At 28.8% G+C, this 57,671-nt stretch carries 52 protein-coding genes and 2 pseudogenes (2 of these 54 only partly in view); 48 read left to right on the forward strand and 6 right to left on the reverse strand.

What is annotated here, in order from left to right; translation table 11 throughout:
- The 19 genes from gatA to ACD570_RS04275 form a co-directional block, all read left to right on the forward strand.
- Positions 1-183, forward strand: the end of a protein-coding gene (gene gatA / locus ACD570_RS04185; RefSeq protein WP_337207332.1) for an Asp-tRNA(Asn)/Glu-tRNA(Gln) amidotransferase subunit GatA. The gene continues 1,185 nt to the left of window position 1, outside the view; only the last 183 of its 1,368 coding nucleotides appear in the window; its start codon lies beyond the left edge, outside the window; the stop codon is at positions 181-183.
- Entirely contained in the window at positions 183-1,637 is a 1,455-nt protein-coding gene (gene guaB / locus ACD570_RS04190) for an IMP dehydrogenase (RefSeq protein WP_337207330.1), read from the forward strand. The genes gatA and guaB overlap by 1 nt, the downstream gene beginning before the upstream one ends.
- A complete protein-coding gene (gene xseB, locus ACD570_RS04195; RefSeq protein WP_200280536.1) occupies positions 1,634-1,807 on the forward strand; it encodes an exodeoxyribonuclease VII small subunit in 174 nt (57 codons plus the stop codon). Before guaB ends, xseB begins: the two co-directional genes overlap by 4 nt.
- On the forward strand, positions 1,800-2,579 hold the full coding sequence (locus ACD570_RS04200; RefSeq protein WP_239819799.1) for a carbon-nitrogen hydrolase family protein: 780 nt from the start codon (positions 1,800-1,802) through the stop codon (positions 2,577-2,579). Before xseB ends, ACD570_RS04200 begins: the two co-directional genes overlap by 8 nt.
- A gap of 294 nt (positions 2,580-2,873) precedes the next feature.
- On the forward strand, positions 2,874-4,169 hold the full coding sequence (gene murC / locus ACD570_RS04205; RefSeq protein WP_337196331.1) for a UDP-N-acetylmuramate--L-alanine ligase: 1,296 nt from the start codon (positions 2,874-2,876) through the stop codon (positions 4,167-4,169).
- Positions 4,162-4,488, forward strand: a complete 327-nt coding sequence (locus ACD570_RS04210; protein ID WP_234284753.1) for a hypothetical protein — start codon at positions 4,162-4,164, stop codon at positions 4,486-4,488. Before murC ends, ACD570_RS04210 begins: the two co-directional genes overlap by 8 nt.
- A complete protein-coding gene (locus ACD570_RS04215; protein ID WP_337202259.1) occupies positions 4,489-6,684 on the forward strand; it encodes an endonuclease MutS2 in 2,196 nt (731 codons plus the stop codon).
- Positions 6,685-6,693: 9 nt separating this feature from the next.
- A complete protein-coding gene (locus ACD570_RS04220; RefSeq protein WP_417904149.1) occupies positions 6,694-10,548 on the forward strand; it encodes a restriction endonuclease subunit S in 3,855 nt (1,284 codons plus the stop codon).
- 40 nt (positions 10,549-10,588) lie between these two features.
- Positions 10,589-11,281, forward strand: coding sequence for an NAD-dependent deacetylase (locus ACD570_RS04225; protein WP_337208498.1), 693 nt, complete (start codon positions 10,589-10,591; stop codon positions 11,279-11,281).
- A complete protein-coding gene (locus ACD570_RS04230) occupies positions 11,281-11,880 on the forward strand; it encodes a LysE family transporter (RefSeq protein WP_417904150.1) in 600 nt (199 codons plus the stop codon). Before ACD570_RS04225 ends, ACD570_RS04230 begins: the two co-directional genes overlap by 1 nt.
- 3 nt (positions 11,881-11,883) lie before the next feature.
- On the forward strand, positions 11,884-12,981 hold the full coding sequence (dapE, locus tag ACD570_RS04235) for a succinyl-diaminopimelate desuccinylase (protein ID WP_239819793.1): 1,098 nt from the start codon (positions 11,884-11,886) through the stop codon (positions 12,979-12,981).
- Between the two features lie 9 nt (positions 12,982-12,990).
- Positions 12,991-13,182, forward strand: a complete 192-nt coding sequence (gene thiS / locus ACD570_RS04240) for a sulfur carrier protein ThiS (RefSeq protein ID WP_137623392.1) — start codon at positions 12,991-12,993, stop codon at positions 13,180-13,182.
- Positions 13,179-13,982 (forward strand): thiamine biosynthesis protein ThiF, encoded by an 804-nt coding sequence (thiF, locus tag ACD570_RS04245; protein WP_337207327.1) that lies wholly within the window; start codon positions 13,179-13,181, stop codon positions 13,980-13,982. The genes thiS and thiF overlap by 4 nt, the downstream gene beginning before the upstream one ends.
- A 3-nt stretch (positions 13,983-13,985) precedes the next feature.
- Positions 13,986-14,747 carry a thiazole synthase gene (locus ACD570_RS04250; protein WP_337207325.1) on the forward strand — a complete coding sequence of 254 codons (762 nt, stop codon included), beginning with the start codon at positions 13,986-13,988 and terminating at the stop codon, positions 14,745-14,747.
- Positions 14,748-14,749: 2 nt separating this feature from the next.
- The gene (thiH, locus tag ACD570_RS04255) at positions 14,750-15,895 is read left to right on the forward strand and encodes a 2-iminoacetate synthase ThiH (RefSeq protein ID WP_337198739.1); all 1,146 of its coding nucleotides are present in this window, start codon (positions 14,750-14,752) and stop codon (positions 15,893-15,895) included.
- Positions 15,885-16,490 carry a thiamine phosphate synthase gene (locus ACD570_RS04260; RefSeq protein WP_417904439.1) on the forward strand — a complete coding sequence of 202 codons (606 nt, stop codon included), beginning with the start codon at positions 15,885-15,887 and terminating at the stop codon, positions 16,488-16,490. Before thiH ends, ACD570_RS04260 begins: the two co-directional genes overlap by 11 nt.
- Positions 16,465-17,361, forward strand: coding sequence for an AraC family transcriptional regulator (locus tag ACD570_RS04265; protein ID WP_337198740.1), 897 nt, complete (start codon positions 16,465-16,467; stop codon positions 17,359-17,361). The genes ACD570_RS04260 and ACD570_RS04265 overlap by 26 nt, the downstream gene beginning before the upstream one ends.
- 70 nt (positions 17,362-17,431) lie before the next feature.
- On the forward strand, positions 17,432-18,280 hold the full coding sequence (locus ACD570_RS04270) for a YncE family protein (protein ID WP_417904151.1): 849 nt from the start codon (positions 17,432-17,434) through the stop codon (positions 18,278-18,280).
- An 8-nt stretch (positions 18,281-18,288) separates the two neighbouring features.
- Positions 18,289-19,452 carry an MFS transporter gene (locus ACD570_RS04275; protein ID WP_417904152.1) on the forward strand — a complete coding sequence of 388 codons (1,164 nt, stop codon included), beginning with the start codon at positions 18,289-18,291 and terminating at the stop codon, positions 19,450-19,452.
- Here the strand turns inward: ACD570_RS04275 and murG are convergent.
- Together murG and ftsW are read right to left on the reverse strand one after the other, a co-directional pair.
- A pseudogene (gene murG / locus ACD570_RS04280) lies at positions 19,423-20,458 on the reverse strand (undecaprenyldiphospho-muramoylpentapeptide beta-N-acetylglucosaminyltransferase). The gene ACD570_RS04275 and the pseudogene murG overlap by 30 nt on opposite strands.
- Positions 20,452-21,615, reverse strand: a complete 1,164-nt coding sequence (gene ftsW / locus ACD570_RS04285) for a putative lipid II flippase FtsW (RefSeq protein ID WP_239820736.1) — start codon at positions 21,613-21,615, stop codon at positions 20,452-20,454. Before ftsW ends, murG begins: the two are co-directional and overlap by 7 nt.
- Positions 21,616-21,752: 137 nt before the next feature.
- On the opposite strand from ftsW, the gene ACD570_RS04290 reads away from it, so the two are divergent.
- The 4 genes from ACD570_RS04290 to ACD570_RS04305 are packed head-to-tail and all read left to right on the forward strand — an operon-like array spanning position 21,753 to position 24,924.
- On the forward strand, positions 21,753-23,192 hold the full coding sequence (locus ACD570_RS04290; RefSeq protein WP_417904153.1) for an acetyl-CoA carboxylase subunit A: 1,440 nt from the start codon (positions 21,753-21,755) through the stop codon (positions 23,190-23,192).
- Positions 23,193-23,231: 39 nt separating this feature from the next.
- The gene (locus tag ACD570_RS04295) at positions 23,232-23,396 is read left to right on the forward strand and encodes a hypothetical protein (RefSeq protein WP_374260908.1); all 165 of its coding nucleotides are present in this window, start codon (positions 23,232-23,234) and stop codon (positions 23,394-23,396) included.
- Entirely contained in the window at positions 23,397-24,149 is a 753-nt protein-coding gene (locus ACD570_RS04300; protein ID WP_337196316.1) for an arginyltransferase, read from the forward strand.
- Positions 24,118-24,924: an adenylosuccinate lyase gene (locus ACD570_RS04305; protein ID WP_239820732.1), complete on the forward strand. Its 807-nt coding sequence runs from the start codon at positions 24,118-24,120 to the stop codon at positions 24,922-24,924. Before ACD570_RS04300 ends, ACD570_RS04305 begins: the two co-directional genes overlap by 32 nt.
- A gap of 18 nt (positions 24,925-24,942) precedes the next feature.
- Here the strand turns inward: ACD570_RS04305 and ACD570_RS04310 are convergent, their stop codons facing one another.
- Genes ACD570_RS04310 through ACD570_RS04325 form a run of 4 tightly spaced genes read right to left on the reverse strand, consistent with a single transcriptional unit; the run spans position 24,943 to position 32,051 of the window.
- Positions 24,943-27,960, reverse strand: a complete 3,018-nt coding sequence (locus ACD570_RS04310; RefSeq protein ID WP_337207312.1) for an efflux RND transporter permease subunit — start codon at positions 27,958-27,960, stop codon at positions 24,943-24,945.
- A gap of 3 nt (positions 27,961-27,963) precedes the next feature.
- Complete coding sequence (locus ACD570_RS04315) at positions 27,964-28,704, reverse strand: efflux RND transporter periplasmic adaptor subunit (protein ID WP_337196314.1); 741 nt, start codon at positions 28,702-28,704, stop codon at positions 27,964-27,966.
- A complete protein-coding gene (locus tag ACD570_RS04320; RefSeq protein WP_239820729.1) occupies positions 28,701-29,963 on the reverse strand; it encodes a TolC family protein in 1,263 nt (420 codons plus the stop codon). Before ACD570_RS04320 ends, ACD570_RS04315 begins: the two co-directional genes overlap by 4 nt.
- A gap of 45 nt (positions 29,964-30,008) precedes the next feature.
- The gene (locus tag ACD570_RS04325; RefSeq protein WP_337204760.1) at positions 30,009-32,051 is read right to left on the reverse strand and encodes a TonB-dependent siderophore receptor; all 2,043 of its coding nucleotides are present in this window, start codon (positions 32,049-32,051) and stop codon (positions 30,009-30,011) included.
- Between the two features lie 177 nt (positions 32,052-32,228).
- On the opposite strand from ACD570_RS04325, the gene ACD570_RS04330 reads away from it, so the two are divergent.
- The 25 genes and pseudogenes from ACD570_RS04330 to ccsA all read left to right on the forward strand — a co-directional run.
- Entirely contained in the window at positions 32,229-32,993 is a 765-nt protein-coding gene (locus ACD570_RS04330; RefSeq protein ID WP_200280590.1) for an ABC transporter ATP-binding protein, read from the forward strand.
- Positions 32,994-32,996: 3 nt separating this feature from the next.
- Complete coding sequence (locus ACD570_RS04335) at positions 32,997-33,821, forward strand: ABC transporter substrate-binding protein (RefSeq protein ID WP_337204759.1); 825 nt, start codon at positions 32,997-32,999, stop codon at positions 33,819-33,821.
- Complete coding sequence (locus tag ACD570_RS04340; protein WP_337204758.1) at positions 33,818-35,725, forward strand: iron ABC transporter permease; 1,908 nt, start codon at positions 33,818-33,820, stop codon at positions 35,723-35,725. The genes ACD570_RS04335 and ACD570_RS04340 overlap by 4 nt, the downstream gene beginning before the upstream one ends.
- A gap of 69 nt (positions 35,726-35,794) precedes the next feature.
- Complete coding sequence (locus ACD570_RS04345) at positions 35,795-37,303, forward strand: AMP-binding protein (RefSeq protein ID WP_417904154.1); 1,509 nt, start codon at positions 35,795-35,797, stop codon at positions 37,301-37,303.
- Positions 37,304-37,312: 9 nt separating this feature from the next.
- Positions 37,313-37,540 (forward strand): acyl carrier protein, encoded by a 228-nt coding sequence (locus tag ACD570_RS04350; protein ID WP_417904155.1) that lies wholly within the window; start codon positions 37,313-37,315, stop codon positions 37,538-37,540.
- 87 nt (positions 37,541-37,627) lie between these two features.
- Positions 37,628-38,758, forward strand: coding sequence for a hypothetical protein (locus tag ACD570_RS04355; RefSeq protein WP_417904156.1), 1,131 nt, complete (start codon positions 37,628-37,630; stop codon positions 38,756-38,758).
- A 364-nt stretch (positions 38,759-39,122) separates the two neighbouring features.
- Positions 39,123-39,472: pseudogene (locus tag ACD570_RS04360) on the forward strand (hypothetical protein); the annotation flags it as partial.
- A 75-nt stretch (positions 39,473-39,547) separates the two neighbouring features.
- Positions 39,548-41,338, forward strand: coding sequence for a translation elongation factor 4 (lepA, locus tag ACD570_RS04365; RefSeq protein WP_337197455.1), 1,791 nt, complete (start codon positions 39,548-39,550; stop codon positions 41,336-41,338).
- A 103-nt stretch (positions 41,339-41,441) separates the two neighbouring features.
- Positions 41,442-42,083 (forward strand): outer membrane lipoprotein MapA, encoded by a 642-nt coding sequence (mapA, locus tag ACD570_RS04370; RefSeq protein ID WP_417904157.1) that lies wholly within the window; start codon positions 41,442-41,444, stop codon positions 42,081-42,083.
- Positions 42,080-42,655, forward strand: coding sequence for a ComF family protein (locus tag ACD570_RS04375; protein ID WP_337197458.1), 576 nt, complete (start codon positions 42,080-42,082; stop codon positions 42,653-42,655). The genes mapA and ACD570_RS04375 overlap by 4 nt, the downstream gene beginning before the upstream one ends.
- 42 nt (positions 42,656-42,697) lie before the next feature.
- Positions 42,698-45,277 (forward strand): DNA gyrase subunit A, encoded by a 2,580-nt coding sequence (gene gyrA, locus ACD570_RS04380; protein WP_337197460.1) that lies wholly within the window; start codon positions 42,698-42,700, stop codon positions 45,275-45,277.
- 64 nt (positions 45,278-45,341) lie between these two features.
- Positions 45,342-45,863, forward strand: coding sequence for a flagellar assembly lipoprotein FlgP (flgP, locus tag ACD570_RS04385; RefSeq protein WP_337198877.1), 522 nt, complete (start codon positions 45,342-45,344; stop codon positions 45,861-45,863).
- Positions 45,839-46,288, forward strand: coding sequence for a hypothetical protein (locus tag ACD570_RS04390; protein ID WP_417904158.1), 450 nt, complete (start codon positions 45,839-45,841; stop codon positions 46,286-46,288). Before flgP ends, ACD570_RS04390 begins: the two co-directional genes overlap by 25 nt.
- A gap of 47 nt (positions 46,289-46,335) precedes the next feature.
- A complete protein-coding gene (locus tag ACD570_RS04395) occupies positions 46,336-47,631 on the forward strand; it encodes a sigma-54-dependent transcriptional regulator (protein ID WP_200283188.1) in 1,296 nt (431 codons plus the stop codon).
- Between the two features lies 1 nt (position 47,632).
- Positions 47,633-48,661 (forward strand): aspartate-semialdehyde dehydrogenase, encoded by a 1,029-nt coding sequence (locus ACD570_RS04400; protein WP_417904159.1) that lies wholly within the window; start codon positions 47,633-47,635, stop codon positions 48,659-48,661.
- Between the two features lie 11 nt (positions 48,662-48,672).
- The gene (locus tag ACD570_RS04405; RefSeq protein WP_200283208.1) at positions 48,673-49,179 is read left to right on the forward strand and encodes a YqhA family protein; all 507 of its coding nucleotides are present in this window, start codon (positions 48,673-48,675) and stop codon (positions 49,177-49,179) included.
- Positions 49,180-49,234: 55 nt separating this feature from the next.
- A complete protein-coding gene (locus tag ACD570_RS04410; protein WP_200283210.1) occupies positions 49,235-49,426 on the forward strand; it encodes a pyruvate ferredoxin oxidoreductase in 192 nt (63 codons plus the stop codon).
- 9 nt (positions 49,427-49,435) lie between these two features.
- Entirely contained in the window at positions 49,436-49,867 is a 432-nt protein-coding gene (locus ACD570_RS04415; protein ID WP_200283212.1) for a c-type cytochrome, read from the forward strand.
- 17 nt (positions 49,868-49,884) lie between these two features.
- Positions 49,885-51,003: an ABC transporter substrate-binding protein gene (locus ACD570_RS04420; RefSeq protein WP_200283214.1), complete on the forward strand. Its 1,119-nt coding sequence runs from the start codon at positions 49,885-49,887 to the stop codon at positions 51,001-51,003.
- 8 nt (positions 51,004-51,011) lie between these two features.
- Positions 51,012-52,121 carry an ABC transporter substrate-binding protein gene (locus ACD570_RS04425; RefSeq protein WP_200283216.1) on the forward strand — a complete coding sequence of 370 codons (1,110 nt, stop codon included), beginning with the start codon at positions 51,012-51,014 and terminating at the stop codon, positions 52,119-52,121.
- A 7-nt stretch (positions 52,122-52,128) separates the two neighbouring features.
- The gene (locus tag ACD570_RS04430) at positions 52,129-53,067 is read left to right on the forward strand and encodes a branched-chain amino acid ABC transporter permease (RefSeq protein WP_200283218.1); all 939 of its coding nucleotides are present in this window, start codon (positions 52,129-52,131) and stop codon (positions 53,065-53,067) included.
- Complete coding sequence (locus ACD570_RS04435; protein ID WP_200283220.1) at positions 53,068-54,111, forward strand: branched-chain amino acid ABC transporter permease; 1,044 nt, start codon at positions 53,068-53,070, stop codon at positions 54,109-54,111.
- The gene (locus ACD570_RS04440) at positions 54,108-54,878 is read left to right on the forward strand and encodes an ABC transporter ATP-binding protein (protein ID WP_337209740.1); all 771 of its coding nucleotides are present in this window, start codon (positions 54,108-54,110) and stop codon (positions 54,876-54,878) included. The genes ACD570_RS04435 and ACD570_RS04440 overlap by 4 nt, the downstream gene beginning before the upstream one ends.
- Positions 54,865-55,560: an ABC transporter ATP-binding protein gene (locus tag ACD570_RS04445; RefSeq protein ID WP_137623355.1), complete on the forward strand. Its 696-nt coding sequence runs from the start codon at positions 54,865-54,867 to the stop codon at positions 55,558-55,560. Before ACD570_RS04440 ends, ACD570_RS04445 begins: the two co-directional genes overlap by 14 nt.
- A gap of 16 nt (positions 55,561-55,576) precedes the next feature.
- Positions 55,577-57,671: the 5' portion of a cytochrome c biogenesis protein gene (gene ccsA / locus ACD570_RS04450; protein ID WP_200283239.1), read on the forward strand. The gene runs 1,145 nt beyond the window's last position; 2,095 of the gene's 3,240 nt are visible here — the first part of the coding sequence; it begins with the start codon at positions 55,577-55,579; its stop codon lies off the right edge, out of view.

Genomic DNA, 57,671 nt, shown 5'->3' on the forward strand with positions numbered 1-57,671 from the left:
TATTTAGAGGATGTTTATACTATTTCTTTAAATTTAGCTGGTCTTGGTGGAATTAGTGTGCCAGTAGGTAAAGATAAAGATGGGCTTAATATTTCAGCTCAATTTGTTTGTAAATCTTTTGAAGAGCAAACTTTACTCGATGGTGCTTTAAGTCTCGAAAATATTATAAAGGAAGGAAAATAATGAATATAGTCAAACGTGCTTTAACTTTTGAAGATGTGCTTTTACGCCCTTGTTATTCTGAGATATTACCAAAACAAGTTCAAATCCATACTCAGCTTACAAAAAATATTTCCTTAAATATGCCTTTAATTTCTGCTGCAATGGATACAGTAACTGAACATAGAGCTGCTATCATGATGGCAAGGCTTGGAGGACTTGGAGTTATTCATAAAAATATGGATATTGTTTCTCAAGCAAGAGAAGTTAAAAGAGTAAAAAAAAGCGAAAGTGGAGTGATTATAGATCCTATTTTTATTAGCCCAAAATCAAGTATAGCTCAGGCTTTAGAAATTATGGCAGAATATAGAATATCAGGTATTCCTGTGGTAGATGAGTCCAAAAAATTAATTGGAATTTTAACCAATCGTGATTTAAGATTTGAAAATGATTATTCTAATTTAGTTGAAAATGTAATGACAAAAGCTCCTTTAATTACTGCTCCAAAAGGATGTACTTTAGATGATGCTGAAAAAATTTTTAATAAAAATAAAGTAGAAAAATTACCTATTATAGATAGCGAAGATCGTTTAGTGGGATTAATTACAATCAAAGATCTTAAAAAACGTAAAGAATATCCAAATGCAAATAAAGATAATTTTGGAAGACTTCGAGTAGGTGCTGCTATAGGTGTAGGACAAATTGATCGAGTTGATGCTTTAGTGGAAGCTGGAGTTGATGTTGTAGTACTTGATTCTGCACATGGACACTCTAAAGGTATTATTGATACTATAAAAGCTATAAAACAAAAATATCCAAAGTTAGATTTGATTGCGGGTAATATTGCCACTGCAGCTGCTGCAAAAGCTCTTTGCGAAGCGGGCGCAGATGCTGTAAAAGTAGGAATAGGACCAGGAAGTATTTGTACCACTCGTATAGTTTCTGGTGTAGGCGTCCCTCAAATTTCAGCTATAGATGAGTGTGCTATAGAGGCTAAGAAATACGGAGTTCCAGTTATTGCTGATGGTGGAATTAAGTATTCAGGTGATATAGCTAAAGCTTTGGCAGCTGGTGCAAGTTCTGTTATGATAGGTTCTCTTTTAGCTGGAACAGATGAAAGTCCAGGAGAGCTTTTTACTTATCAAGGAAGACAATATAAATCATATCGCGGAATGGGTTCGCTTGGAGCAATGCAAAAAGGTAGCTCTGATCGTTATTTTCAAGAAGGAACAGCCCAAGACAAATTAGTTCCTGAAGGTATAGAAGGACGTGTGCCTTATGTGGGTAGTATTAAAAGTGTTGTGCATCAACTTCTAGGCGGACTTCGTTCTTCTATGGGTTATGTAGGTGCCAAAAATATACAAGATTTTCAAGATAGAGCTGAATTTGTAGAAATTACAAGTGCAGGTCTTAAAGAAAGTCATGTTCATGATGTAACTATAACTCATGAGGCGCCAAATTATAAGGTTAATCAATGAGTTTTGAAGAAAAGATAAAAAAAGCCAATGAAGCTTTAGATAAATTAAATAATGATGAATTAACTTTAAATGAAAGTGTGAAAATATATAAAATGGGCCTAGAAAGTATTAAAAAAGCTAGGGAGGAATTAGAAAAAGCAAAATTAGAAGTGGAGAATATCGATGAGTAAAATTTCAGCCTTGCAATTTCCTACTTTAGCTTTAAGTGAGTCAAGGTTGGATTATTATTTAAAAGCTTCAAAAGATAGCGGGGCAAATCTTGTTATTTTAGGAGAATATGTTATCAATAGTTTTTTTACTGAATTACTTTCTATGCCAAAATCTATGATAAAAGAGCAAAGTGAAGCTAAAAAAGAAAGCTTGATACGCCTTTCAAAAAAATATGAATTAGAAATCATAGCTCCTTTTGTCAATGTTGAGAGTAAAGGCTATAAAAAACTTTGTTTAAAAGTTTCTCCTAGTGGAGTAAAAAGCTATGAGCAACAAATTTTGATGCCTTATAATCATTGGAATGAGAAAAGTTTTTTTAATAATAAATGCGACAAATATAAACTTTTTACTTTTTCTTATGCTGGATTAAAATGTGCTTTACTTTTTGGATTTGAAGCTCATTTTGATGGTTTTTGGAAAATGATCATGCAAAAAAAGATTGATTTGGTTATTATTCCCACCGCTTCAACTTTTGAAAGCAAAAAAAGATGGGAAGAGCTTTTAAAAATGAGAGCTTTTTTAAATTCAACTAGCATTTTAAGAGTTAATCGTATAGGAAAACTTAAAGAAGAATGGAATTTTTACGGCGATACTATGTTTATCGATGCTTTTGGTGAAATTCAAGAAAGACTTGGCAATGAAGAGGAAATGTTGATTGTAGAGCCTACAAAATCAGATGAAGCGAGAAAACTTTGGTGTTTTGATAAGATGATAAAAGGTTTTGAAGGATAATAAATACATGATTCATAAAATATTGATTTTTATGTATTTGCGATCATTTTTGTTATTAATAAAGCAGAATGACTTTTGAAAAAATATTAAAATTATTCAAACATTTAGATATTGATAAAAATAAAATCTTTATCTAAGCTAGAAAATATCTCACAAGATTTGCTTAATCTGCTTCTTAAAAATTAAATTTTTATCAATTAATTTAACGTTTGAGTATAGCAAAATAGGGTTTTATATTTTCTTTTTAGTAAAAAAGTGTTAAAATTTAGGCTTTTTAAAATAAGGGCTTAAAATATGCAAAAAATTCATTTTATTGGTATAGGCGGTATAGGAATTTCTGCACTAGCGAGATTTTTAAAGGAAAAGGGTTGCGAGATTAGCGGGAGTGATCTTAAGGAAAGTAAGATTACTAAGAAGCTTGAAAAAGAGGGTGTTAAGATCTTTATTCCCCATCATCAAGATAATGTTTTAAATAAAGATTTAGTTATTTATTCAGCGGCTATAAAGGAAGAAAATCCTGAATTTAAATATGCTAAATCTTTAGGTATAAAATGTCTTTCAAGAAAAGAAGCTTTGCCGCTCATTTTGCAAGATAAGCGTGTTTTTGCGGTTGCTGGTGCGCACGGAAAGAGCACCACATCAAGTATTTTAGCTTCTTTATTTGACGATGCTTCAGTTATTATAGGTGCTATTTTAAAAGAATTTGGCTCTAATATGATTTATAAAGAAAGTGAAAATCTTATTTTTGAAGCAGATGAAAGTGACAGTTCTTTTTTAAATTCTAATCCTTATTTAGCTATTGTTACCAATGCTGAAGCGGAGCATTTGGATCATTATGAAAATAAAGTTTCAAAATTACATCAAGCTTATACACAATTTCTTGATATGGCAAAAATTCGTGTTATTAATGCAGAAGATGATTTTTTGAAAGATTTTAAAGCAGATGCTTTGCGTCTTTATCCTAGTAAAGATATTAAAAATTGCACCATGAAAATAGAAAATTTCAAACCTAAAATGAGTTTTGAGCTTAAAGATTTTGGAAGTTTTGATATTTTGGGTATGGGGTATCATTTAGCCATTGATGCTTCCTTGGCTATTTTAGCAGCTCTAAATTTTTTAGATATACAAACTATTAAAACTAGACTTAAAAATTATCAAGGTATTAAAAAAAGATTTGATATTTTATACGCAGATGAAAGTTTAGCTTTAATTGATGATTATGGTCATCATCCTACCGAGATCAAAGCGACTTTAAAAGCAGCCAAAGAGTATGCTAGGCTTAGTGGATATACTAAGATCACAGCTATTTTTGAGCCTCATCGTTATACGCGTTTGTTGGCAAATTTACAAGATTTTGTCTATGCTTTTGATGGGATTGATGAGCTTATCATTTTGCCAGTTTATGCCGCAGGAGAAGAAAAAATTGAAATTGATTTAAAAAAATACTTTCCAAATGCTTTATTTGTAGAAGATATAAAAAGAGAGGGTAAATTTTTGGTTAGCGATAAAGGAAGAGTTTTTGATAAAGGGCTTATTATAGGATTTGGAGCGGGGGATATCAGCAATAAATTAAGGCAAATGAATGATTAAATTTTTTTTATATTTTCTTATTTTTTTATTGTTTCTTTTTTTTATTTTTACTCTTAATAAAAAATCAAGCTTAAAGCTTAAATTGATTTATCTTTTTTTCTTTATATTTTTGATAGTTTTTGCAGTATGGTTTGAGCACAAAAATTTAAAACAAGATAGTAAAGTAGTATTTTTAATTGAAAAATTTAATCATGGTGAAAATATTGTTTGTAAAGAGGGAAATGTTTCGAATAAATTTTTTAATTACGAAAGTGGCACACAAAGTTTTGTTTCAAAAAAAGATAATTTAATTATTGATATAAGAAAATGTGAGTTATAAATGGAAGATATTGCTTTAAAGCTCGATTTAAAAGCTTATTTAGACGAATTTAGAGGTTTGTTTGCAAGAGAAAAAGATATATTTTTGCAAGGAGATTCTCATTTGCATTTTGAAAGAATTTGTGAACTTTCAAGGATGGAATTTAAACCTCCACTTTCTTTAAAAAAATTAGATTTTGCTTTAATGCATTTAAGCAAGCAAGGTGTTTTGCATTTATCAGAAATTTATGAATTTGTTAAGATTGTTCGTTATTTTGGATATTTAAAGAATTTAAAATTTGAAACACATTTAAAAACTTGGCTTGAAAAAATTGAATTTCCAAATGGCATTTTAGAACTTAGTGAAAAATTTGATGACAAGGGCGAATTAAAAGAAAATTTAGATGAAAGATTAATCAATTTAAATATAGCTTTTAAAATGAAAAATGAAGCCATACAAGCTGAATTTAAAAAATATTGCTATAGTAAATCCTTAACCCCTTATCTTATAGATACACAAATACATCTTGTAAATAATTTGGAATCTTTACTCGTAAGAGGTGGATTTAATCATGCCATAAAAGCAAAGATTGTAGGAAGAAGCACTGGAGGGGGATTTTATATCGTCCCTGAAAGTGTTGAAAAATTGCAAAATGATTTAGATAATTTGCAAAACCAAAAAGAAGAAATTTATTATGAATATGCTAAAAATTTTTCTATTTTTTTAACTAAAAATTTATTGTTTTTAAAATTTATTAATAATGCTTTTGATTTGTTTGATCATTATAGTGCTAGAGTTTTGATGGCCAAAAAGAAAGATTATGAATTTATCTTATGTGCAAATTCAGATGAAATTGTTTTAAAAGATTTTGCACATCCGGCTTTAAAAAATCCTAAAAGTGTTTCTCTTGAATTTAAAAAACAAGTTTTAATTATTACCGGAGTTAATGCCGGTGGAAAATCGATGCTTTTAAAAAGTATTTTAAGCGCTTGTTTTTTGGCTAAACATCTTTTACCAATGCATATAAAAGCTGATGAAAGTAAAATAGGGACTTTTAAAGAATTTGATGCTATTATCGAAGATCCGCAGAATGTAAAAAATGATATTTCTACTTTTGCTGGAAGAATGCTTCATTTTTCCAAGCTTTTTACAAAGAAAAATTTACTTTTAGGCATAGATGAAATAGAGCTTGGAACAGATTTTGAGGAAGCGGCTTGCTTGTATAGTACTTTGATCTCTCATTTGATCTCTAATAAACTAAAAATCATTATCACCACACACCATAAACGCCTTGCTATGCTTTTAGCTGAAAATGAACAAGTTGAATTAATAGCGGCTTTATATGATGAGGAATTTTCAAGACCAAAATACGAGTTTTTAAAAGGCACCATAGGAAAATCTTATGCTTTTGAAACAGCTTTGCGTTATCAAATTCCACCAAATTTAGTTAAAAAAGCTAAAGAGCTTTATGGAGAAGATAAGCAAAATTTAGAAGAAATGGTGAGTAAAAACATCAATCTTGAGCTTGATTTAAAGTTAAAATTAGATGAGGTAGATAAAAAAGAGCAAAAAATTGATGAAATTTTACTTTCTTTAAAAGATCAAAAAGAAAAAAATGAAAGTCAATTTCGTCAAAAATTAAGGGATTTAGAGCTTAAATTTTATCAAGCCATAGAAGAAGCTAAAAAAACTATACGTTTAAAAGACACCAAAGAAAAACAAAGAAGTTTAAATAAGGCTAATGAGCTTAAGAAAAATATCATTTTGCCAAGTATGGAGCAAAATGAAGAATTAAGAGTTGGAGATTTTGTAAAATATGAAAAAATAAAAGGTAAAATCGTAGGAATTTCTAAAAATGATGCTTTAGTGGAAAGCGAAGGGATAAAACTTCGTGTGCCTCTAAAACTTCTTAAAAAAAGTGGTTCCATCCCTAAACCTAGCCCAAAAACAAGTATAAATATCACAAAGCCTAGTAATTTGGGTGTGAGTTTGGATTTGCATGGGCTTAGAAGTGATGAAGCGATTTCAAGACTCGATAAATTCATTTCAGATGCTTTGATAGCGGGTTTTGATGAGGTGATTGTTTATCATGGTATAGGCACAGGAAAACTTGCTTTTGCTGTAAGAGAGTTTTTAAAAACTCACAAAAGCGTAAAAAGCTTTAGTGATGCACCGATTAATCAAGGTGGCTTTGGTGCTAAGGTTGTCAGATTATAAGGATGGGATGTGATTACGAAAGATAATTTAAAAAATGTTTTAGAAAGTTTAAATTTTACAAATCAAAAAGATGGAAAATATGAAAAAATAATTAGCAAATATAAACTTTCCATAGATCTTGCAAATAAAGAAATCATTTATCCTAAAGAAATTAAAATTCACGATAAAACAACTTCTAATTTTTCCCATCCTGAAAATTTTGTAGTGTTTGAGTGTGTGCACAGACTTTTAGAAAAAGGCTATAAAGCAGAACATTTAGAATTAGAGCCAAGATGGAATCTTGGGCGTGATGCAAAAGGTGGCAAAGCTGATATTTTGATAAAAGATAACGAAAACAATCCTTATTTAATTATTGAATGTAAAACTACTGATTTAAAAAATGGCGAATTTGCAAAAGAATGGGTTAGAATGCAAGAATACGGCGGACAACTTTTTTCTTATCTTCAGCAGGAAAAAGGTGTAAAATATCTTTGCCTTTACACAAGTGATTATGATAATGAGCTAATCTATAAAAACTATATCATACAAACTTTTGACAATGAAGAATACTTGCAAGAAAAAGAATTAGAAAAATCTTACAAAAACGCTAATAACAATATCGAGCTTTTTACAGTTTGGAAAGAAAGTTATGAGTTACAGTATTTTGAACAAGGTATTTTTGAGAGCAATATCAATGCTTATAAAATTTTAGAGACAATTCCAACTTTTGACAATCTCAAAGAGCTAAAAGAAGAAGGAAAATACCACGAATTTGCTAAAATTTTACGTAAGCATAATATTTCAGGAAAAGAAAATGCTTTTGATAAGCTTGTAAATATTTTTCTTTGCAAGATTTATGATGAAAGTTTTAATAAAGACAATCTTAAATTTGGCTATTTTGGAGTGATGGCTGATACTTATGCTAGCATGCAAGATAGATTAATGTGGCTTTATAAAGAAGCTATGAGAGAATTTTTAGGTGAAAAAATTACTTTTGTGTCTAATGAAGACATAGAAAAAGATTTTAAACGTTTAAAGATAAAATCTTTAAAAGAAGTAATGCAAAATTATATTAAAGAGTTGAAATTCTATTCTAATAATGATTTTGCATTTTTAGAGGTGCATAATAAAGAGTTGTTCTTAAAAAATGCGTTAGTATTAAAAGAAGTAGTCGAACTTTTTTCAAGCTATAAACTCACTCAAAATTCCACCAATCAATTTTTGGGAAATCTTTTTGAACTTTTCTTGCAAAAAGGGATGAAGCAAGATGAAGGGCAATTTTTTACACCTATTCAAATTTGCGAATTTATCGTGTATTCTTTGCCACTTGAAACCTTAGTTAAGCAAAATTCTAAGCCCTTAAAAGTGATCGATTATGCTTGTGGTGCGGGGCATTTTTTAAACACCTATGCCAACGAGCTTAAACGATATTTAAAAGAAGAGGAGCTTAAGGAGCATTATAAAAATATTTATGGTATTGAAAAAGAATATCGCTTGAGTAAAGTTTCAAAAGTTTCAAGTGCTATGTATGGACAAAATGAAATCAATATTTTATACGCTGACGCTCTTGCGTCTTTTGAATTAGCAAATACAAACAATCTCGAAGGAGAAAAAGCAAAGCCTCAAATAGAATCAAGTAGTTTTGATTTACTCATTGCCAATCCTCCTTATGCAGTAAAAGGCTTTTTAGAAACCTTGAGTAAAAAATCTAAAAAGAGCTATAAACTTTTTAATGATGATATAAACATAGAAACAAACAATGCTATTGAATGCTTTTTTATAGAAAGAGCAAATCAAATTTTAAAAGACAATGCAAAAGCTGCCATCATTTTGCCAAGTTCTATTTTAAATAAGGATTCTATTTATAAACATACAAGAGAAATTTTATTTCAAAATTTTAATTTTATTGCTATTGTGGAGCTTGGAAGTCAAACATTTGGAGCAACCGGAACCAATACAATCATTTTATTTTTAAGCAAAAAAGAAACTTTCAAACAAGAAAACGAATCAATTTCTCAAGATTATAGCTTAATCAAGGATCGCATAGAAGCTGAAAATTTAAAAGATAATGAAAATTTTGATCAAAATTATTTAAACGCGTATTGTGATTTTAGAAAATTTAACAAAGAACTTTACGAGAATTTTTTAAATGGCAAATTAGATTCTAATCTTGCAGAGTTAGAAAGCTTTAAAGATTATCACAATGCTTTTAAGCAAACAAGTGATTATAAAAAACTTAAAGAATCCAAAGCTTACAAAGAGAGTAAAAACAAACAAGATTTAGAGCATAAAGCCTTTTTAGCTTATGCTCAAAAAATAGAAAAAGATAAATTGCTTTATTTTGCTCTAAGCCTTAATCAAGAAGTTTTAATCATAAAAGCACCCAATGATATAAAAGAACAAAAGAAATTTTTAGGATATGAGTGGAGCAATCGCAAAGGAGATGAGGGATTAAAAGAGCTAAATCAACCTTATCTTAGCCCACTTTTTGAAAGAGCTAACCCACAAAATGAATCCAAACTCAATACTTTAATTTGCAAATCTTTTTTAAATACACTCGGCAACATCCCAGAAGAATTACAAGACTACGCTACCAAAGCAAGACTTGTCGATATGATAGACTTTGAAAAGGTGGAATTTAATAAGGCTATAAGTTTAAATGTAAAATCAAAAGATGAGTTAAATCCTTTTAAGAATTCTAAGTTTGAGTTGGTGAGATTAGGGGAAGTGTGTGAGATATCCAATGGTTATCCATTTAAAAGCAATGATTTTATTGAAAATGGAATTCCTATAATTAGAATTTCAGATATCAATAACAATGAAGTTACAATATTAAAATCGGTAAAAATTAAAGAAAATCAGGCATTTAAAAACTTGATTGTAAATAAAGGTGATTTTCTTATAGCAATGTCAGGCGCAACAACTGGCAAAACTGGCGTTTATATTAATGAAGAAGTTGCATACTTAAATCAAAGAGTTGGAAATATAAAAATCAAATCAACAAAAATTATCCCAAACTATAGAAATATAATTTTACAATCTTTAAAAGATTTAATTTTATATAAAGCTTATGGTTCAGCACAACCTAATATTTCCAAACCAATGTTAGAAGATTTAAAAATTCCGCTTCCGCCGCTTAAAATTCAAAAACAAATCGTAGAAGAGTGTGAAAAAATAGAAGAGCAATATAATAATATAAAAACAAGTATAAAAGAATATCAAAACTTAATTAAAGCTGTATTGCAAAAATGCGGTATTGTGAGCAAAAGTTATAAGGAGGATGAGTTAAATTCTATTTTAACTAAAATTAATAATTTATGTAAAATAAATTTAGACAATGAATTTTTAGCAGAATTTAATAAAACAATAAAAGAATATAATTTATCAAATTCAATTTTTAAATTAAGCATTGGAAAAAGAATTTTAAATAATGAATTGCTTGAGAATGGAGAAATTCCTGTTTATAGTGCAAATGTATTAGAAATTTTTGGATTTGTTAATAAAGAAATTTTAAAAGATTATGACAGCGATTCTGTTTTATGGGGTATAGATGGAGATTGGATGGTAAATTTTATGCCAAAAAACAAAAAATTCTATCCAACGGATCATTGCGGAGTATTAAGAGCTGATGATACAAAAATAAATACTAAATATATAAGCTATATTTTAGGCGAGGCTGGTAAAAAACAAGGGTTTTCAAGGAATCTTAGAGCTTCGATAGATAGGATAAAAGCATTAAGAATTGCCGTTCCTTCTTTGGAATTTCAAAACCAAATAGTGAGTATAATTGACAAGGTTGAGAAATTAATCAATAAAAACAAGATAAAACTTGATAAAATAGAAAAAGAAAAAGAAAAAATCTTGCAAAAATATTTATTTTCTTAAAGTATTTTGTGCTAGACTTTAAAAAATTCAAGGTTTAGCAATGAAAAACATTATGATATTAAGTGGAGCAGGGTTATCTGCTCCAAGCGGACTTAAAACCTTTAGAGACAATGACGGACTTTGGGAAGAATACGATGTGATGGAGGTTTGCTCTGCAACAGCTTTTAGGAAAAATCCTAAAAAAGTGCTTGATTTTTACGATGAAAGAAGAGAGCAGCTTAAAAATGTAGAGCCAAATCACGCCCATAAAAAAATAGCAGAACTTAAGCAAAAATGGGGTAAAAATCTTTTTGTGATCACGCAAAATGTCGATGATTTGCTTGAGCGTGCAGCGTGTAAAGATGTGATCCATTTGCATGGCTTTTTACCTGAACTTCGTTGCTTAAAATGTGGTGAAATTTTTAGCATCAGCTATGAAAAAATGACCGGTAAAATTTGCCCTAAATGCAAAAGTGAAAATTTAAGACACAATATAGTCATGTTTGAAGAAGCAGCGCCTATGTATGCCACTCTTTATTCTTTGCTTGAACAAACTTCGCTTTTTATCAGTATAGGCACAAGCGGAGCAGTTTTGCCAGTGGGGCAATACGCTAGCATGTGTGAAAAAAGTATTTTAAATATTTATGATAAAGATGATAATTTAGAAAAATATTTTGATAAAATTTATATTGAAGATGTTGTAGGTGCGATTGATAAAATTGCATTAGATATTGAAGAATTTATGGAGAGTTAATGTTTGATTCTTTGTTGAATGGATTGATTTTAGGATTTGGCGTTAGTGTTCCTTTTGGGCCAGTTAATATTTTGATCTTAACCTATGCTTTAAGATCTTTTAAAAATTCATTAGCGGTAGGCTTTGGGGCTTTTAGTGTCGATATGCTTTATCTTTTTTTATTGCAATTTGGGCTTTTGGGCTTTTTAAACAATGATATTTTTAAATATATCTTGGCTATTTTTGGCTTTTGTTTTTTAAGCTATATGGCTTTTTTGATGGTTAGAAAAAAAAGCGAAGCTTTAGATGTGCAAAATCAAGATTTTAAAGAAAGTCTTTTAAAAAGTTATATTAAAGGATGCTTTTTAAATGGAACCAATCCTTTTGTTATAGGATTTTGGTTAAGTACAGCTGGGGTGATCGTCGCAGATGGGCATCCTTATATTATGACTGTTGGGCTTGTTATTTCCATCATAGCTTGGGTCTTTGCCTTGTCTTTTTTTGTGGCTAGATATAAACATTTCTTTGGCGCAAAGGTTATTAAGATTGTAAATATAGTTTCAGCTTTGATTATAGAATATTTTGCTCTTAGTCTATTGTATAAAACTTTTATAGGATAAAAAATGAATGCTAAAGAACTTTTAATTGAGCTTTTAAAATTTAAATCCATCACGCCAAAAGATGATGGGATTTTAAATTTTATCGCCTTAGAACTTAGCGATTTTGAAGCTTTTTTTGTGGAAAAAGAGGGTGTAAAAAATTTATTATTGACAAAAAAATTTCAAGATGAAGGTGATCATTTAGCGTTTTGCGGTCATGTAGATGTTGTGCCTACGGGTGAGGGTTGGCAAAGTGATCCTTTTAAACCTGTAGAAAAAGAAGGGTTTATTTATGCAAGGGGTGCTCAAGATATGAAAAGCGGTGTGGCTGCTTTTATCCATGCGGCTAAAAATGCGAATTTTAAAGGTTCTAGACTTTCTTTAATGCTAACAAGTGATGAAGAAGGAGAAGCAAAATATGGCACTTTAGAGCTTCTTAAATTCATGCAAGAAGAAAATATCTTGCCTGATTTTGCTATAGTAGGTGAGCCAACTTGCGACAAACATTTAGGGGATAGTATTAAAATAGGACGTAGAGGTTCTATCAATGGAAAAATTCTCATACGTGGAAAACAAGGACATGTTGCGTATCCTGAAAAATGTATCAATCCCATTCATGATTTTTCTCATGCTTTGAAATTTTTAGCAGGTTTTGATCTTGATCCTGGTAGTGCGGATTTTACTCCTTCTAAGATAGTCATTACTGATATTAGGGGAGGACTTGAGGTGTGCAATGTGACCCCAAATGATCTAAAATTGATGTTTAATGTTAGAAATTCTCCAGATACGACTTTAGATGATGTGAAAAATTATATCGATAAAATTTGTCATGGTTTAAATTATGAATTAGAAATCAAACAAAGTTCAAAACCTTTCTTAACTCATCATGATAATAAAGTGGTACAAAAATTAAACGAAAGCATTCAAAAGATCACGCAACGCGTTCCGAGTTTCAATACCAAAGGCGGCACAAGTGATGCAAGATTTTTAGCAGAATTTGGTATAAGTGTATGCGAATTTGGAGTATGCAACGATAGAATTCATGCTATTGATGAAAGAGTAAGTGTAGAAGATTTTGAAAAACTTTGTGAAATTTATAAAGATTTTATAGAAAATTTTTAGAGGTTAGTAATGATTATCAATGGTGAAAAACTTGATTTAAAAGAATTAAGATTGATGGATTTTTTAAAAGAAAAGGGTTATAAAATCGAACTTATTGCCTTAGAATTAAATGGAGAAATTATCCCAAAGGATCGTTTTGAAAATTTGATTTTAAAAGAAAATGATAAGGCTGAAATTGTAAGTTTTGTAGGGGGTGGTTGATGAAAATAAAATTCAATGGTAAAGAGCTTGAAACTTCTTTTAAAAGCACTTTGGAATTTTTTAAAAGTGTGAGTGAAAATGAAAATGATGTTTGGATAGTCAATGGTTTTGCGACAAAAGAAGATCTAAATTTAAATGAAAATGATGAGCTTTTTTGCATACAAAAAAATACTTTGCCTCCAAAAGATGCGCTTGATGCGATGATGAGAGCAAGACATACTCCAAAACTTCATGATAAATTAAAAAATGCAAGCGTTGCGGTGTGTGGCTTAGGAGGTCTTGGCTCTCACATAGCTATCATGTTAGCAAGAAGTGGAATAGGGGCTTTAAAACTCATCGATTTTGATGTAGTAGAGCCTAGCAATCTTAACCGCCAAGCTTATCGCGTGTGTGATTTGGGTAAATTTAAAACCGAGGCTTTAAAAGAGCAAATCAAAGAAATCAATCCTTACACACAAATTGAAATCGAAACTTTAAAGATAGATGAGCAAAATTTAGCCCATTTATTTGAGGGTGTAAATATCGTTTGTGAAGCCTTTGATACGCCTTTGGCAAAAGCTATGATCGCGCAAAATTTTCATAAATTTTATCCTGATACAACTTTAATCTGTGCTTCAGGGCTGGCAGGTTATGGCGATAGCAATAGCATACAAACGAGAAAAATTGCAAAAAATTTTTATGTTTGTGGGGATTTGGTCAATGCAGCACAAGTTGGAAATGGACTGATGGCACCACGGGTTAATATTTGTGCAGGACATCAAGCTAATTTGGTTTTAGAACTTTTAGCTAGCAAGGAGTAAAAAATGGATGATAAATTAAAAATTGGAAAATATGAATTTAACTCACGTTTTATTTTAGGATCGGGTAAATTTTCACTTGAGTTGATCAAATCAGCCATCGAAGAAGCAGGGGCGCAGATCATCACTCTTGCTTTACGTCGTGCCTATACAGGAGAGGTTGAAAATATCTTAGATTATATTCCAAAAAATATCACTCTTTTGCCTAACACCTCAGGGGCAAGAAATGCTCAAGAAGCTTTACGTATAGCAAGGCTTTCAAGGGAGCTTGGGTGTGGAGAGCTTATAAAGATCGAGGTGATTAGTGATAGTAAATATTTATTGCCGGATAATTACGAAACAATCAAAGCTTGCGAGCTTTTAGCAAAAGATGGTTTTACGCCCCTGCCTTATATGTATGCTGATCTTTATGTAGCTAGAGCGATGAGAGATGCTGGAGCTGCGGCTATTATGCCTTTGGCTGCACCCATAGGAAGCAATAAAGGCTTGTGCGCTAAAGAATTTATACAAATTTTACTCAATGAAATTGATCTTCCTATTATCGTAGATGCAGGTATTGGTAGCCCATCTCAAGCTTGCGAGGCAATGCAAATGGGAGTGAGTGCTGTTATGGCAAATACAGCCATAGCTGAAGCAAAAAATATCGCTTTAATGGCTAAAGCTTTTTCTTTGGCGATAAAAGCGGGAAGAGAAGGTTATTTAGCTGGTTTAGCAAGTGTGAGCGATGCTAAGGCAAGTTCTCCTTTAACAGGATTTTTAAGGGATTGATCATGCAAGATTTTATGCAATATTTGCCTCACATGCAAGAAATAAAAAGTGATATTTTAGATAAAGTTTTGTTTGAAATTCAAGATTATGATGAGGCTAAATTTAGCTCTAAAGATGTTGAAAAAGCTTTAAATTCTACGCATTTAAGCATAGAAAATTTAAAAGCTTTGCTTTCAAGTGCGGCTGAAGAATTTATCGAAGAATTAGCTTTTAAGTCATCAAAAACAAAAATAAAATATTTTGGAAATTCTATATCGCTTTTTACTCCGCTTTATTTGTCAAATTATTGTAATTCTAAGTGTGTGTATTGTGGTTTTCAAAAGGGTAATAAAATCGCAAGAGCAAAGCTTAATGAAGATGAAATTCATCAAGAGATGAAAGCGATTGCAAAAACAGGTTTGCAAGAAATTTTGATGTTAACAGGCGAAGGAAGAGAATTTGCAAATGTAGAATACATTGCAAAAGCTTGTGCTATTGCAAAAGAGTATTTTAAAGTTATAGGGGTTGAAATTTATCCTATGAATGAGGATGAATATAAAATTTTGCATGAAAATGGTTGTGATTATGTGACAATTTTTCAAGAAACTTACAATCCTTTAAAATATTCTAAAATTCATCTTGGTGGTGAAAAGCGTATTTTCCCTTATCGTTTTAATGCTCAAGAAAGAGCTTTAAAGGCAGGTATGAGAGGAGTTGCTTTTGCTGCACTTTTGGGTATAGATGATTTTAGAAAAGATGCTTTAGCTACGGCTTTACACGCGTATTTTTTACAGCAAAAATATCCACATGCTGAGATTTCTCTTTCTGTGCCACGCTTAAGACCTATTATCAATAATGCCAAAATTCATCCTAAAGATGTGAGTGAAAAACGTCTTTTGCAAGTGCTTTGTGCATATAGACTTTTTTTACCTTTCGCAGGTATTACTATATCAAGCCGTGAAAGAATAGGTTTTAGGGACGAGGTGATTAAGCTTGGAGCAACTAAAATGAGTGCAGGAGTTAGCGTAGGAATTGGTGAGCATAGCGGTGAGAAAAAAGGCGATGATCAGTTTGAAATTTCGGATGAAAGGAGTGTTGAAGAAATTTTAACTATGCTTAAAAATGCAAATTTGCAAGCTGTAATGAGTGATAGTATCTATGTGGGATAAAAAGATAATTGCTATAAGTGATAGAAAAATCGTTGAGGGTGATTTTTTAAAGCAAGTTGAAAGAATTGCTAAATCAGGCATAGATGCTTTTGTGCTTAGGGAAAAGGATTTGAGTGAATTTGAGTATTATGATTTAGCTAAAGAGGTTTTGCAAATTTGTTCCAAACAAAAACTTACTTGTATTTTGCATTTTTTTGATAGACAATGTTTAAAATTAAATCATAAATATTTTCATGCTCCACTTGATTTATTAAGACAAGAACCTAGATTAGCTCGATATTTTCATTTATTTGGAACTTCTATTCACAGTAAAGAAGAACTTTTAGAGGCTATGAATTATAAGGTCAATTATGCTTTTGTTGGACATATTTTTGAAAGTTCTTGCAAGAAAGATTTAAAGCCCAAAGGAGTTGAATTTTTAAGTTCTTTGCTTGCTTTTAGCAAAATTCCACTTTATGCTATAGGCGGAATCAATTTGGAGAATATCGAAAAGCTTAAAAATTTAGATATAGCTGGAGTTTGCATGAGAGAAGCTTTAATGAATGGAAAAAAATTGAAAGTTTATTTAAATGAATGCAGACAAAAATGCGAGTAAACATATAATTTTACCTGAGGATCTTAGAAAATTAAAAAATATTGATTATAAGAATTTTCAGTTTTGTACTTTTGCAAGATATATTCAAAAAGATTCTTTTCATTCTAATTATATTAATTTGCAAAAACACCTCTTAACCTTTGTTAAAAAAGGCTATAAAATTTTACATACTTCTAAAAAAGATTATAGAATTAATTCTTATGAAGTTTTATTTTTAAAATCAGGAAATTATACTTTAAGTAATATAGGATTAAAAGATGGAATTTATGAAGCGTATTTATTTTTTTTTGATAATGCTTTTTTAATAGAGCTTATCTATAAATATAAGCATTTATTGAATTTTAATTATTCTTGCTCAGATAATGAAATTTTTTGGATTAGAAATGATAAAATTTTACAAGGAATTTTAGATAGTTTCAATCCATATTTTGAAGAAAATACACAAATTTTAGATCCTATTATTAATTTAAAATTTGAAGAGATTTTTTTGCATTTGCTTTTAAATAAAAATTCAAATTTTATTACTTTTTTAGCCGAAATTTTAAAAGAATTTCGTTTAGATTTATCTCAGCTTTTTGAATATTGTGAAAAAGAATTTTTAAATGTTCAAGAAATGGCAGATTTTGCTAAACTTGATTTAGCAAGTTTCTCTAGAGAATTTAAAAAATGTTTTAAAATCAGTCCAAAAAAATGGTTAGATGAAAAACGCTTACAAAAGGCTAAATTTTTACTTGAGTTTTCTAAAAAAAATATCAATGAAATAGCAATTGAATGTTCTTTTTCTTCTATATCTTGGTTTATAGAAAGATTTAAAAAAACTTACAAAATTACCCCTAAACAATATCAAAAATCAAAAAACTTATATTTTTAATCAAAAAACTTATACATTTTATTTTTTAAAAAATATATAATTTTATTAATTTTTTAAAAAGGAGATAAAAATGAAAAAATATATTTTAAGTCTAGCTTTATTAGCAACTTGTGCTTTAGCTGGTGAGTTAAAATATCAAGAAATCGATGGATTTTTAAGTCCTGAAAGTGTTTTTGTGGATAAAAACGCTATGTATGTTTCCAATGTCGGTAAAAAACTTGAGCCTTTAGCTAAAGATCATGATGGTTTTATTTCTAAACTTGATAAAAATGGAAAAATTTTAGAATATAAATTTTTAAATGACTTAGATGCTCCAAAAGGCATGATGGAAATTGGTAATATTCTTTATGTTGTAGATATTGATACTTTAAAAGGTTTTGATTTATCTAATAAAAAAGAAGTTTTTAATTTGCCTATAAAAGGAGCGATTTTTCTTAATGATATAGAAAAACTCAATGATAAAACGCTTTTAATCAGCGATACAGGAACAGGTATTGTCCATAAAGTTGATTTAAAAACAAAAAAATATGATGAATTGTTAAAATTAGATCTTAAAGAATATGGTGGGCCAAATGGTTTGTTTTTACACCAAAACCTTCTTTATATAGCCGGATACGATCCTAGTGGAGTTAGTGGAGGAGTGGTTTTAAGTTATGATCTTAAAAATAAGAAAATTCAAGTGATCAGAAGCGAAAAAGAACCTTATGATGGCATAGTTTTAAAAAATAATATTTTATATGTAAGTTCTTGGGGAAAAGATTTAAAAGGTGTGATTTATGCTTTAAATTTAAAAAATAAAAGTGTTAAAAAACTTGATCTTCCTTTTATGAAAGGACCAGCGGATATATTTTTAGATAAAAATAATTTATGGATTCCTAAGATGGCAGAGGGTAAAATACTTAAGGTTGAACTTAAGTAAAGGTAATTATGACTTCTTTTAAAAAAATTTTTTGGCTTAATATTTTTATTGTTATTATTATAGCTTTTAATCTTAGAGCCCCTATCACAACGATAGGGCCAATGGTTGATATTATAAAAAAAGAGTTTGATTTAAATTCTACTTTGATAGGAATTTTAACCAGTTTGCCTTTGATGGCTTTTGGAAGTATTTCTTTTATTGTGGGGTATTTTTCTGTTATCCGTGCAGTTATTGTAGGAATTTTTTTGATATTTATTGGCGAACTTTTGCGTTCTTATTTTGGAGTTTATGGTTTATTTATAGGGATGCTTGCTATAGGTTGTGGTATAGCAATTGCTAATGTAGTTTTGCCAAGTTTTATTAAGGAAAAATTTCCTAAACAAATGTCTAGCGTTATGGGTTTGTATAGTTTTATTTTAAGTGTTTCTTCTATAGTGGGCATAGCTTTAGCCACACCTTTACTTCATATATTCAATTTATCTTTAGCTATGGTATTTTGGGCTATTTTTGCTTTTATAGCCTTAGTGATTTATTTTCCTCAAGCCAAAAATGGAAGACTTTTTAGAGCTAAAAAACCTTCTTCTAAGCAAGTGAATATTTTTAAACATCCTACAACATGGAAAATTACTCTTTTTATGGGATTTCAAAGCTTTTTGGCGTATTCTTTATTTTTTTGGTATGTTCAAATAGTAACCGAAAAAGGTTTTAGCAAAGATTTTGCAACCAATACGCTTTTATTTGGACAATTGATCGCTATGCCAGTTTCACTTTTTGGCCCTTTGCTTTTGGGTAAAATTAAAAAAGAATATCATACAAGCTATATTGCGATTTTGTGCGCCATGTATGCTATATCTTTTGGGATTTTACTTATTTTTAATAATGAATTTATGATTATTTTAGGTGCTTTTATTATGGGCTTTCCTTGGGGCGGGGTTTTTGGTATAGTTTTACTTTTTATTGCCCAAAAAAGTCATAATGCACAAATAGCAGCAAGACTTTCAGCCTTTGCTCAAGGTTTTGGGTATTTAATTGCTGCACAAGGTCAGTGGATTATAGGACTTTTACATGATCAATTTGGAAATTTTTCAAGTGCTATTGTAATACTTTTTGCAATCGGAATTATAGTAAATATCGTTGGATATTTATCCTATAAAAGTCAAGTTATCAAATAAGTTTAAGTATTTTTTTAAGTAAAATATCTGATCCATTTTTTTGAATAATATCTTGCAAACCTTTGGAAATATTTTCTAAATTTATATTTAAAATAGTTTTAAAAATTTCATCTATATTGGCATTATCTTGTGTAAAAATTTTACATAAATTTTGATTTTGTAAAAATTTAGCGTTAAAGTATTGATGATTTTTGACTGCATAAGGATAAGGAATAAAAATAGCAGGTAAAGAATTAGCACAAAGTTCAAAAAGCGTACTTGCGCCAGCTCTTGATATAGCTAAATCTGCTTTATGCATCTTTTGTTCTAAATTCGGACTAAAGTCAAATATATCAGCTTTGATATTTAAAGTTTTATAAATTTGTTTGTACTTTTGTAAATCATTTTTTCCACATTGATGAATAATATGGATATTTTTTTCATTTAAATTAGGTGCTAATTGTATGGCTAATTCATTGATAAAACTAGCTCCTTGAGATCCTCCTAGAAAAATAATATTTTTTAATTCTTTACGAATTCTTGCATGATTAAAAAATTTATCTGCTACAGGATAAGGTGTAAAATCTTCCTCAAAAGCACTAAAAAATTTTTTAGAAAAAGGTTTTAAAAGTTTATTTAAGGAACCACTTTTTGAATTTTGTTCATGTATAAATAAAGGTATGCCAGAAAACAAAGCTCCAAAAGATGCAGGAGCTGCACTGTATCCTCCTACGCTAATGACAGCTTTTACTTTATAGGTTTTAAAAATTTTTTTACATTTTTTAGAAAGTTTTAGGATATGTAAAAAAGAATTGATTTTGTTAAATTTACTTTGATTGATAACTCCCTTAGAGCTTAGAAAGAATTTATTCTTAAAGCGCGTTTCTTTTTCAAACCACGTTTTATCTTGCCCATTTTCACTGCCTATATAAATACAAGCTATATTCTTTCGTTGTGCACTTTCTAATAAGCATCTTACTATGGCTAAATGTCCACCCGTGCCACCTCCAGTTAAAACAATCATAATTTAACCTTTTTAGAAATCATCAATACATATCCAATACCTATACAAATTGCCCACATGGAACTTCCACCATAGCTTAAAAGTGGAACTGCAACACCTTTAAGAGGAGTAAGAGAAATAATACCAAAAGCGTTCATAAAAAATGAAAAAAGTAAAAGTAAAGCGATACCAGAACAAAAAATAAAGTGTTCTTTTTTGTCACAACGTCCAGCTATTCTAAAAATTCTTAAAATCATCCAAAGATAAATAAAACAGATAATCCCAAGTCCAAAAAGTCCGATTTCTTCTGTGATACCAGAGAGAATAAAGTCGGTATGGACTTCGCTTAAAAAACCTAATTTAAAAGTTCCAAGCCCTAAACCCTCTCCAAATATTCCCCCATGAGCTATAGCATTTAAAGAGTGTGAGATTTGATAAGGTTCCGTATTGGTACTTACTCGTAAAGCATTTGCCATCCAATCAGGAAGCATTGGCAAAAACGCATCTTGTATATTTCCCCACCAAGATGCAATTCTTTGAATACGCCTTTGATTACTAAAAATAACCATTATTCCAACCATCATAATGATTAAAGTTCCAAAAGCAAAAAGTCTTTTGCTAGCTCCTGCAAAAAAGGCTAAAGCTAAAATCAAAAAGAAAGAAATAACACTCTGTCCTAAATCATTTTGTGTAATATAAATATATCCTATCACTATAGTTGCAACAATACAGTAAGGTAAAAGAATTAAAACTTCATGTTTAATTGCTTTTTTACTATCATCAATACGTCTTGTATAACTCCAAGCTAAAAAATAAATAAGACCTATTTTAAAAAATTCAACCGGAGATATAGAAAGTGGACCTAAGCGAATCCATCTTTTAGCACCTCCACTAGCTGTTGCCAAGGCCGAAGGTAAAAAAGGTAAGATTGTGATAAAAATAAAAGAAATAATAAGAATAGCAAGAATAATTCTTTCAGAATTTTTTTTATCTGGATCAAGTCTTGAGATAAAAAACATGATTAAAATTCCACTCACTCCAAAAAAAAGTTGGCGAGTAAAAAAATGAAATTCATTATAATTGAAAAAAAGTACAGTAAAAACTGTTAGTGAGTATGAAAAAACTATTCCTATAGTAATTAATATACAACTTAAATAAAATAATTTCTTATCAGCAACCATTTTGATTTTTACTTTTCTTCTTGGAAATAAAATTTATAAAGTTTTATTATAACTAAAATAATTAATTTTTTTGCTAAGTTTTTATAAGGATATTTTGATAGAATTGCTTTTAGTATTATTATTTTTAAAGGCAAACTATGGTGCAAATTCATAAAATTCTTATAGCAAATCGTGCTGAAATAGCCGTTAGAATTATTCGAGCTTGTAGGGATTTGCATATTAAAAGTGTTGCAATTTATACCGAGCCTGATTGTGAGTGTTTGCATGTAAAAATTGCTGATGAAGCTTATCAAATTGGTAAAGATGCTATAAGGGGTTATTTAGACATTGAAAGAATTATAGAGGTTGCTAAAGCTTGTGGTGCTGATGCTATTCATCCTGGCTATGGATTTTTAAGTGAAAATTACGAATTTGCTAGAGCTTGCGAAGAATCAAATATTATTTTTATAGGCCCAAAATCTGAAATAATCCATAAAATGGGTAATAAAAATATTGCGCGTAAATTGATGGCACAAAATGGAATTCCTATTGTCCCAGGTACTGAGAAATTAAATTCTTACAGTATAGATGAAATTAAAATTATTGCAGAAAAAATTGGCTACCCTGTAATTTTAAAAGCTTCAGGTGGCGGAGGAGGGCGAGGAATTCGCGTTGTTTATAAGCAAGAAGAGCTTGAAAATGCTTTTGATTCTTGTAAAAGGGAAGCATTAGCTTATTTTAAAAATGATGAAGTATTTATGGAAAAATTTGTTATAAATCCTCGTCATATAGAATTTCAAATTTTAGGTGATAATTATGGTAATATAATACATCTTTGTGAAAGAGATTGTTCTATACAAAGAAGACATCAAAAAATTATTGAAATTGCACCTTGTCCTAGTATTTCTGACAATCTTAGAAAAACTATGGGGGTAACTGCTATTGCAGCAGCTAAAGCAGTAGGCTATACCAATGCAGGGACGATAGAATTTTTACTTGATGATTATAACCGTTTTTATTTTATGGAAATGAATACAAGAATTCAAGTTGAGCATCCTGTTACAGAAGAAATTACAGGGGTTGATCTTATCGTACATCAAATTCGTATAGCTGCTGGAGAAATTTTAGATATAGAGCAAAGTGATATTAAACCTAGAGGATTTGCCATAGAGGCTAGAATTACGGCTGAAAATGTGTGGAAAAATTTTACTCCAAGCGTAGGTAAAATCAATGAATATTATCCAGCACTAGGTCCTTCTGTAAGAGTAGATAGCCATATTTATAAGGATTATACAATACCGCCTTATTATGATTCCATGCTTGCTAAATTGATTGTTAGGGCAACAAGCTATGATTTAGCAGTTAATAAACTTGAAAGAGCTTTGAAAGAATTTACTTTAGATATTAGGACAACAATACCATTTTTAATTGCGATTACTAAAATAAAAGAATTTAGAAGAGGTTATTTTGATACTTCTTTTATAGAAACTCATTTGCAAGAGTTATTAGAAAAAACACAAGATTATCATCATGAAAACAAAGAAGAGATAGTGGCTGTTATTGCAGCGACACTTGAAAAAATTAAAAGAGGAAAATAAATGGATTTTTTAGATAGTTTAAAAAATATAAAAAAAGAAATGCAAACTAATACTGTGAAAATAAAAAATATAAAAAAAGAAAAAAAACAAAACAAACAAGAAATGTTTTTAGATAAAGAAATGCAAGAAATTTTTCTAAAGGAAGAAAAATTGCAAGATGAATTTTCTGAATTTATCAAGAATTCAGATATTAAGAAAATTTAAATGTTTGAAATTGGATTTTGCACTCTTGAAGATAAATGTCCATACTTAGAAACAAAACGCTCAAGAATAGAATATAAATACATACAAAATTGTTCCAAAGAAATCAATACTAAACTAATCCAACGTGGTTGGAGACGCTTTGGAAGGTATTTTTCTCGTCCAATTTGTAGAGATTGTCAAGAATGTCTTAGTCTTAGAATTTTAGCTAATGAATATAAATTTTCTCGCAATGAAAGAAGAGTTTTTAAAAAAAATATCAATACTAAAATGATACTTAGAAGACCAGCTTTGAGTAATGAACATTTATTTTTATATGATAAATACCATCGTTTTATGGAAGATAAAAAGAAGTGGAAAAGATATGATTTAAATTTTAGACAATATTATAATCTTTATATAGATGGATTTATGGATTTTGGTTATGAGCTTGCTTTTTATGTTGATAATAAGCTTGTTTGTGTTGATCTTATTGATGAGGTTGAGGATGGAATTTCAAGTATTTATTGTTTTTACGATCCTGATTTTGCATATCTTTCCTTGGGTAAGTTTTCTCTTTTAAATGAGATCAAATTTGCTAAAAGTAAAAATTTAAAATATATTTATTTGGGATATTTTGTAAAAAAGTGTCAATCTTTATCGTATAAAGCCGATTATACACCTAATGAAATTTTAAAAGAGACAAGTTCTCTTTTTGAAAATGAGGTTTTATGGGAGAGAGAAGATGCAAATTGTGCAAACTTTAGAGACGATTAATGTTAATACTGATGATATTAGCGTTTTTCAGTATTTTAAAGACTTAATTACCAAAAATTTCACAAAAGTTATAGGGCGAAAAAATAAGATTTTTTCTTTTTTTGAGGAAAATGAAATTCCGCAACGTCGATATTTTTTAAAAGTCTTAGATCAAAAATATCGTAAGAGTTCTAATGAAAGCATAGAGAATTTAAAAGATGCTCATTTTAAAACTTTTAGACTTAATTTTGAGCAAAACAACATGCTAAAACCTATGCTTTTTATAAAAACAAGTTTTGCGGGAAATCAAATTCTAATGCAACTTAGTTCTAATGAAAAATTATTTATAGCCTATATGAAAAATTATTTTAAAGAGCATTATATAGAATATGATGAAGCAACAAGTATTTTAATGCTTAAATATAAAGATGAAAACACCTTGGAACTTTTTGAAGCTTTTGCTGATGAGAGTGAGCATTTAAGATATCGTGTTAATTTTGAAGTGGATCGTCAAGAATATAAAGATTTTCGCCAAGATATTTTTAAAAAAGAAAATGCAAAATGGAAATTTAATGCTTTAGCAAAGCTTTTTAATAATTATTTTACAACTTTAGAATGTACACCTCAAAATGATCTTAGTGAAATCAGACAAAAATATTTAATGATGGTAAAGCTTTATCATCCTGATTTTTATCAGGGTAAAAGTGCCGAAGAAAAAGCTTATACTAGAGAACAATTTGAAAAAATACAAATTGCTTACAATAATCTTAAAGCTCTATATAAAAACAATGCTTAAAAGACTTAAATAAGTCTTTTAATCTATTTTTTTTCTTTCATATATTTTTCTTAATTTACTATCAAGAGTATAGCAAAATTTAAAGAGTGCTGGTACAACTAATAAAGTTAAAAGAGTTGAGCTAATAAGACCAAAAATAATCGCTATGGCCATTGGGGAATTAGATTCGTATCCTGCTCCTCTTGAAATAGCAAGAGGAATCATAGCAAAAATCATCGCAAAAGTTGTCATTAAAATAGCTCTTAAGCGAGATTTTCCAGCGATCAATAAAGCTTTATCAGGTTCTATACCTTCATGACATTTTTTATTGGCTACATCTACAAGTAAAATCGCATTTTTCCCCACCATACCAAAAAGTAAGATGATGGCAATTAAAACAAAAAGTGAGAAATTATGTCCAGTAATGAAAAGTCCTATAGAAGCTCCACCAAAAGCCAAAGGCATAGTGATCATTATAATTAATGGTAAAATAAGACTTTCATAAAGTGCAGCTAAAACAAGATAAATTAAAACAAAAGCTAAAGTTATAGCCATCACAAAACCTTGAACGGTTTCACCTAAAAGATTTATAAAGCCTGAAAAAGCATAATTAAGATTTGAATTTTTACCTAAAATATAATCCATATTATTAAGTAAGAGTTTTTGAACCGCTCCTAGCGAAATATCATTAACTCCAGCTGTAACCTTAATAGATCGACTTTTGTTATAACGATTGATAGTTTTTAAATCCTTAGTATAAGAAAAATCAACAACACTTGAAAGATCTAAGTTAATACCTTGATTATTTCTTATATTAATCCGCTTAAGAGCTTCTATATTTTTTTTAAAATCAGGTGAAAAGCTTAAAATAAGATCGTCTTTTGAATTTCCTCTGTCCATACCCCCAACACTTAATTGAGAAAAAGAGTAACTTAATACTGCGGCAATATATTCTGGATTAACATCTAAAAGCTTTGCTTTTTCTTTATTAATATGAAGAGCAACAGCATCTTTTGTTGAATTAGCATTATCGCTTATATCAACAATATGAGAATTACTTCCTAAAATCTCTTTGGCACGATTAGCAGCTTGTTTTATAGAATCTAAATCATCGCCTAAAACTAAAAATTGAACTGGATCATCAATTCCAGCGCCTTCGATTTTTGGAAGCTCTAAAACTTTGATTTTGATGCCATCTTCTTGAAATTTTTGACGATATAAATTAACTATTGCACTTTGTCTTAATTTTCTCTCACCTAAATTTTTAAGCTTTATATAAATTTTAGCTTTTGTGGCATCTTTAGCATCATCATATCCTAAAATTAAAAAAGCGTATTTTACATTTTCATCTGTTTGAATTTTTTCTAAAAGATCAAGACTTTTTTTTCGCATAGCTTCAAAACTCAAATCTTGTTTACTCTCAAGCAAAACTTGAATTTCGCTGTCATCTTCCATAGGTAAAAAATCAAGTCCAATACGACTAGCTAAACCAAAGGATAAAATTACAAAAACAAGACTTGCTAAGATGAATTTAATTTTATTTTTTAAAATTTTATAAAGTATATTTTCATATTTTTCTTCTATTTTTTGAAAAAAAGCTTCACTTTTTTGATAAAATCGACTTTCTTTAGGATTTAAAAATCTAGCACTTAAACTTGGAATCAAAAATATAGAAACTAAAAAACTAATTACGATACCACTTGCAACGCTAATTCCTAAGGCGTTAAAAAAAAGCCCAGGTACAGATTTCATATAAGAAATAGGAATAAAAACGCAAAGTAAAACAACACTAATGCTTAATACGCTAAAACCTATTTCATTAACCCCTAAAAAAGCAGCTTGTAAGGGCGGATGTTCTTTTAATTTTTTAGCGATATTTTCAATCACTACAATAGCATCATCTATAAAAATTCCTATACTTAAAGTTAGGGCAATAAAGGTAAGACGATTTAGATCATAGCCTAAAATATCAATGATAAAAAAAGTTGAAATTATTGAAGTTGGTATTGCAATGCAAGCAATAAGGGTAGCACTTAAATTTCTTAAAAATAAAAATACAATAATTAGCGTTAAGAAAATACCTAAAACCATATCAAAAATAACTTGTGAAAGATGTTTATAGATATTTAAGCTTTTATCATAAACAATATTAAATTTTATATCGCTAGGAATTTGCTTTTCTAAAGTGCTTAGAGAATTTTTAACATTTTTTATCATTTGGAGTGTATTATAATTATTCACTTTGCCAAGCTCTAAGAGCACACCTTCTTTTTCTTGATAAATCGCACTTTGCTTTTCATCCTCATAAAGATTTTGTATATCAGCAATATCACTTAAAAATACACCAGTTTTAATACGTAATTTTTTTAATTCATTTAAATCATTAGCTTCGAAATAACCTTTAATAATATAATTATTTTTTTGATTATTTAATTCTCCTAAGGCTTGTTTAAAATTTTGACTTTTAATGATATTGGCTACATCATAGGCATTAAGATTATATTTTTGTAATTGCTCCGGTTTTAAATTGATGCGAATTTGAGGTTTTAAAAAACCTTTGGCATCAATTTTTCCTACACCATCGACCCTTTGTAAAAAAGGCTTGATTTTGTCATTGATATTTTGCATAAGAGAAAGTTTATTTGGCGAGTAAAGAAAAAGTGATATAGCTGAACCAGAATCAGAACTTATTTTCTCAACTTCAGGTTTAGTTGGAAGACTTAAGGTACCTATTTTATCTCTTACATCATTAGCAGCTACTTCGAGATTTTTGCCAAGTTTAAATTCGACTACAGAAATACTAAAATTATCATATGCAACCGAAGTTATAGTTTTAACCCCATCAATTTCACTTAGAGCATTTTCTATTTCCTTGGTAATTTTTGATTCTATAAAATTTAAATCTCCATTAGCCTTACTTGTAATTTTAATAAGAGGAATGGAAACATTTGGAAATAAATTAACACTCATATTAAATGCGGAAATAAATCCAAAGATAACGAGTGCTAAAAAAAACATTAATACGGTAATAGGTCTATTTATTGCTAATTTAAACATATTCTAATCTTTTGTAATTATCTTACCTTCTCCAAAAAGTCCCGGGGTTAATCCTGAAGCTTCAACTTCAGCATAAATTTTTCTTGTTTTTACCTCTATGCTTGGATAAATTAGGCTGATTTTTCCTTTAATTTGGTTATTGCTTTGATCTAATTTATAAATAAATTCATCTCCAATTTTTACTTTATCTTTATATTTTTCATCAAAACTTAAAATGAGTTTACTTTGAGGATAAGAAAAAATTTCTACTAAAGGTTGAGCTACTCCGCCAACTCCCTCTCCAATCTGTATAAATTTATTTGAAACAATTGCATCATAAGGCGCTCTTAATTCTTTTTTTTCAAGTATATTTTTATAATAATCCATATTGATTTTAGCTTTAGTTAAATTTAAGCTAGCTATATTAAATTGTGTTTTCATATCTTCATAACTTTGTTTATCAATAACATCTTGAACAGAATTAATTTTTTTCATTTTGCTTTTTGTATTTTCATATTGGGCTAGGGCTAAATTATATGAATTTTTGGCATTTTCAAGTGCTATTTTTTCACTGGTTTGATCAAGGGCAATTAAAAGGTCTCCCTTTTTAACCTTTTGTCCAATTGTGATTGGAATTTGTGATACTATCCCTATGCTTTCAATAGCTAATTTGCTTTGTCTTGATGCTTCTACATTAAAACTTGCATAAATTTCTTCTGCAAAAATTACATTAAAAGAAAATATTAAAATTAAAAATATTTTCATTGTTTTACCTTTGAAATGATTTGTACTCCAGCATTAAAATAATAATTTGCTTTTGTGATTTCAAATTCGTTTCTTGCTAATTCTAGATCACTTTGAGCTTTAAATTTAGCCTCTAAAGCTTGTAAATATTCTACATAAGAAACAAGTCCTGCGCTATATTTTTTATCTATACTTTCAAAGGCTATATTAGCAGCTTTGAGTGCTAATTTTAGGGCTATAATTTGCTCCTTTAAGACTTTTATATTTTTAAGCAAATACAACAATTCTTCTCGGTTTTTTCTTTCATTTAATCTTGCATTTGCATTTGCAATTTGAACATTTAAACGCTCTTTTTCAACCTTTTTGGCTCTAGAATTAAAATCAAAAATTTTCCATTCTATTCCTAAAATAATTTGATTATTTTGTGAATATTTTTCTAAGATTTCATTGGTTAGATTGATAAAAGGATAAGGAACTTTTGGGTTATAATTGTTTTTATAAAATCCGAAATTATCTTGAATAAAAAATTTAGGATAATACTGAGCTTTGGCTAAATTAACATTTTCTCTAGCTAAATTAACATTTTCTCTAGCAATAAGCACATCATAATTATTTAATACTTTATCATAAAAAGGTTTTTCCAATGTTGCTTGGCCTTCAGGAATGATATTTTCTCCGGTTAAAATTCTAATTTCTTTTTGGATATTTTCAAATTTTAATTCATTTTGATGCAAATCTAAAACACTTAAATGAAATTTTGCTTCTATACTTTCTAATTCATCTTTAGAACTTAATCCTGTAGCGTAAAATTTTTTTAATCTTTGTAAGGTTGATTTTAAAAACTCCACTTTCTGTTCATTTGTGGCAATGATTTTTCTAAGACTTAAAGAATTAAAATAAAGAGTAGTTGCATTTAAAGCTAAATAATTTCTAGTTTGTTCTTTGCTAAGTAAGCTAATTTTTTCTTGCTCTTTTAAGGCTTTTAAATTAGCTTCTCTAGCGCCACCATCAAAAAGTAGAAAATTCAGAGAAAATTTTGCAAATAAACTTTCTTGAGGATCAATAATAAAACGATCTTTATTGTTAGCCACATAGGCGGAATTTAAACTAAGACTTGGCAAATAATTTCTAAAAACTTCATTACTTGTAAGTTTAGCTTGTTCGCTTTGAATTTGCTTGATAAAATATTGCTCATTTTTTTGACTTAAATTTATAAGTTCTTTTAAGTTGGAACCAAACAATGCTAAAGGTAAAAATAAAATAATATTTAAAAATCTCATAAGCTAGAGTATAGCATACTTAAGCTTAAGAGAATTTAGTATTTATTAATATTTATAAGAAATGGATAAAATTCCTTTAATACCTTCACCATAATAGCAAGAATAATAACATCCGCTAACATATTTTTTATTAAAAATATTATCGATATTTAACTGAGCATTCCATTTATCATAATTATAGCTAAAGGCAAGATCATAAAGTGTATATGAAGGCACTTTGATATTAGGATTCCCAGCCTCGTCAGTGCTACTTCCTACGTAGCGTATTCCAAAACTACTTTTAAAATTTTGTTTATGATCGATTTTAAAAGTATGAGAAATTTTAGTGGCAAAAATGTCTTTTGGCATCATTGGCGTTCTTATAGTTTTTAGTGCGTCTAAAGAGGTGTGAGTTTGAAAATAATGTGCATAAGCTAAAGTATAATTTATGCTTTCACTCAAAGCTATATTTGAGCTTAGCTCTAAGCCTTTAGCATTTTGCTTTCCAGCTTGTATAGATACGGGTGTATGTGCACTTGGATCGGCATTAACTAGAGCATTTTTTTCTTGGATGTCAAAATAAGAAAGATTAAGTTCTCCATCGATAAAATAAGGAAGATATTTAAAACCAGCTTCATATTGTCTACTTTCATAAGGCTTATAACCCTTGCCTTCTCCGTCACTTCCTGCTATAGGTCTAAAGGCTCCTGAGTAACTGACAAAAGGCATTAGTCCTAAATCTTCAAATATATACATCAAGCCTGTTTGAAAAGTTGTATGATTGACATTATAATCGCTTTTATTTCCAAAGCTTTTTGCATTACTTTTAGCTTTATCAAAACGCATACCAAGATCTAAAATCCATTTATCATAAAGCTTAGCTCTATCTTGAACATATAGACCTAATTGTGATTGTTTGACTAGATATGTAGGCACTTTACTTTTAATTTGTGGGGTATGATCAGGATCAAAGATATTGACATTACTTGCGCTTCCATAACCATATTTTCCATTGACATAGATATATTGATAGTCTATTCCACTTGTAAGAGTGTTTTCAAGTTCTTTGTAATTATGCTTTAAAACCAGTCTATTGTCTAAAGTATGGCTTCTTGCTATACCATCTAAGATGATAGAGCTTCTTTTAGCTGTAGTGGAATTGCTAGAGTCTAAAGCTGAAAAGCTTACAGCAAATTGACTTTTATCCTCCATATTATAACGATAATTTTGCATAAAAGTTAATTCATCATTAAAATAATGTATAAATTCATATCCTAAAGAATATTGTTTTCTTTTTAAATAATCGCTCAAAGGTGATCCTAAATTTGTACTTGGCTTAATTGTTCCTTGTGGTGTATCAATGATGGTTCCATAAACAGGAAAAAATCCAGTTGTAGGCACTCCTTGATCGTACTGAAAACTACTAAGAAGCGTTAAAAATGTATCATCATCTATATTTATAGCTAAGCTTGGTGCAAAATAATAATGTTCTTGCCAAGTTCCATCAAGCTGTCCATTTTGCCTAAAATAGTTTCCTACGATTCTAAAATTACTATTTGTGTTAAAAGCTTTATCTCCAATATCGAAAAATAGGCCATTTTGGGATAAATTTCCTATTTTAGCTCCTATTTCTGCTATAGGGTTTTTTTGAGGTCTTTTGCTAACTAAATTGATCACGCCACCACTTTGAGAAGATCCATAACTTAAAGAATCAGCCCCTTTAATAACTTCTATTTTTTCTAAGCCATATAAATCTGGTGACCATCCAAAATATCCACCTTTATAAATAGCTGTTCCATCCAAAACTAAACTTGCATCAAATCCTCTTAATTTAAGCCAATCTGTTGTATCTAAATCCGCACCATAAATTTGAGAAACAAAACCACTTTCGTATCTAGCAATCTCATCAAGTTGCTGCGCACCTTCTTCTTGAATTTGCTTGGCGCTAATTACAGAAACACTTTTTGGGCTGAGATAATCTACACTTTGATTTCCTTTCTCGATAGATCCTACAACACTAACAGTACCTAGCTCATAAGAAGATTCTTTTGCTAAAGCTAAACTAGCACTTATTGAAATAAGTAAAAAAGAATTGAATACTTTATTCATAAAAATAGGTTCTCCTTTTTTTAAACGAAAAATTTTTAATTATAATAATGAAATTGACTTTCAAAATGCGAATTATATAATTTTAAAATTTAAAGAAAAATTATTTTTTATTTATTTTTTATTTTTCTTTATGCTATAATCCGAGCTTAAGTTTTTCAAAGAGGATATGATTGAGCAATGGCACTCATAAAAAGTTGCAATGTAAATTTTAAAAATCAAAATCAATATATTATTTATCCTACAAATTTATGTTTTGAAAATAACAAAATTTACGGCCTTATGGGGCATAATGGTTCAGGAAAATCAACTTTATTGAAAATTTTGGCTAGACAGTTAAAGCCAACTTCTGGAAAAATTTGTTTTAATGAACAAGATATAGCTAAATTTTCTTCCAAACAATTAGCTCAAAAAATAGCTTATTTACCGCAATATTTACCTAATTTAGGATATTTAAGCGTAAAAGAGCTTGTGAAAATGGGGCGCTATTCTTATGAAAAATTATTTTTTAAAAATCAAGATAAAGAATTAATCGAAGAAGTGATGAGATTAACGAATACTTTAAGTTTGTCAAATAGAGAAATTCATACTCTTTCTGGAGGAGAAAAAACAAGAGCTTTTTTGGCAATGCTTTTAGCACAAAAAAGTGAATTTTTATTTTTAGATGAACCTTTAGCTGCTTTAGATATTGTATATCAATTTGAATTAATGGAATTAATATTAAAATTAAATAAAGAATTTAAAGTGGGCATAGTATTAATTTTACATGATATTAATTTAGCGGCATTATATTGCGATGAAATTATTGCTTTAAAAGAAGGAAAGGTTGTTTTTAATGCAAGCAAGCAAGAATTTATGCAAGAAGAAAAACTAAAAGATATATTTAATATTGATGCTAGTATTATAGAGCATCCTAAAAGAAAATCTCCTATTGCACTTTTTTAAAATATGAAAAAAATTATTATTTCGCTTTTAATTTTATTAGAACTTATACAAGCTAAAGAATTGAAAATCATCGCTTTAGATTGGACTATGGCTGAAACAATGATGATGTTAAATTCCCAGCCTTTAGCAGTCGGAGATAAGAGAATATATAATACTTGGGTAAAAGAGCCCGTTTTACCCCAAAGTGTAAAAGATGTCGGTCTTAGAGTTCAACCTAATATAGAATATATTATCAATTTAAAGCCCGATTTAATCATCACTTCATCTTTATTTGTCATCGATAATCATATTTTAAAAAATAAAATAAAAATTATTGATTTTTATCAAAATAAAAAAGATGTATATACTAGTATCAATGAAGGCGTTTTGCAGATAGGAATAATTTTAAACAAAAAACAAGAAGCCTTAGAATTTATTAAAAATACAAAGCTTTTTTTTGAAAGTTCTAAAAAGAAATTACATTATACTAAGCCCATTGCTATAGTTCAATTTGTAGATAAAAAACATTTAAGAATTTATACAAAACACAGTCTTTTTGGTGCGGCATTAGAACAACTTGGTTTGAAAAATGCTTATGATAAAAATACAAACAACGCTTGGGGTGTTGATATTATAAGTTTTTTAGATCTTTTAAAATTTCCAAAAGAAACAAAATTTATAGTCATTAAGCCAACTCCTTTTAAGCTTGATGAAGAGTTAAAACAAAATCCTTTTTATCAAAAAATGAATATTTTTCAAGATTATAATGAATTAGAGCCTATTTGGAGTGCAGGATCATTGATGAGTATGAGACGCTTTGCTAAAGAACTTATAGAGGTAATTGAGTGAAAAAAATTATTTTTTCATGTGTGTTTATACTGATTGCTTTGTTTTGTGTTTTTCTTTTTTTGGAATTTGAATTTTTAAAAAAATATAATCATGAAAATTTATTTTCTTTTATTTTTTTAAATTATAATTTAAGCCGTTTTTTTATGTGTTTATTGTGCGGTTTTTTGCTTGCTTTTTCTTCTTTGATTTTGCGTATAGTAATGCAAAATCCCTTAGCCAGCGATACAACATTAGGTGTGGCTCCTAGTGCTAGTTTTGCTATATTAATCGCTACTTTATTTTTTCCTGATTTTTTAAATATTTCAAAAGTGTTAATGGGCTTTTTGGGAGCTTTTTTAATTTTGTTTTTAATTTTTATTTTTATGCTTAAAAAGCATTTAAATTCCACAAGTATAATCCTTTTAGGCCTTATAAGTGGGATGGTTTTTGGCGCTTTAAGTTCTTTACTGATCCTTTTTTATCCAGAAGAAAGTAAGTCTTTTTTACTTTTTAATAGTGGTTATTTTACTCAAAATGGTTTTAAAGATATTATAGAGCTTTTTTGTTATTCTAGTATAGCGTTGATTAGTTTGTATTTTTTTATCCCTTATTTAAAAATTTTAAATTTAGGAGATGAACTTGCAAGCAGTGTGGGACAAAATATCTTTTATGTTAAATTTTTTGCCTTATGCTTGAGTGCTTATTTTATCACTTTGGTGGTTTCTTTTGTAGGAGTAATTAGTTTTTTAGGTTTATTTGCAAGTATTTTTGTGAAATTTTTTAAAATAAAAAAATTAAGAAAAGAGTTTTTAATCTGCGGTTTTTTAGGCTTTTTTTTGTTATTTGGAGTAGATTTATTTTTACAAATTTTACAAATTACAAAAGGAATTGATTTGCCTACTGGAGGAGTTTTGGCATTAATCGGTTCTCCGTTGTTTATTTTTGGTGTTTTTAAAATGTTAAAAGAAAATTTTAGCGATGATGGTATTTATATATTTTCTTATTTTAAAGAAAGATATATTATTTTAGGTTTGATTTTACTTGTTTTGATGCTATTTTTTCTTAATTTGTATTTTGATTTTTCAACTTTGAGTTTTAAAAACATATTGGATGAAATTTTAGCATTAAGATTAAACAAGCTTGTTATTTTGCTTTTATGTGGTATTTTGTTAGCTTTGGTTGGATTTATCTTGCAAAGATTGAGTTTTAATCCTATGGCATCACCTGAGATGCTAGGGATTAATTCTGGAACAAGTTTGGGTGTATTATTTGCTTTATATTTTTCTTTAGAATATATTCAAATTTTTGCTATTATAGGTGCTCTATTGGTTTTATGTTTTTTATTTTTTTTAAGCACTAAATTAAATATAAATATACAAAAAATCATTCTTATAGGCATAGCTATAATGTTTTTTGTAGATGCTTTGGGTAAAATTTTCTTAGCTAGTGGAGACTTTAAAGCTTATACTTTTTTAGCTTATACTCAAGCTGGATTAATCAATATAGATAAAAATTTAAGCTTATTTTTATTAATTTATACAGGTATTTTTTTATCAACTTTATATATATTATATCCTAACCTAAAAATATTTTCTTTAGGGGAGAATTGTGCTTTAAGTGTTGGGCTTAATGTAGTAAAAGTTAAAATCGTTTTTCTTATCTTAAGCGCTTTTGCTTGCGCCTTAAGTGCTTTGTGTATAGGTCCTTTTAGTTTTGTGGGCTTGTTGGCTCCTCATATTATGAGATTGCTAGGAATTAAAAAATTTTACAATCAACTTTTTGTGGCAGCTTTACTTGGAATTTGTTTAATGTTTCTAGCTTATTTTATATCTAAAATTGTATCATTTCCTTATGAAATTCCTTTAGGGGTTATAGCGACTTTATTAGGAGGTATTTATCTACTTTTTATGATGAAAAGGTATTAATTTTTTAAGCCTATATTAACTGGGGGGGGGTATAATCATCTTTTGATTTTATTATAAAGGCTTTTTTGCATGCTCACCCACATCTACAACTTTCTAGAAAAAAGCGTTGAAAATTTTAGTGAAAAAATAGCCTTTGTTGAACCTTTTGCTAAAGAAAGAAAAGAAATCACTTATAAAGAATTTGATCTTTATTCTAGAAAAGTTGCCAGTGAAATTCTAAGAAAATTAAATAATGATACTTTACCTTTACAAAAAGCCATTCTTATTATCTTACCCAAAGGAATTGATTGTTTGATTTCTTTTTTTGGTGTAGCTTTAAGTGGAAACTTTTATACACTCTTAGATGAAAAAAGTCCTAAAGAAAGAATAGAAAAAGTTATAGAAGTTTTAAAACCAAAACTTCTAATCACTTCTAAAGATTTAAATTTAGATTTAAATTTACCTACTTTATATACACAAGATTTTAAAAGTTTTAATACAGATGAAAATTTAATCACTAAAGCCAAAGAAACACACATTGATACTAATTTACTTTATGTACTTTTTACAAGTGGGAGTACAGGAATTCCTAAAGGAGTAAGTATAGCTCATAAGAGTGTGATTGATTATACGTTTTGGGTGTGTGAAACTTTTGATTTTGATGAGAATGAAATTTTAGCCAATCAAGCTCCATTTTATTTTGATAATAGTGTTTTAGATATTTTTTCAAGTGTAAAAGTAGGTGCAACTTTACATATCATCCCTAATCATATTTTTGCTTTTCCTGCTAAAGTATTACAATGCTTAGAACAAGAAAAAGTAAGTACGATATTTTGGGTGCCTTCAGTATTGATTTATTTTGCAAATACAGAAGCTTTAGATAATTTTTCTTCTAAACATCTCAAAAAAATACTCTTTTGTGGTGAAATCATGCCCAATAAGCAACTTAATATCTGGAGAAAACATTTACCTCAAAGTTTATTTGCTAATCTTTATGGTCCTACTGAAATCACTGATGTTTGCACCTACTACATCATCAATCGCCCTTTTAAAGATGATGAACTCTTACCAATTGGTAAAGCTTGTAAAAATACAGAACTTCTAGTCTTTGATGAAAATATGAATTATATAAGTACTAAAGAAATAGGTAAAAAAGGAGAATTATATATAAGAGGAACTTCTTTATCCTTAGGATATTACAATGATAAAGAAAAAACAAATAAAGCTTTTATACAAAATCCTTTACATGATAATTATTTAGATTTACTCTATAAGACAGGAGATATTGTTGCTTATAATGAATTTGAAGAATTGTTATGCTATGGAAGAGCTGATAATCAGATTAAATACATGGGTCATAGAATTGAACTAGGAGAAATAGAAAATATTATTAATTCCCATGATAAAGTAAGAAACTCTACTTGTGTTTTTAAAGAAGAGATTATTTGTTTTTATGAGAGTAAAGAAGAAATTGATTTTAGAATGTTTTTAAAAGATAAATTACCTCTTTATATGATACCTAAACATTTTAAAAGAATAGATAGTTTTAAACTTAATCAAAATGGTAAGATTGATAGGGGTTATTATAAAGAACTTTAAGGAGAAAAAATGGAAGAAATTAAACAATTTTTTAAAGAAATTGGAAGAGAAGATATTGATGAAAATTCTAAAAGTTTAGTCACCAATGGTTTAATAGATAGTTTAGATATTATGAAATTAGTAACTCAAATAGAAGATTTTTATGAACAAGAATTAGACATGAATTTTATAATGCCTGAAAATTTTGAAGATTTTAAAACTATAGAAACAATGATAAAAAAGGCTTTTGATTTATGAAAATTGTTTTACTTGGCTCCTGTGAATCTACCTGGATGAATAGTTTTGCAGAATCCTTAAGAAATTTTAATACAAAAGTCTATACTTTTGGATTTCCATCAATTCATCCTTTGGGGCATATATATAGTTTATGCAGAAAAAAACAAACAGATCTTTGAAGAGGTAGATTTAATTATTTTTAATCCGACCACTCAAGCCTATCCTAAAGACAAAAAACGTAGTCAATTTATCTTGTCAATTTATAATTATATTTATAAAATTTTAGGTAAATTGCAAAAAAAAGTTTTAATTATTCAATGGCAACATTATGTTTTTTGTGGCGGAAAGTATACATCTTTTCATAAAATTCAAAGTGAAAGATACGGTTTTAATTTTATTGATGCTTATGAATTTTGCTTAAGAGAAAAATTATTAGATTTTTATACTCAGTTTAATTTATTTGAAGTAGAGCATCCTATGGATTTTGTTTATTCAAAAATGGCGCAAAATATTTGTGAAAATTTTATTTTTTTTAAGAAACCCAAAAAGAATATAAGTTTTAATATACCTGATTTTAAAGTTTTAGATTTAGATGAAATAATAGAAACTAAAAATGATAATTTTACTAATCAAAGAACTTATCTATATAAAGAAAATGTTTATAATTTAAAAAGTTCTAAGGAGTTAAAATTTAATTTTCCAAAAGAGTATTTTGGAATGAAGATTTTAGGAATGCATTATCACAACAAACAAAGAATATTTTCTTATTGTATATTTGAAAATCAAGATCAAAAAGTTTTACAAGGAATTTTTGAAACTCAAAGTTTTAATGCCTTAGAATATGATTTTATAATTAACTCTGAAATTAAAATTCATCAATTGCTGGATGAAAATGTTAAAAAACCATTATTTACTTGGTTTGATAAAATTTGGGAAAACAATAAAGAAGATATTGGAATTATAGGTTTTCTTCTTGCATCAAGAGAAATAAAAATAGAAGATTTAGAAATTCTAGAAGAAACGGAATTTGAAATTTCAAAAGAATATGATTTTACTCATCTTTGTGAATATTTAAAGGAATATAAAATTGCTATTGAACAATATAATCAAAGAAAAGATCCGATCAAGTTGGCATCTTTGCAAAATCAAATTAATACTTTGAATATCCAAATATCAGATTTAAGCAATAAAAAATTAATAAAATTTGAAAAAAAAATAAAGAAAATATTTGGATTATAGATTTTATTCTAATATAGAATGTATTTTAAAAGGTATAAAATTTGAAGTTCCATAAAATATAACCTTCATCACTTTATGCTTTATATAAACATAGTATGAAAAAGTTTCTTTGTAAAATCTAAAATTAACATTTTAAAAATTTAAACATCTAATTTAATTATAAGATAAAGTAAACATTATAAAATGATTTAAACCTATTTCTAATTTAAAAATAACATTTAGAATTAGCCAATTTAGACAAGATTTAATTGTTAAAGAATTTGGAAAGTAAAAAATAGTGAAAATCTTTTAAGGGGTAAAATGGGTATTATGAATTCTAAAGTAACTTTTATTTAAATTAATTTCAGCTAAAACAAGAATTTAAAACCAACTTTCTTGCAAACTAGGATAAACTTTGATTATAAAATCTAAAAGTGTATTAGCTTTTCTATACTTTACCTTATAATATCCAAGTATTGTTATTTCAGATAAACAAGAAAAAAAGGCTTATAAATTTAAATTAAAGAAAAATCTAAATTTAGCCTTACTTACTTAGAATCTTATCCTGATTATAATGAGGCTTTAAAATTTAAAGAACATTTATCTTATAAATTAGGAGAAGCTTTAATAAAAGCTAACAATAATTGGTATGGGGGGGGGTATATCAAATTGTGGTTTGAGATAAGAAGGATAAAAAAAGAATTTAAAATAAAAATATATAATTTCTTATATTAAAGATCTAATATTTAATTATTTCTGAAAAATATTTTTGCTAGAATTTTTAAAAGTATATTTTTATCTAGGAAAACAATGGAAAATATTAGAAATTTTTCAATCATAGCGCATATTGATCATGGAAAAAGTACTCTAGCAGATAGAATTATTTCAGAATGTGGAGCGATTAGCGATAGACAAATGAGTGCTCAAGTTATGGATACTATGGATATAGAAAAAGAACGTGGGATTACAATAAAAGCCCAATCTGTTCGTTTAGAATATGCATTTAATAATCAAAAATATATTTTAAATTTGATTGATACTCCAGGTCATGTTGACTTTTCATACGAGGTAAGTAGATCTTTAGCTAGTTGTGAAGGAGCCTTACTTGTAGTCGATGCTTCTCAAGGTGTTGAAGCGCAAACTATAGCTAATGTTTATATTGCACTTGAAAATAATCTTGAAATCATTCCAGTTATTAATAAAATCGATCTTCCAAATGCAGATGTAGAAAAAGTTAAGCATGAAATTGAACATATTATCGGTATAGATTGCAAAGATGCAATTTGCGTGAGTGCAAAAACAGGAGTGGGTATAAAAGAGCTTATAGAAACAATTATTACTAAAATTCCAGCACCAAAAATAGATAATGAAGCTGCTACTAAGGCTTTAATTTATGATTCTTGGTTTGATAACTATTTAGGCGCTTTGGCTTTAGTTAGAATTTATGAAGGACAAATTTCTAAAAATGATGAAGTATTGGTGATGAGTACTGGTAAAAAACATATTGTTCAAGATCTTTTTTACCCACACCCTTTAAATCCAATTAAAACACAAAGTTTGAAATCAGGAGAGGTTGGAGTTGTTGTTTTAGGGCTTAAAACAGTGGGCGATGTTCAAGTTGGAGATACTATTACTTTAATTAAAAATAAAGCTAAAGAAGCTATAGGAGGTTTTGAAAAAGCAAAAGCCTTTGTTTTTGCGGGACTTTATCCTATAGAAACAGATAAATTTGAGGATTTAAGAGATGCTTTAGATAAATTAAAGCTTAATGATAGTTCTATTACTTATGAACCAGAAACTTCTTTGGCCTTAGGTTTTGGTTTTAGGGTTGGTTTTTTGGGTCTTTTGCATATGGAAGTTATTAAGGAAAGATTGGAAAGAGAATTTAATCTTGATCTTATTGCTACAGCTCCAACGGTAACATATGAAATTTATCAGACCAATGGGGAACTTTTGAAAATTCAAAATCCTAGCGAACTCCCACCTGTTAATAAAATCGATCATATTAAAGAACCTTATGTTAAAGCTACGATTATCACTCCAAGTGAATTTCTAGGAAATTTAATCACTCTTTTAAATCGTAAAAGAGGGATGCAAGTGAAAATGGATTATATTACGCCTGAGCGTGTTTTATTGGAATATGATATACCTTTAAATGAAATTGTTATGGACTTTTATGATAAATTAAAATCTTTAACTAAAGGATATGCGAGTTTTGATTACGAACCGATTGAATTTCGTGTTGGAGATTTGGTTAAGCTTGATATTAAAGTAGCGGGAGAAAATGTCGATGCTTTAAGCATTATCGTGCCAAATGAAAAAGCGCTTAGTAAAGGAAGAGAGCTTGTGAGTGCAATGAAAGAAATTGTTCCTAGGCAGCTTTTTGAAGTTGCTATTCAAGCAAGTATTGGAAATAAAATCATTGCAAGAGAAACAGTTAAATCTATGGGAAAAAACGTAACTGCAAAATGTTATGGTGGCGACATTACTAGAAAAAGAAAACTTTTAGAAAAACAAAAAGAAGGTAAAAAAAGAATGAAGGCTATCGGTAAAGTTCATTTGCCTCAAGAGGCCTTTTTAAGTGTGTTAAAAATTGATTAAATTTTTAAAATTAAACTTATTTTTAAAATATACTTGAAATTTGTTGATAATTTTAATACAATGCTTAAAAAATAATTTTTTATAATAAATTTAAGGAGAAGAAATGATTAAAAAGTGTCTACTTTGTACCCTTGTAGTTTTATTTTTAAATTCTTGTGCTAGCAAGAATACTTTTGATCAAGTTAATCAAATTTCTAAAAATTCAGCATGCAGCCCTTGTGAGAGTCCAAGTGGCTATGAGGCTAAAATAAAAGGCCTTTTATATATTAGTGATATTGGAATTGAGTGCTGTGCCAATAAGCGTACTTTAGATACTGCAGTAGCTTTGAAAAAAGTTTATTTGCATCGCTTTTATGATTTAAAAGAGGATCAAAAAGTATTTTTTGCAAAAAATCAAAAATTATATGTAGATTTAGATTTTAATGCTGTTTTTTATGTTTATTTAAAACAAGAACTTCAAGCTAGAGGTATTGTAGTACTTGATGATAATAGTGCAGATTCTCCTTATGTAACTAAAGTTGATCTTGCTTTTTCCAAATATAGCGCAAGACAAGATGGCACAGGATTGCATTCAAAACTTGTAGGAGTTTTAAATTTAAGCGATGTGAATAAAAATAGAAAATTTACCTTACGTACAAAACAAGATGTGCAAGGTTTTGAAAATTTAAAAGATGTTCCATTTTATACACATTTACTAATAAAACAAATGGCTAATAAAGCGGCAAGTATTATTTCAGAGCTTTGAAGTGTTTAAATTGCGGAGGTTTTACTCTGCTTTGTTTTTGCGATAGTTGTTCTCAAGAATTATCTGATTTTTCTCTAGGGATAAGAGTTCTTGAGGATAATTTTAAAGTATATTCTTTTTATAAATATCATGAGATAAAGCATTTATTGCACTCCAAACATCATTTTTATGGTTATTTTGTCTTTCATTTTTTAGCAAAACTTAGTTTTGCTAAATTTAAACACTTCTTTTCTCCTAATGAAAAAATCAATGTTATAGCTTTGGATGATAAAGTAGAAAATTTACTTTATTCTCATTCGGCTATTTTAGCCAAATATTTAAAAACTCAATTTATTAAACCTATATTTGGAGCTTTACATTCTCAAAATTCTTTAAGATATTCTGGAAAAAGTTTAATATATAGGCAAAAAAATAAAAGAAATTTCAAACTTTTAAAAAGAATTTCTTATCCTGTAATTTTAGTGGATGATATTATAACTTCAGGTTCTAGTTTATTGGAGGCTAAAAAATTTTTAGAAAAAAATGAAATTTCTGTTCTTTTTGCTCTTGTTTTAGCTGATGCAAAAGTTTAATATGATAAAATAAAAATTTCAATATTGTGGAAGAGGATTTTTATGGAAAATATTTTTAACAAAGATTCTGATATTGAGATTGTCGATATAGAAAATTCCATTAAAAGTAGTTATTTAGATTATTCTATGAGCGTTATTATAGGTCGTGCTCTTCCTGATGCAAGAGACGGTTTAAAACCTGTACATAGAAGAATTCTTTATGCTATGAATGATCTTGGTGTTGGGAGTCGTAGTGCCTATAAGAAATCTGCGCGTATTGTTGGGGATGTGATCGGTAAATATCATCCACATGGCGATACTGCTGTTTATGATGCCTTAGTAAGAATGGCTCAAGATTTTTCTATGCGATATCCAACTATAGATGGACAAGGAAACTTTGGGTCTATAGATGGAGATGGCGCTGCTGCAATGCGTTATACAGAAGCTAGAATGACAATTTTAGCTGAGGAGCTTTTGCGTGATATTGATAAAGATACAGTAGATTTTATTCCAAATTATGATGATTCTATGAATGAACCCGATGTTTTACCTGCTAGAGTTCCAAATTTATTACTTAATGGATCTAGTGGTATTGCAGTGGGTATGGCAACCAATATTCCTCCGCATAGTTTAAATGAATTAGTTGATGGTCTTTTATATTTGCTTGATAATAAAAATGCCACCTTGGAAGAATTAATGCAATTTATCAAAGGTCCTGATTTTCCAACCGGTGGTATTATATATGGTAAAAAAGGTATTATTGAAGCTTATAGAACAGGACGTGGCCGCGTAAAGATTAGAGCAAAAACTCATATAGAGAAGAAGTCAAATAAAGATATTATTGTTATAGATGAACTTCCTTACCAAACTAATAAAGCAAGATTGATAGAACAAATTGCTGATCTTGTAAAAGAAAAACAAATTGAAGGAATTTCTGAAGTTAGAGATGAGAGCGATAGAGAAGGAATTCGTGTTGTTATAGAACTTAAACGCGAAGCAATGAGTGAAATTGTTTTAAATAATCTTTTTAAATCCACAACGATGGAAAGCACTTTTGGTGTGATTATGCTTGCTATCCACAATAAAGAACCTAAGATTTTTTCTTTAAGCGAGCTTTTAAATCTTTTTTTAACTCACAGAAAAACAGTTATTATTAGAAGAACTATTTTTGAACTTCAAAAAGCAAGGGCAAGAGCCCATATCTTGGAAGGTCTTACTATTGCGCTTGATAATATTGATGATGTAATAGCTTTGATTAAAAATAGTCCAGATAATGCCAGTGCAAGAGATTCTTTAATGGCTAAATTTGGCTTAAGTGAAATTCAAGCTAATGCTATTTTAGATATGAAACTAGGACGTTTAACAGGACTTGAAAGAGAAAAAATTGAAAATGAACTTGCAGAACTCATGAAAGAAATTGCAAGATTGGATGAAATTTTAAAAAGTGAAAAATTACTCGAAGATTTAATTCGTGATGAATTGAAAGAAATTAAAGCTAAATTTGATGTACCACGCATTACTCAAATAGAAGATGATTATGATGATATAGATGTAGAGGATTTAATTCCAAATGAGAATATGGTGGTTACTATAACTCATCGTGGTTATATTAAACGTGTTCCAAGTAAGCAGTATGAAAAACAAAAACGTGGCGGAAAAGGTAAGCTTGCTGTTACAACTTATGATGATGATTTTATAGAAAGTTTCTTTACAGCGAATACTCATGATACTTTAATGTTTGTAACCGATCGAGGTCAGCTTTATTGGCTTAAAGTTTATAAAATTCCAGAAGGATCAAGAACCGCTAAAGGAAAAGCCGTTGTTAATTTGATTAATTTGCAAGCTGAAGAAAAAATTATGGCAATTATTCCGACCACTGATTTTGATCAAAGTAAATCTTTGTGTTTCTTTACGAAAAATGGTATTGTTAAGCGTACTAATTTAAGTGAATATCAAAATATACGTAGCGTTGGTGTAAAAGCAATTAATTTAGATGAAAATGATGAGTTAGTTACTGCAATTATTGTTCAAAGAGATGATGAAGAATTTCCTTTAGAATCAGCTGATTGTTTGGATAATTTTGATACAGAAAGCGAAATAGAAAATGAGGAATCATTAGAAGAAGAAACAAAAGGAAAGATGCTTTTTGCAGTTACAAAAAAAGGAATGTGTATCAAATTTCCTCTTGCAAAAGTGCGTGAAATTGGTCGCGTAAGCCGTGGAGTAACAGCTATTAAATTTAAAGAAAAAAATGATGAATTAGTAGGTGCTGTTGTTATAGAAAATGATGAACAAGAAATTTTAAGTATTAGTGCTAAAGGTATAGGAAAACGCACAAATGCTGGAGAATATAGACTTCAAAGCAGGGGAGGTAAGGGTGTTATTTGTATGAAACTCACTGATAAGACTAAAGAACTCATTAGTGTGGTGATTGTAGATGAATGTATGGATTTGATGGCTCTTACAAGTAGTGGAAAAATGATCCGTGTTGATATGCAAAGCATTCGAAAAGCCGGACGTAATACAAGTGGAGTTATTGTTGTTAACGTAGAAAATGATGAAGTTGTTAGCATTGCTAAATGTCCTAAGGAAGAAATAGATGAGGAAAATAGCGATGACAGTCCAGATTTAAATTTAGAATAATTTTTAAAAAGTTGGAACGCTTTTTGCTTTTAAATTAATGACAAAAAATTTTGAAGGTGTAAATATGAAAAAGATTTTTATGATGCTAGTTGTAGCAGGAATTTTTGTTGGCTGTGTACCAAGCACTAATAGAGTAGCTGGTAAGAATGCAAGTAATGCTTCTGTAAATTCTCAGACTCCAGAAATTATTGTACAAAAAGTTGATAAAGATGATGTACGTGATATCATCAAGCAAGAAAAAATGTTAGCTCCTGATACAACTGATAGTGAGCTTAGCTTTACTGCTGTTGGGGAAGGTATTGCTCCAATGAATACTGTTTCTACGGCTCAAGCACTTGCATTAGCAAAAAGAGCTGCTATTACAGATGCTTATCGACAACTTGCAAGTAAGCTTTATGGTGTGAAAGTAAATGGTAAAGATACTGTTAAAGATGCTATGCTTAGAAGTTCAACTATTACTGCTCAAGTAAATGGATTGATTAAAAATGCAAGTATTATTGATGAAAATTTCAATCAAGGTCTTTATAGAGTAAATGTAGAACTTAAAATCGATGCAGACAAGTGGAAAGAATTATTTGCTTATTGATTTTTTTAAGCTTGAAGATTTTTGCTCAAGATGAATTTATATTTTGGGCAGAACTTTCAAGTAAAAATTTAATTCTTTTTCATCAAAGTCAAAACATATCTTTGGCTATGACTCAAAGTAAAAATATTATCAGCGAATTTGCTTGTGAAATACCCTATAATAATAATGATTTAAAACAATTTCCCAAAACCGAGTTAGGTATAATCGATAATTATATGACAAAAAATATCAAGCTTAATTTTTTAAATTCTCATAAAGAGGAATTAATTGATTGTTTTACTGGTGTAAATGTTTCTATCAAAGATATTACTAAAACAGATCTTATGAGAGCTCAAAATGAAATTTATATTAGAATTTTACCATTACGTTTTAACGTAGATTTTGGTTTAAAAAGTGCTACGATATATTATCTTAAAAAAAAGTGACTTTAAGCCTTATTTTGTTATTATTGTAAAAATTCTAAAGGTTGGTAATGAATTTAGTGATTGTGGAAGATGATATTAATATGAGAAAATCTCTAGAAATAGCTTTAAGTGAATATGAAGAATTTAAAATCAAATCTTATAAATCAGCTACTGAAGCACTTAAAAAAATTGATTCTAATACGGACTTGATTATTACAGATATAAATATGCCTGGAATGGATGGTCTTGAATTTGTTAAAGCCTGTGAAAATAAATATGATTTTATTATTATGACAGGGAATGCAACTTTAAATCGTGCTATTGAGGCTATGCGCCTTGGGGTTAAAGACTTTTTAACCAAGCCTTTTGATATAGAAACTTTAGTTGAAGCTATTAAGCGTGCAAAGATCATACGTCAAAAAACTTCTGATAAAAAATCTAAAAGTCAAAATACTCATAAGAATACAGGTTTTTTTTCTACATCTGAAAAGCTAGAGCAAACTTTAAATTTAAGTAAAAAAGCAGCAAAAACAGATGCTTCGGTTATGTTTTTTGGAGAAAGTGGAGTAGGCAAAGAAGTTTTTTCTCGTTTTATTCATGAAAATTCGCAACGTTTTGATAAACCTTTTGTAGCTATCAATATGGCAGCAATCCCTGCTAATTTAATAGAAAGTGAATTATTCGGATTTGAAAAAGGAGCCTTTACAGATGCTAATGCTACTAAAATAGGGCTTTTTGAAATGGCTAATGGGGGAACTTTATTTTTGGATGAAATTGGAGAAATGCCTTATGAAATACAAGCAAAACTTTTAAGAGCCTTGCAAGAAAAAGAGATTGTTAGACTTGGAAGTACTAAAAATATTAAAATCGATGTAAGAATTATAAGTGCAACCAATGCTAATTTAGATGAAAAAATAAAAAATGGGGATTTTAGATCAGATCTTTATTATCGTTTAAATACTATTCCTATAAATATACCACCTTTAAGAGAGCGCAAAGAAGAGATTTTAGAAATCGCTAATAAAGTTCTTGAGCAAACTTGCCAAGAGTATAATTTTGAAAATAAATGTTTAAGCAAGGAAGCTGAAAAAACTTTATTAGAATATAATTATCCAGGCAATATAAGAGAACTTATTTCTATAGTGCAACGTGCTTGTATTTTAAGTGAAGGGGATAAAATTTTATCTCAAGATTTATTTTTAGAGGCTAGAACTTTTAAAAAAGATGTAAAACAAATGGAAAAAGAATTATTGGAACAAATTTTACAAGAAGAATGTTTTGATAAGCAAAAAGCAGCGGATAAACTTGGAATGAGTGCTGAAGTTTTAGAGAAAAAAATTGAACAATATAAAATAAAGGAATAAAATGGCAAAAAAACAAAAAATAGCCATAGTTGGTGCAACTGGTGCTGTTGGAGAAGAGCTTTTAAATGTTTTAGAAGAACTTGAATTTCCAGTTGAGAGCATCTTACCTTTAGCGAGTGCTAAAAGTGTAGGTGATGAGATAGAATTTAAAGGAAAAATTTATAGAGTAAAAGAATTAAAAGAAGATACTTTTAAAGAAAATCCAGTAGATATTGCTTTTTTTAGTGCAGGAGGAAATATAAGTAAGCAATATGCACAATTTGCTGTTGAGTGTGGAGCTGTAGTTATTGATAATACAAGTCATTTTAGAATGGATAAAGATGTTCCATTAGTCGTTCCAGAATGTAATTTTGAGGATATTAAAGATTGGAAAAAAACAGGGATTATTGCAAATCCAAATTGCTCAACGATACAAATGGCACATGTTTTAAAACCTCTAGATAATGTCTTTGATCTCAAACGAGTAGATGTTAGCACTTATCAAGCTTCTAGTGGAGCAGGTAAGGAAGGAATGCAAGAGTTAGTTGAAGGAATGCAAAGTTTTTTTGCTTTTAAATTAGATGAGTTTAAAGCTCAAACTTTTCCATATACTTTGGCTTTAAATTTAATTCCGCAAATTGATGAATTTACAGATAGTGGTTATACTAAAGAAGAATTAAAAATGATTAATGAAACTCAAAAAATTTTACATAAAAAACTTCAAATTTCAGCAACCTGTGTAAGAGTTCCAGTTCTTAGAAGCCATAGTGAATCCATTACTATGCATTTTAATCAAGAAGTTGATATTGCTAAAGTATATCAAATTTTAAAAAAGACTCCAAATATTGTTGTTTTAGATGATCCAAAAAATAAAAAATATCCTATGCCATTAACTACAAGTGATACTAATGAAACTTATGTTGGAAGAATTCGCCTTGATCAATATGATAAAAAAATATTACATTTGTGGTGCGTTGCTGATCAAATTCGCGTGGGAGCGGCTACTAATGCTGTTAGAATTGCTCAAAAATGGCTAGAGTTGAAAAAGTAGTAGGAATAATAATGCTAGAAAAAATTTTTGAATTTTTGTTGATTAAGAGTCGTATTGTTACCATTTTACCTGTGATATTTGGTTTAATAGGTGCTTTTGTACTTTTTATTATTGCAAGTTATGATGTTTTTAAGGTGATTTTGTATACTTATAATTATTTTTTTGGTTTGAATACAAATATTGACTTGCACGAAGATGTTGTTGCTTTGATTATAGGAGCTGTAGATCTTTATTTGATGGCTTTAGTTTTATTTATTTTTTCTTTCGGTGTTTATGAGCTTTTTATTAGCGAAATTGAAGAATTTAAGCAAATGAAACAAAGTAAAGTTTTGGAAGTACATAGTTTAGATCAACTTAAAGATAAATTAGCGAAAGTTATTATTATGGTTTTAATTGTAAACTTTTTTCAAAGAGTTTTGCAAATGAAATTTTCAACACCTATGGATATGACTTTTTTGGCAGGTTCTATTTTAGCACTTTGTTTAGGTCTTTATTTTTTACATAAAGGAAATCATTAAGATTGATTATCTTTTTTTGATATAATCAACTCTTTAATTTTAATAGAAAGTATATATGAAAGTAATATTATTTTTTATTTTAATGATGGTTTATTTAAATATTTGTAGTGCATCAGCTTTGGATGAAATTTTGAAAGATGTTGAAGTGTCTGGAGTTATACATTATACTTATGGAACTTCAAAGGGTAAAAATATCCATGGTTATAATTTTAATAAAAATGATATCAATATGAGTAAAATAAATTAAGGAAATATAATGATTTTTCGTTTATTTTTTGCAAGTTCTATTTTTATGGTAGCACTTTTTGGCGTTAGCTTAAAATCTATTTTTGGCTATACTTTTGATGCTAATAAAAAATATAATTTAATTGAAGCCAAAAAGATTTATTTTAATAATAAATGCAATATCTGTCATGGTGATAATGGCGAAAAAAGTAGTCCTCGCTTTAAAGCATTAAAAGATATGTCTGCAGAAGAAATTAAAACAGCTTTAATGGGTTATACTTTAGATAATACTTCTACTATGACTTCTCAAATGGCCTTATATGCTAAAAATTTAAGTCATGATGATATGGATAATATTATCGCTTATATTAAAGGAGGTGATTTTGCTCTTGATTTACAAGTTAAAGATTTGATAGAAAAGGAACCTCCTAAAAAAACTGAGCATAATATTTTTTTAAAATAATTTAAAAGGATTAATAAATGAAAAAAGTAGTTTTTTTGTTAAATATACTTGTTTTTATAAATTGTAGTTTATATGCAAAAACAATTAATATAGGCGTTGTTTTACCATTAACAGGATCAGTGGCTGCTTATGGACAAGATGTTTTTAGCGGGATTGAACTTGCTAATAAATTAAATCCAAAGCTTGATAATGGCGATATAGTTAAATTAATTATAATTGACACTAAAGGTGATAAATTTGAAACAACGAGTGGTATTAATCGTTTAATTACTCAAGATAAAGTTTTAGGTATTATTGGAGAAACTACTACACCAAATACAATTCAAGCAATTTCTATTATTGAAGATAAAAAAATTCCTCTTATAGCTCCAGTAGCTTCAGGGGATAAACTTTTAGATGGTAAAAAGTACGCTTCTCGCGTTTGCTTTAGCGATAGTTTCCAAGGTGATAAATTTGCAACTTATATTACTAAAGATCTAAATTTAAAAAATGCTGTTATTATAATCGATCAAAGTAATGTTTATTCTTTGGGTTTAGCAAAGGCTTTTGAAAAATCTTTAAAAGCTAATGGTGGAAAAGTTTTAAAAAAATTAATAATCAGCTCGGGAGATAAAGATTTTAGGGCTATAGTATCGCAATTAAAGAGTTTAAATCCTGATTTTGTTTATATGCCAATTTATCATCCAGAGGCAGCTTTAATAGCTAGACAAGCTAAGCAACTAGGATTTGATAAACTATTAACCGCAGGAGATGGAGTTAATAATAAAACTTTTATAGAATTAGGATCTAGTGCTGTTAATGGTGTGATTTTTACTGATAGTTTTGATTCTAGTAATCCTTCAACAAATCGTGGCAAAAAATTTATTGCAGAATATGAAAAAGAAAAAGGGGATAAAAATCTTCCTGCTTTCTCAGCAATGGGTGCTGATGCTTATTATGTAATGCTTAATGCTATGAATGCTTGTAAAGATCAACTAACAAGTGAGTGTATTAATGATAAAATTCATCAAACTAAAAATTATGAAGGTGTTGGAGGTTTTATAAGTATTGATGCTAATGGAAATGCTGTTCGTCCTGTTATTATAAAAGAAATTCAAAATGGCAAACAGGTTTATAAAACTTTGATAAAACCTTAGGAGAGCCTATGAGTAAAAAAATAATTTTAATTGCATTTTTAATTTTAAATTTAGAAGCAAAGGATATTAATTTAGGGGTAGTTTTACCTTTAAGTGGATCTACGGCAGCTTATGGACAAAGTGCCTTAGATGGTATTGAGATCGCAAATAAGATGCAAGGAACTTTGCAAAATGGCGATAAGGTTAAATTGGTAGTTTTAGATACTAAAGGTGATAAAATAGAATCTTCAAGTGCTGCAACTCGTCTTGTTACTCAAGATAAGGTATTAGGTATCATTGGTGAGATGATTACTGCTAATACTTTGCAAGTGATGAGGGTGGCTGAAGAGAATAAAATTCCATTGATCGCACCTGCAGCAACTGGAGATAAACTTTTGGAAAATAAACAATATTCTAGTAGAGTGTGTTTTATGGATAGTTTTCAAGGTTCTTCTTTGGCAAAATATGTTAGTGAAAAATTTGGTTTTAAAAAAGCAGTTGTAGTAGTAGATCAAAGTACTGATTATTCTTTAGGTTTAGCAAAAGCTTTTGAAAAAGAATTTAAAGCAAAAGGTGGAAAAATCTTAAAAGTGTTAAGAATAAATTCAGGAGATAAAGATTTTAGAGCTATAATAACTCAGATTAAAATTTTAAATCCGGATTTTATTTACTTACCGCTTTATTATAGTGAAGCGGCTTTATTTGCAAGACAGTCAAAAATTATAGGCTTAAACACTCCTATGGGTTCTGCTGATGGTGTTGCAGATGCAACTTTTATAAAATTAGCAAAAGAAGCGTCTAATAATTATATTTTTACCGACAGTTTTGATTCTTATAATCCTGTGACAAAATTAGGTAAAGATTTTATTTTAGCCTATGAAAAAGAGAAAAAAGATAAAGATGTTCCTGCTTTCTCAGCAATGGGTGCTGATGCATATTTTGTAATGCTTCATGCTATGAATGCTTGTAAAGATCAACTAACAAGTGAGTGTATTAATGATAAAATTCATCAAACTAAAAATTATGAAGGCGTTTCTGGAATTATCAGTATTGATAAAAATGGTAATGCTATTCGTTCTATAATTGTAAAAGAAATTAAAGATCAAAAACCAATATATAAAGATATAATAAATCCTTAGGACTAAAATGGACTCTATTTTATTTTTTCAGCAAATTATCAATGGTTTAAGTTTAGGGAGTATGTATGCTCTTATTGCCGTAGGTTATACTATGGTTTATGGTGTTTTAAGGCTTATAAATTTTGCTCATGGTGATATAATGATGGTTGGAGCTTATATAGCACTTTTACTCATTAATTGTCTTTCTCCATTTATCAATACTACTTTATTGGATAATCATTATACTTTGGCGATTTTTATAGTTGCTCTAATAGCTTCTATGATTTTTTCTTCTTTTATAGGAGTGATTATCGATAAAATTGCTTATAAACCTTTAAGAAAGGCTCCTAGAATTTCACTTTTAATTACAGCTATTGGAATTAGTTTCTTTTTGCAAAATTTATTTAATATGATTTTTACTTCGACGGAACAACAATTTCCAGTCCCTCCAGTTTTTGAAAAAATGATTACCTTAGGTAAAATCAGCATGACTTTAGGTTCTTTACTGGTTCCTTTGGTGACTTTGATTGTAATGCTTATTGTTCTTATTTTATTATACAAAAGCAAATACGGTATTGCTATTCGGGCTTTGGCTTTTGATATACAAACAGTAAATTTAATGGGTATAAATGCAAATCGTATTATAGCTATTGTTTTTGCTTTAGGATCAGCTTTAGCAGCTTTAGCAGGAATTTTTTGGTCAAGCAATTATTATTCTGTTTATCCTACTATGGGAACACTAGTTGGACTTAAAGCTTTTGCAGCAGCTGTTTTAGGTGGAATTGGTTCTGTTGTTGGAGCTGTTTTAGGGGGATTGATTATAGGTCTTACTGAGGTGATGGTTGTTGCCTTCTTTCCTGATCTTTCAGGTTTTAAAGATGCTTTCGCTTTTATCTTTTTAGTATTTATTTTGCTTTTTAGACCAACAGGAATTTTAGGAATAAATTTTGAAAAAAGTAGGTTTTAAATGATAAAGATGAAATTTTCTGCTTTAATTTATATTATTTTAGCTATTGTTTTTATTGCAGTAGCACCACATTTTTTTGATAGTTATGGAATGGGGATTTTAAATCAAATTGCTATTTATATTACTTTAGCTGTGAGTTATAATCTTATTAATGGTGTAACTGGACAATTTTCGTTAGAACCTAATGGCTTTATTGCTATTGGTGCTTATGCGGCTGCTTTGGTGCTTTTAAGCGTTGATCAAAAAAATGATTTGTTTAATCTAGAAGATCCTAGTCCTATTATCTTAGCTTTGCATACGAATTCTTTTATTTTAGCTCTTATAATTGCTGGAATAAGTGCTTGTGTTTTATCTTTAATTCTTTCTTTTGCAGTTTTTCGCGTAAGAGGTGATTATTTAGCAATTGTAACTTTAGGTTTTGGAATTATTATACAAAAATTAGCCATTAATTTTCCAAGTTTAACCAATGGCTCCATGGGGTTAAATGGTGTTCCTTTATTTTCTAATTTATACTGGACTGGTGGTATTGCAATTGTCGCAGTTGTTTTGATTTTAAATTTGGTATATTCTAAATTTGGTAGAGCTATGAAAGCTATACGTGATGATGAAGATGCTGCAAGTGCTATGGGTATTAATACTTTTTGGATTAAAACTCTTGCTTTCTCAACCTCTGCTTTTTTGGAAGGAGTAGGTGGAGGACTTTTGGTATGTCTTCTTGGATCAGTTTCTCCTGAACAATTTGGTTTTGAATTTACTTTTGTGCTTTTAATTATCATTGTATTAGGCGGGCTTGGTTCAACTACTGGAGCTATTATTGGTTCTATACTGGTTATAGGCGGTATGGAATGGTTAAGATTTTTAGATGAATTGCAAATTAAAATTGATATTTTAAATATTAATATCGAATCTATGCCAGGTCTTCGTATGGTTGCATTTTCTTTGGTGTTAATCTTAGTTATGCTTTTTGCAAGAAGAGGAATTTTTGGTGATAAAGAATTGAATTTCTTTTTAAATAAAAACTCTAAAAAGAAAGGGTTTAAATGATACTAGAATTAAAAAATATCACTAAATCTTTTGGAGAGGTACAAGCAATTAATGAAACTTCTTTTTGCATTAACAAAGGAGAAATTTTTGGTTTAATTGGTCCTAATGGAGCTGGAAAGACAACTTTATTTAATATCATCACAGGAAATTATAAACCAACTAGTGGAGAAGTGTTTTTTCAAGAACAAAAAATCAATCATCTTAAACCTTATGAAATTGTACATTTAGGCATAGCAAGAACATTTCAAAATATAAGACTTTTTTCAAGTATGAATGTTCTTGAAAATGTTATGATTGGTTTTAATAAACAAATGAAATATAGTATTTTAGAGGCATTTTTTCATTTAGGTCGTTTTTATAAGGTTGAAAAAGAATTTAATCTTAAAGCTTTTAATATTTTAGAAGAATTAGGAATAGTAGAACTAGCAAATGAAAAAGCTACGAGTTTAAGTTATGGACAGCAAAGAAAGGTTGAAATTGCTCGTGCAATGGCAACAAATCCAAAACTTTTATTATTGGATGAGCCAGCTGCTGGTATGAATTCAAGCGAAAGTGATGAATTAGCTGAACTTATTTTAAAATTAAGAGAAAAATATAAAATTAGTATTTTATTAATAGAACATGATATGAAATTTGTTAATCAGCTTTGCGATAAGGTTTTAGTCCTTGATTACGGGAAGACAATTTTTGAAGGAAAATTAAGCGATGCGGTTGAACATAAAGAGGTAATCGCTGCTTATTTAGGGGATTTTGATGCTAGTAGTTAAAGATTTGCATGTATATTATGGTTTAATTGAAGCTGTTAAAGGCATAGATTTTAAGGTTGATACAGGTAATATAGTTTCACTTATAGGTTCGAATGGAGCAGGTAAGACTTCTACTTTAAATGCTCTTTTAAATTCTGTTAAACGCACCGGAGAAGTTAATTTTTTAGGTTATGATACTAAAAGGCATTTAACTCATACCTTAGTTCAAAAAGGTATAGCTTTAGTTCCAGAAGGAAGACGTGTTTTTATCAATCTTAGTGTTGAGGAGAATTTAAAAATCGGAGCCTATAATAATAGTGAAAACTATGAACATTTAAGAGAGCAAATGTATAAATTATTTCCACGACTCGCAAGTAAAAAAAATTGCATGGCTGGAAGTTTAAGCGGTGGAGAAGCTCAAATGTTGGCTATTTCAAGGGCTTTAATGAGTGAGCCAAAGCTTTTAATGCTCGATGAACCTTCTTTAGGCTTGGCGCCTAAAATTGTTGGTGAGGTTTTTGATATTATAGTTCGTTTAAAAAATGAAGGTATAACTATACTTTTAGTTGAACAAAATGCTTATTCTGCTTTAAAAATAAGTGATTATGCATATGTTTTAGAAAATGGCAAAATTGCTATGCAAGACAAAGCTAAAAATTTAATTGGAAATGATGATATCAGAAAAAAATATTTAGGATTGTAAAAAAGGACATTAAAACATGAAAAGAATAATTAAAAGTGTAGGGGATTTAAGAATTTCGATAATTTTATTTTTACTTTTTGCTCTATTTTGTGCTTTGGCTACTTTTATAGAAAGTTCTTATGGAACTCCTACTGCTTGGGCTATGATTTATGATGCTTTTTGGTTTGAATATATTCAATTGTTGCTAGGTGTTAATTTGTTGTGCGGTATGTTTCGCTATAAAATGTTTAATTTAAAAAAGTTACCTTTAATGATTTTTCACTTATCTTTCCTTTTTATTCTTGTAGGGGCTGGAATTACTAGATATTTCGGATTTGAAGGAACTTTATCTATTAGAGAACATACGCAAAATTCATTAATAGAGAGTTTGAAAACTTCAGTTCGTATTTCCGCTATTAAAGACGCAGAGCAATATAGTGTTGTAAATGATCGCTATATCGGGAATTTGCCTTTTGCTAATCATTTTAAACTTGCTTTAAATATGGGTAATGATAAGGCGATTTTAAAATATAAAGATTTGATTTTAGATGCTGATTATGTTTATAAAGAAAACAATACTTCAGATCCTTTACTTGCCATAACATTTTCTCAAAAAAATATGCAAGGTGTAACAATGGAATTTAAAAAAGGAGAAATTAAAAATATCGATGGGATAAATTTTTCTTTTATGAATGACAATGTTGCAAAACCTTATGTAAAAATTGATCAAAATTTAAATTTAAGCTCAAGTAAAGATTTAAATGCGTTTAACATGAAAGAAGGTAAAAATTTTATCTTAAAAGCTACAGAGACTCAAAATGCTAAAGATCTTAGACTTTATAATATCGGTGATTTAAATTTTGTTATAAAATTTGCTTCTTTACATGGAGATCGTGAAATTCAAGGTGTCAATAGACCCCAAGATGAAAGTTTTTGGTTATGGTTTAAATATTCTTGGATGGAATTAGCTAGAACAATGTTAGTTTCAACTTTCGGAGAGCCACAAAATTGGAAAACTTCATGGCTTTTAAGATTTAAAGATTTTGCAATGAGTAAAGAATATCAAGCCCTAAATTTAAAAGGTGAAAAAGCTTTAAAACTGGAATTGACTTATAAAAATAAAAGTAAAGATTTTTATATTTTTGAATACGATAAACCTGTAATGATCGAATTAGAAGGGCAGAAATTTTTTATTTCTTGGGGACTTTCTTATAATAAATTACCTTTTGAAATTTATTTAAATAAATTTGTCTTAGAACGCTATCCAGGATCTATGTCAGCTGCTTCTTATGCAAGTGAAATTACAGTTAAAGATGGAAGTAAAAATTTTGATTATAGAATATTTATGAACAATGTTTTAGATTATAATGGCTATAGATTTTATCAAAATTCTTACGATTCAGATGAAAAAGGAACAATTCTTTCAGTTAATAAAGATCCAGGAAAAACTCCAACTTATATAGGTTATTTTTTATTAATTTTGGGAATGTTTTTAAATTTCTTTAATCCAAATTCAAGATTTAGAACTTTAGTAAGATTGATAAATCAAGATTCTTTGAAAAATATCGGAGCTTTTTTATTGGTATTTTTTATTTTTTGTGGAGCAAATAAAGCTTTTGCCAAAGATAATGACTTACCTGTTGTAAGTCCAGAACATTCTAAAGCACTTGCTTCTTTGGTTTTGCAAAAATCTTTAGATGGCAGAATGATGCCTTTTGATACCCTATCAAGAGAAATTTTAGAAAAAATTCATCAAAGTGATACTTATAAGGGTCAAGATGCTAATGCAATTATGCTTTCTATGCTTATAGGTGTGGATAAATGGCAAAATGAACCTTTCATTTTGATGCCTAGCGATAGTACTATTCGTAGAGATATTGCTAAAATTCTAAAGGTTCCTGATGAAAAATATATTTCTTATAGGGATTTTTTTGACGAAAACAATCATTATAAGCTTCAAAAATATGTAGAAAATGCAAACAGAAAAAATCCAAACACTAGAAATACTTTTGATAAAGAGATTATAAAATTAGATGAGAGAGCCAATGTTGTTAATTTGGTTTTTAGTGGTGAGCTTTTTAAATTTATTCCTGTACAAAATGACAAAAATAATCTTTGGTTGGCGCCTTATT

The organism is Campylobacter sp. LH-2024, assembly GCF_048270605.1.
In the GTDB taxonomy this organism is placed as follows: domain Bacteria; phylum Campylobacterota; class Campylobacteria; order Campylobacterales; family Campylobacteraceae; genus Campylobacter_D; species Campylobacter_D molothri.

Coding starts and splice junctions, on each gene's coding strand:
- guaB (WP_337207330.1), top strand. CDS start 183: ATGAATATAGTCAAACGTGCTTTAACTTTTGAAGATGTGCTTTTACGC.
- xseB (WP_200280536.1), top strand. CDS start 1,634: ATGAGTTTTGAAGAAAAGATAAAAAAAGCCAATGAAGCTTTAGATAAA.
- ACD570_RS04200 (WP_239819799.1), top strand. CDS start 1,800: ATGAGTAAAATTTCAGCCTTGCAATTTCCTACTTTAGCTTTAAGTGAG.
- murC (WP_337196331.1), top strand. CDS start 2,874: ATGCAAAAAATTCATTTTATTGGTATAGGCGGTATAGGAATTTCTGCA.
- ACD570_RS04210 (WP_234284753.1), top strand. CDS start 4,162: ATGATTAAATTTTTTTTATATTTTCTTATTTTTTTATTGTTTCTTTTT.
- ACD570_RS04215 (WP_337202259.1), top strand. CDS start 4,489: ATGGAAGATATTGCTTTAAAGCTCGATTTAAAAGCTTATTTAGACGAA.
- ACD570_RS04225 (WP_337208498.1), top strand. CDS start 10,589: ATGAAAAACATTATGATATTAAGTGGAGCAGGGTTATCTGCTCCAAGC.
- ACD570_RS04230 (WP_417904150.1), top strand. CDS start 11,281: ATGTTTGATTCTTTGTTGAATGGATTGATTTTAGGATTTGGCGTTAGT.
- dapE (WP_239819793.1), top strand. CDS start 11,884: ATGAATGCTAAAGAACTTTTAATTGAGCTTTTAAAATTTAAATCCATC.
- thiS (WP_137623392.1), top strand. CDS start 12,991: ATGATTATCAATGGTGAAAAACTTGATTTAAAAGAATTAAGATTGATG.
- ACD570_RS04250 (WP_337207325.1), top strand. CDS start 13,986: ATGGATGATAAATTAAAAATTGGAAAATATGAATTTAACTCACGTTTT.
- thiH (WP_337198739.1), top strand. CDS start 14,750: ATGCAAGATTTTATGCAATATTTGCCTCACATGCAAGAAATAAAAAGT.
- ACD570_RS04260 (WP_417904439.1), top strand. CDS start 15,885: ATGTGGGATAAAAAGATAATTGCTATAAGTGATAGAAAAATCGTTGAG.
- ACD570_RS04265 (WP_337198740.1), top strand. CDS start 16,465: ATGAATGCAGACAAAAATGCGAGTAAACATATAATTTTACCTGAGGAT.
- ACD570_RS04270 (WP_417904151.1), top strand. CDS start 17,432: ATGAAAAAATATATTTTAAGTCTAGCTTTATTAGCAACTTGTGCTTTA.
- ACD570_RS04275 (WP_417904152.1), top strand. CDS start 18,289: ATGACTTCTTTTAAAAAAATTTTTTGGCTTAATATTTTTATTGTTATT.
- ftsW (WP_239820736.1), bottom strand. CDS start 21,615: ATGGTTGCTGATAAGAAATTATTTTATTTAAGTTGTATATTAATTACT.
- ACD570_RS04290 (WP_417904153.1), top strand. CDS start 21,753: ATGGTGCAAATTCATAAAATTCTTATAGCAAATCGTGCTGAAATAGCC.
- ACD570_RS04295 (WP_374260908.1), top strand. CDS start 23,232: ATGCAAACTAATACTGTGAAAATAAAAAATATAAAAAAAGAAAAAAAA.
- ACD570_RS04300 (WP_337196316.1), top strand. CDS start 23,397: ATGTTTGAAATTGGATTTTGCACTCTTGAAGATAAATGTCCATACTTA.
- ACD570_RS04305 (WP_239820732.1), top strand. CDS start 24,118: ATGCAAATTGTGCAAACTTTAGAGACGATTAATGTTAATACTGATGAT.
- ACD570_RS04310 (WP_337207312.1), bottom strand. CDS start 27,960: ATGTTTAAATTAGCAATAAATAGACCTATTACCGTATTAATGTTTTTT.
- ACD570_RS04315 (WP_337196314.1), bottom strand. CDS start 28,704: ATGAAAATATTTTTAATTTTAATATTTTCTTTTAATGTAATTTTTGCA.
- ACD570_RS04320 (WP_239820729.1), bottom strand. CDS start 29,963: ATGAGATTTTTAAATATTATTTTATTTTTACCTTTAGCATTGTTTGGT.
- ACD570_RS04325 (WP_337204760.1), bottom strand. CDS start 32,051: ATGAATAAAGTATTCAATTCTTTTTTACTTATTTCAATAAGTGCTAGT.
- ACD570_RS04330 (WP_200280590.1), top strand. CDS start 32,229: ATGGCACTCATAAAAAGTTGCAATGTAAATTTTAAAAATCAAAATCAA.
- ACD570_RS04335 (WP_337204759.1), top strand. CDS start 32,997: ATGAAAAAAATTATTATTTCGCTTTTAATTTTATTAGAACTTATACAA.
- ACD570_RS04345 (WP_417904154.1), top strand. CDS start 35,795: ATGCTCACCCACATCTACAACTTTCTAGAAAAAAGCGTTGAAAATTTT.
- ACD570_RS04350 (WP_417904155.1), top strand. CDS start 37,313: ATGGAAGAAATTAAACAATTTTTTAAAGAAATTGGAAGAGAAGATATT.
- lepA (WP_337197455.1), top strand. CDS start 39,548: ATGGAAAATATTAGAAATTTTTCAATCATAGCGCATATTGATCATGGA.
- mapA (WP_417904157.1), top strand. CDS start 41,442: ATGATTAAAAAGTGTCTACTTTGTACCCTTGTAGTTTTATTTTTAAAT.
- gyrA (WP_337197460.1), top strand. CDS start 42,698: ATGGAAAATATTTTTAACAAAGATTCTGATATTGAGATTGTCGATATA.
- flgP (WP_337198877.1), top strand. CDS start 45,342: ATGAAAAAGATTTTTATGATGCTAGTTGTAGCAGGAATTTTTGTTGGC.
- ACD570_RS04395 (WP_200283188.1), top strand. CDS start 46,336: ATGAATTTAGTGATTGTGGAAGATGATATTAATATGAGAAAATCTCTA.
- ACD570_RS04400 (WP_417904159.1), top strand. CDS start 47,633: ATGGCAAAAAAACAAAAAATAGCCATAGTTGGTGCAACTGGTGCTGTT.
- ACD570_RS04405 (WP_200283208.1), top strand. CDS start 48,673: ATGCTAGAAAAAATTTTTGAATTTTTGTTGATTAAGAGTCGTATTGTT.
- ACD570_RS04410 (WP_200283210.1), top strand. CDS start 49,235: ATGAAAGTAATATTATTTTTTATTTTAATGATGGTTTATTTAAATATT.
- ACD570_RS04415 (WP_200283212.1), top strand. CDS start 49,436: ATGATTTTTCGTTTATTTTTTGCAAGTTCTATTTTTATGGTAGCACTT.
- ACD570_RS04420 (WP_200283214.1), top strand. CDS start 49,885: ATGAAAAAAGTAGTTTTTTTGTTAAATATACTTGTTTTTATAAATTGT.
- ACD570_RS04425 (WP_200283216.1), top strand. CDS start 51,012: ATGAGTAAAAAAATAATTTTAATTGCATTTTTAATTTTAAATTTAGAA.
- ACD570_RS04430 (WP_200283218.1), top strand. CDS start 52,129: ATGGACTCTATTTTATTTTTTCAGCAAATTATCAATGGTTTAAGTTTA.
- ACD570_RS04435 (WP_200283220.1), top strand. CDS start 53,068: ATGATAAAGATGAAATTTTCTGCTTTAATTTATATTATTTTAGCTATT.
- ACD570_RS04440 (WP_337209740.1), top strand. CDS start 54,108: ATGATACTAGAATTAAAAAATATCACTAAATCTTTTGGAGAGGTACAA.
- ACD570_RS04445 (WP_137623355.1), top strand. CDS start 54,865: ATGCTAGTAGTTAAAGATTTGCATGTATATTATGGTTTAATTGAAGCT.